The 43,815-nt window shown below is 42.5% G+C and carries 43 protein-coding genes (1 of these 43 cut by a window edge); 35 read left to right on the forward strand and 8 right to left on the reverse strand.

The window, feature by feature from the left end:
- The 3 genes from HDC33_RS01700 to HDC33_RS01710 form a co-directional block, all read left to right on the forward strand.
- A protein-coding gene (locus HDC33_RS01700; RefSeq protein WP_179390805.1) for a S8 family serine peptidase crosses the window boundary here: on the forward strand, positions 1-505 show its final stretch. Its footprint begins 4,484 nt before the window's first position; only the last 505 of its 4,989 coding nucleotides appear in the window; the start codon falls outside the window, past its left edge; its stop codon occupies positions 503-505.
- A gap of 144 nt (positions 506-649) precedes the next feature.
- Complete coding sequence (locus HDC33_RS01705) at positions 650-1,267, forward strand: 3'-5' exonuclease (RefSeq protein WP_179390806.1); 618 nt, start codon at positions 650-652, stop codon at positions 1,265-1,267.
- A gap of 86 nt (positions 1,268-1,353) precedes the next feature.
- On the forward strand, positions 1,354-2,538 hold the full coding sequence (locus HDC33_RS01710) for a polysaccharide deacetylase family protein (RefSeq protein ID WP_179390807.1): 1,185 nt from the start codon (positions 1,354-1,356) through the stop codon (positions 2,536-2,538).
- A gap of 164 nt (positions 2,539-2,702) precedes the next feature.
- On the opposite strand, the gene HDC33_RS16440 is transcribed toward HDC33_RS01710, so the two are convergent.
- The 3 genes from HDC33_RS16440 to HDC33_RS16450 form a co-directional block, all read right to left on the reverse strand.
- Positions 2,703-2,825 carry a hypothetical protein gene (locus tag HDC33_RS16440; RefSeq protein WP_255457267.1) on the reverse strand — a complete coding sequence of 41 codons (123 nt, stop codon included), beginning with the start codon at positions 2,823-2,825 and terminating at the stop codon, positions 2,703-2,705.
- A gap of 93 nt (positions 2,826-2,918) precedes the next feature.
- Complete coding sequence (locus HDC33_RS16445) at positions 2,919-3,041, reverse strand: hypothetical protein (protein ID WP_255457268.1); 123 nt, start codon at positions 3,039-3,041, stop codon at positions 2,919-2,921.
- A 93-nt stretch (positions 3,042-3,134) separates the two neighbouring features.
- Positions 3,135-3,257: a hypothetical protein gene (locus HDC33_RS16450; RefSeq protein ID WP_255457269.1), complete on the reverse strand. Its 123-nt coding sequence runs from the start codon at positions 3,255-3,257 to the stop codon at positions 3,135-3,137.
- 166 nt (positions 3,258-3,423) lie between these two features.
- Here HDC33_RS16450 and HDC33_RS01715 point away from each other — a divergent pair, with 166 nt between their 5' ends.
- The 10 genes from HDC33_RS01715 (at position 3,424) to HDC33_RS01760 (ending at position 19,354) form a co-directional block, all read left to right on the forward strand.
- Positions 3,424-4,410 carry a nuclease-related domain-containing protein gene (locus tag HDC33_RS01715; RefSeq protein ID WP_179390808.1) on the forward strand — a complete coding sequence of 329 codons (987 nt, stop codon included), beginning with the start codon at positions 3,424-3,426 and terminating at the stop codon, positions 4,408-4,410.
- A 513-nt stretch (positions 4,411-4,923) separates the two neighbouring features.
- Positions 4,924-6,528, forward strand: a complete 1,605-nt coding sequence (locus tag HDC33_RS01720; protein WP_179390809.1) for a gamma-glutamyltransferase family protein — start codon at positions 4,924-4,926, stop codon at positions 6,526-6,528.
- A gap of 194 nt (positions 6,529-6,722) precedes the next feature.
- Positions 6,723-7,634 carry a DMT family transporter gene (locus tag HDC33_RS01725; RefSeq protein WP_370457392.1) on the forward strand — a complete coding sequence of 304 codons (912 nt, stop codon included), beginning with the start codon at positions 6,723-6,725 and terminating at the stop codon, positions 7,632-7,634.
- Between the two features lie 246 nt (positions 7,635-7,880).
- Complete coding sequence (locus tag HDC33_RS01730) at positions 7,881-9,077, forward strand: aminotransferase class I/II-fold pyridoxal phosphate-dependent enzyme (RefSeq protein ID WP_179390810.1); 1,197 nt, start codon at positions 7,881-7,883, stop codon at positions 9,075-9,077.
- Between the two features lie 157 nt (positions 9,078-9,234).
- Positions 9,235-10,311 carry a CAP and S-layer homology domain-containing protein gene (locus HDC33_RS01735; RefSeq protein WP_179390811.1) on the forward strand — a complete coding sequence of 359 codons (1,077 nt, stop codon included), beginning with the start codon at positions 9,235-9,237 and terminating at the stop codon, positions 10,309-10,311.
- A gap of 189 nt (positions 10,312-10,500) precedes the next feature.
- The gene (locus HDC33_RS01740; protein WP_179390812.1) at positions 10,501-11,682 is read left to right on the forward strand and encodes a S41 family peptidase; all 1,182 of its coding nucleotides are present in this window, start codon (positions 10,501-10,503) and stop codon (positions 11,680-11,682) included.
- Between the two features lie 147 nt (positions 11,683-11,829).
- On the forward strand, positions 11,830-13,134 hold the full coding sequence (locus HDC33_RS01745) for a nucleotide sugar dehydrogenase (RefSeq protein WP_179390813.1): 1,305 nt from the start codon (positions 11,830-11,832) through the stop codon (positions 13,132-13,134).
- Positions 13,131-13,841, forward strand: coding sequence for a WecB/TagA/CpsF family glycosyltransferase (locus tag HDC33_RS01750; RefSeq protein ID WP_179390814.1), 711 nt, complete (start codon positions 13,131-13,133; stop codon positions 13,839-13,841). The genes HDC33_RS01745 and HDC33_RS01750 overlap by 4 nt, the downstream gene beginning before the upstream one ends.
- 552 nt (positions 13,842-14,393) lie before the next feature.
- A complete protein-coding gene (locus tag HDC33_RS01755; protein ID WP_179390815.1) occupies positions 14,394-17,747 on the forward strand; it encodes an S-layer homology domain-containing protein in 3,354 nt (1,117 codons plus the stop codon).
- A 908-nt stretch (positions 17,748-18,655) separates the two neighbouring features.
- Positions 18,656-19,354 carry a right-handed parallel beta-helix repeat-containing protein gene (locus HDC33_RS01760; protein ID WP_179390816.1) on the forward strand — a complete coding sequence of 233 codons (699 nt, stop codon included), beginning with the start codon at positions 18,656-18,658 and terminating at the stop codon, positions 19,352-19,354.
- 110 nt (positions 19,355-19,464) lie between these two features.
- Here the strand turns inward: HDC33_RS01760 and HDC33_RS01765 are convergent, their stop codons facing one another.
- The gene (locus tag HDC33_RS01765) at positions 19,465-19,614 is read right to left on the reverse strand and encodes a hypothetical protein (protein WP_179390817.1); all 150 of its coding nucleotides are present in this window, start codon (positions 19,612-19,614) and stop codon (positions 19,465-19,467) included.
- Between the two features lie 759 nt (positions 19,615-20,373).
- Between HDC33_RS01765 and HDC33_RS01770 the strand changes: the two genes are divergently transcribed.
- The 5 genes from HDC33_RS01770 (at position 20,374) to HDC33_RS16460 (ending at position 23,163) form a co-directional block, all read left to right on the forward strand.
- Positions 20,374-21,285 carry a hypothetical protein gene (locus HDC33_RS01770; protein ID WP_179390818.1) on the forward strand — a complete coding sequence of 304 codons (912 nt, stop codon included), beginning with the start codon at positions 20,374-20,376 and terminating at the stop codon, positions 21,283-21,285.
- A gap of 234 nt (positions 21,286-21,519) precedes the next feature.
- A complete protein-coding gene (locus HDC33_RS01775; RefSeq protein ID WP_255457270.1) occupies positions 21,520-22,035 on the forward strand; it encodes a JAB domain-containing protein in 516 nt (171 codons plus the stop codon).
- Positions 22,035-22,358: a hypothetical protein gene (locus HDC33_RS01780; protein WP_179390819.1), complete on the forward strand. Its 324-nt coding sequence runs from the start codon at positions 22,035-22,037 to the stop codon at positions 22,356-22,358. Before HDC33_RS01775 ends, HDC33_RS01780 begins: the two co-directional genes overlap by 1 nt.
- Before the next feature lie 282 nt (positions 22,359-22,640).
- Entirely contained in the window at positions 22,641-22,853 is a 213-nt protein-coding gene (locus tag HDC33_RS16455; RefSeq protein WP_255457271.1) for a site-specific integrase, read from the forward strand.
- Positions 22,822-23,163 (forward strand): site-specific integrase, encoded by a 342-nt coding sequence (locus HDC33_RS16460; protein ID WP_255457272.1) that lies wholly within the window; start codon positions 22,822-22,824, stop codon positions 23,161-23,163. Before HDC33_RS16455 ends, HDC33_RS16460 begins: the two co-directional genes overlap by 32 nt.
- A gap of 413 nt (positions 23,164-23,576) precedes the next feature.
- On the opposite strand, the gene HDC33_RS01790 is transcribed toward HDC33_RS16460, so the two are convergent.
- A complete protein-coding gene (locus tag HDC33_RS01790; protein ID WP_179390820.1) occupies positions 23,577-23,882 on the reverse strand; it encodes an arginine repressor in 306 nt (101 codons plus the stop codon).
- 375 nt (positions 23,883-24,257) lie between these two features.
- Between HDC33_RS01790 and HDC33_RS01795 the strand changes: the two genes are divergently transcribed.
- The 8 genes from HDC33_RS01795 (at position 24,258) to HDC33_RS01830 (ending at position 28,774) form a co-directional block, all read left to right on the forward strand.
- Positions 24,258-24,638 (forward strand): hypothetical protein, encoded by a 381-nt coding sequence (locus HDC33_RS01795; RefSeq protein ID WP_179390821.1) that lies wholly within the window; start codon positions 24,258-24,260, stop codon positions 24,636-24,638.
- A gap of 14 nt (positions 24,639-24,652) precedes the next feature.
- A complete protein-coding gene (locus HDC33_RS01800) occupies positions 24,653-25,051 on the forward strand; it encodes a hypothetical protein (protein WP_179390822.1) in 399 nt (132 codons plus the stop codon).
- A gap of 727 nt (positions 25,052-25,778) precedes the next feature.
- Positions 25,779-26,189: a hypothetical protein gene (locus HDC33_RS01805; RefSeq protein ID WP_255457273.1), complete on the forward strand. Its 411-nt coding sequence runs from the start codon at positions 25,779-25,781 to the stop codon at positions 26,187-26,189.
- Positions 26,190-26,285: 96 nt separating this feature from the next.
- Complete coding sequence (gene radC / locus HDC33_RS01810) at positions 26,286-26,798, forward strand: RadC family protein (protein WP_179390823.1); 513 nt, start codon at positions 26,286-26,288, stop codon at positions 26,796-26,798.
- Positions 26,798-27,121: a hypothetical protein gene (locus tag HDC33_RS01815; RefSeq protein WP_179390824.1), complete on the forward strand. Its 324-nt coding sequence runs from the start codon at positions 26,798-26,800 to the stop codon at positions 27,119-27,121. The genes radC and HDC33_RS01815 overlap by 1 nt, the downstream gene beginning before the upstream one ends.
- Before the next feature lie 179 nt (positions 27,122-27,300).
- Positions 27,301-27,513, forward strand: a complete 213-nt coding sequence (locus tag HDC33_RS01820) for a hypothetical protein (protein ID WP_179390825.1) — start codon at positions 27,301-27,303, stop codon at positions 27,511-27,513.
- A gap of 60 nt (positions 27,514-27,573) precedes the next feature.
- Entirely contained in the window at positions 27,574-28,449 is an 876-nt protein-coding gene (locus HDC33_RS01825) for a tyrosine-type recombinase/integrase (protein ID WP_179390826.1), read from the forward strand.
- A gap of 19 nt (positions 28,450-28,468) precedes the next feature.
- Positions 28,469-28,774 carry a DUF960 family protein gene (locus HDC33_RS01830; protein ID WP_179390827.1) on the forward strand — a complete coding sequence of 102 codons (306 nt, stop codon included), beginning with the start codon at positions 28,469-28,471 and terminating at the stop codon, positions 28,772-28,774.
- A gap of 177 nt (positions 28,775-28,951) precedes the next feature.
- Here HDC33_RS01830 and HDC33_RS01835 read toward each other — a convergent pair whose 3' ends face one another.
- Positions 28,952-29,437: an arginine repressor gene (locus HDC33_RS01835; RefSeq protein ID WP_179390828.1), complete on the reverse strand. Its 486-nt coding sequence runs from the start codon at positions 29,435-29,437 to the stop codon at positions 28,952-28,954.
- Between the two features lie 324 nt (positions 29,438-29,761).
- Here HDC33_RS01835 and HDC33_RS01840 point away from each other — a divergent pair, with 324 nt between their 5' ends.
- The 8 genes from HDC33_RS01840 (at position 29,762) to HDC33_RS01875 (ending at position 38,844) form a co-directional block, all read left to right on the forward strand.
- Positions 29,762-30,388, forward strand: coding sequence for a hypothetical protein (locus HDC33_RS01840; RefSeq protein ID WP_179390829.1), 627 nt, complete (start codon positions 29,762-29,764; stop codon positions 30,386-30,388).
- Between the two features lie 90 nt (positions 30,389-30,478).
- A complete protein-coding gene (locus HDC33_RS01845; RefSeq protein ID WP_179390830.1) occupies positions 30,479-30,913 on the forward strand; it encodes a hypothetical protein in 435 nt (144 codons plus the stop codon).
- Entirely contained in the window at positions 30,910-31,344 is a 435-nt protein-coding gene (locus HDC33_RS01850; protein WP_179390831.1) for a hypothetical protein, read from the forward strand. Before HDC33_RS01845 ends, HDC33_RS01850 begins: the two co-directional genes overlap by 4 nt.
- Positions 31,345-31,405: 61 nt before the next feature.
- Complete coding sequence (locus tag HDC33_RS01855; protein ID WP_179390832.1) at positions 31,406-31,807, forward strand: hypothetical protein; 402 nt, start codon at positions 31,406-31,408, stop codon at positions 31,805-31,807.
- Positions 31,804-33,582, forward strand: a complete 1,779-nt coding sequence (locus HDC33_RS01860; protein WP_179390833.1) for a DUF927 domain-containing protein — start codon at positions 31,804-31,806, stop codon at positions 33,580-33,582. The genes HDC33_RS01855 and HDC33_RS01860 overlap by 4 nt, the downstream gene beginning before the upstream one ends.
- 114 nt (positions 33,583-33,696) lie before the next feature.
- Positions 33,697-34,599, forward strand: a complete 903-nt coding sequence (locus HDC33_RS01865; protein WP_179390834.1) for a tyrosine-type recombinase/integrase — start codon at positions 33,697-33,699, stop codon at positions 34,597-34,599.
- A gap of 19 nt (positions 34,600-34,618) precedes the next feature.
- On the forward strand, positions 34,619-35,338 hold the full coding sequence (locus tag HDC33_RS01870; protein ID WP_179390835.1) for a hypothetical protein: 720 nt from the start codon (positions 34,619-34,621) through the stop codon (positions 35,336-35,338).
- Between the two features lie 659 nt (positions 35,339-35,997).
- Positions 35,998-38,844, forward strand: a complete 2,847-nt coding sequence (locus tag HDC33_RS01875; protein ID WP_179390836.1) for a hypothetical protein — start codon at positions 35,998-36,000, stop codon at positions 38,842-38,844.
- Positions 38,845-40,166: 1,322 nt separating this feature from the next.
- On the opposite strand, the gene HDC33_RS16880 is transcribed toward HDC33_RS01875, so the two are convergent.
- Both HDC33_RS16880 and HDC33_RS01880 read right to left on the reverse strand, forming a co-directional pair.
- A complete protein-coding gene (locus HDC33_RS16880; protein ID WP_483315870.1) occupies positions 40,167-40,427 on the reverse strand; it encodes a DUF5983 family protein in 261 nt (86 codons plus the stop codon).
- A complete protein-coding gene (locus HDC33_RS01880; RefSeq protein WP_179390837.1) occupies positions 40,424-40,633 on the reverse strand; it encodes a hypothetical protein in 210 nt (69 codons plus the stop codon). The genes HDC33_RS16880 and HDC33_RS01880 overlap by 4 nt, the downstream gene beginning before the upstream one ends.
- A 158-nt stretch (positions 40,634-40,791) precedes the next feature.
- On the opposite strand from HDC33_RS01880, the gene HDC33_RS01885 reads away from it, so the two are divergent.
- The gene (locus tag HDC33_RS01885) at positions 40,792-43,527 is read left to right on the forward strand and encodes a M14 family metallopeptidase (protein ID WP_370457393.1); all 2,736 of its coding nucleotides are present in this window, start codon (positions 40,792-40,794) and stop codon (positions 43,525-43,527) included.
- Positions 43,528-43,815: the final 288 nt, after the last annotated feature.

Consider the following 43,815-nt stretch of genomic DNA (forward strand, 5'->3'; position numbering starts at 1 on the left):
TGAAACGGAAATTGCAGGTCAATTGAGCGACAAACAAGCGAAAAAAATCGTTATCACAGCTTCGTCGGATGAAGATGAAACGACAATCGAATTCAGTGAAGCAATCTTGAAAACGATTGAAAAGGCGGAAAAAGATCTCGTCATCAAGAAAGGGGAAACATCTTTCTTGTTCTCGAAAAAAGCAGTCGAGAAATTGGTGATACAAGCAGGCGGTGACGTGACAATCACATTGACCAAGACGTCCGCGGCATCAATTGCGGACGCGGTATCCGATAATTTCACACTCGGTCTAGCGGCTGGCACAGGCGACAATCGATCCACGTTGCATCAATTCGACGGAGACATTGAAATCAACCTGCCAATTGACGAATCGAAATTAAGAAAGAAGAGCAAAGTGGCAGTACGCGAACTTGATTCGAATGAAACCCTTAATGCAAAATATAAGAATGGCACACTCGAATTTACTGCGAATGGTGCTGGCAGCTTCGTCGTCATCAACAACTAACTAAAAAGGAATTCCTGGTCGATGCAAACCAGGAATTCCTTTTTCCTTCTGGAAGATGAGTATTTATTTAAAAAAAGGGTATTAAGAAGCATAAGTAGAAGTAACAATACAATATAAGGATTACTGTATAAAGGAAGTGTAACCATGATAGACCCGTCCACAAAAGCGATTGACTTGCTTCAAAAAAAGCCGAAACAGCAAAACTGGGGAGCAAGGAGGGCGGCGAAGGATAAGAGGTATAAAACATCATCTGAAGCGGTCCAAGATTACATCGTACTTGATTTTGAAACGACCGGTTTTCGGGCCGGAGCCGATAAAATCATTCAAATCGGCGCTATCAAATACGTCAATCATGAACTGGAAGATGTGTTCAATACATTCATCAACCCTTCCCGCCATATTCCCGCATCGATTACACAGCTCACAGGCATCTCCAATGAAATGGTTGAATGGGCACCCCGCATTGAACAAAAAGTAGATGAACTACTTGCATTCATCGGCGATTTACCCATCATCGCCCACAACGCATCATTCGATATGGGATTCCTATACGCGCTCGACAACATCGAAGGCATCAAGATACCAGAGTATACCGTCATTGATACCGTCAAACTTGCCCGCAAAAAGATTAATCTGACCCCCAACCATAAACTATCGACATTAACCGAATTCCTGCAGCTCGAACACGATGCCCACGACGCAATCGGTGACTGCCTCGCCACTGCAGCCATCTACCAATATTGCACACAAAGTCATTTTTAATAGTACACCGCATAATGTGCTAAGTAGCATTTTATGACTAAGATGAAATGAGGGAACTGAGTGAAGAGAATTGGGGCGGCATCACAATGAAAAGAAGTGTGTTGGCAATTTGTACAACGCTCATGTTAAGTGTGGTTTTCGGAACGACTATGAGTAATGCGTCAGCCAAAAAACCGACGCATTACATAGGCCTTCACGACCGTTTACTGGATTTCAAAGATGTCCGGGTCATCGATAACGACATGAAAGTCCCGCTGGGTGACATCGCAAAAGTGCTGTACATTCCACTGGAAAAAGAGGAAGGTGCCACGTATATCCGGAAACGGGACATCGAACTTATCTATGACGAGACAACAAAACTGACCACGAAAAACGGCACCCAAGTTGGCTGGTCACCTATCGTAGACGTCGGCGGCACACTGTTCATCAGCGTCAAATACATCGCCCGCGAACTCGGCTTCAAAGTGGAATATTTCCAAAAGCTGCGGACACTGCGCATCTACCGCGACGACTACGAGCATATGAACGCTGAAGCGTACAAAACACATGTAAAAAAATTGTTGGATAAAAAGCAGGAAGCCGAAAAAACAGCGAAACCACCCGTGAAAAAACCTGCAAAACCTGTAAAGCCAGCCGCAAAATCTAAAGCGAACGTCTATTTGACCTTCGACGACGGTCCCAATAAATTCACGGCCATCAACAATGCCACACTGAAAAAATATGACGCCCAAGGCACATTTTTCTTCCTTGGAAAACATATGAAAAACAACGAATCCATCGTCAAAGCCGTCGCGAAAGAGGGGCACTATATCGGCACGCACAGCATGACGCATGACGCGAAAAAAGTATACAAATCAACCAAGGCATTCATCGATGAAATGAACGAAGGAACCCAGCTTATCCATGAAATGACCGGCCACGACGCAAAATTGCTTCGCGTTCCATACGGTAGCAAACCGCACGTCACACCAGCCATGAAAAAACAGCTCAACCAAATCGGCTACAAAATGTGGGACTGGGACGTCGACTCCAATGACTGGAAATACACCGACAAAGAGACGGACCAAATCATCAAAAATGTTCGCACAGGCGTCGAAAAAGCCGACAAATCCGGCGATCGCGACATCATCATCCTGCTGCACGACCGCAGCCAAACATCAAAAGCCCTCCCGCAAATCATCGAATGGCTGCAAAAAGAAGGCTACACCATCAAAACATACGAACCCGAACACCACATCATCCAAAACTTCCTGCACGATACAACGCTGTAACAATGAAAAAAGCCGCCTACCGTGGGCGGTTTTTTCGTTTGAAGTGAATGTTGTAGGGGGATTGAATTGTGTTGGAATTGTAGTAGTGACTGGAATTGTAGTGGTGACTGGCACCACTACAATTCAACCTCGGTCTTCCTCCAATTCGGTAGACCGACCATATATCATGTGCAACCGACCATATCCTCTCCGAGACCAATCATATCCCTAGCCAGACCAATCATAACTTCCAATCGACCGACCATATCCACCGCCCAACCGACCATATCCCGCACCAGACCGACCATAACCACTTCAGAAGGAAGCTTTTGGCGGAGCTAAAAGCTAATTCAATACATCCAACCCTTAGTCTACCAACCATGCGAGGGACCGACCATATATCATGTATAACCGACCATATTCTCTCCGAGACCGATCATATCTCTGGCCAGACCAATCATATCTTTCAATCGACCGACCATATCCACCGCGCAACCGACCGTATCCCAATCCAGACCGACCATAACCACTTCAGAAGGAAGCTTTTGGCGGAGCCAAAAGCCAATTCAATAGAACCAACCCCTGGTCTACCAACCAAGCGAGGGACCGACCATATATCATGTATAACCGACCATATTCTCTCCGAGACCGATCATATCCCTGGGCAGACCGATCATATCTTCCAACCGACCGACCATATCCACGACCCAACCGACCATATCCCGCACCAGACCGACCATAACTCCCAAAGCAGATCCGAGGACTCCTTCAAAAATGAAAAACGAAGTGGAAACAACGACCAAAATCCAAATATACCTCAATATCACAAAAGCAAAATTCGGCTTTGATAGAAATCATATGAATCTATTAACTTTCTTGATATGCTTTCAGTGAGGTGATGTAAATTTGATTTATAAACATAGATCAGTGCCGAAAAAACTAATTGGATTAAATGCATTAATTCCCCGATTGCACCCATCACAGTTGGAAGCGCAAAAAGCTAAAGAGGACTTACGGAATCGAAAAGCGGGCTTTGGAGGGGAGCAGCATTTCGACAAGCATCTATTAGAATTCAAACCACGATATCCACATGCCATCTTGCACGACATCAGTTTGAAACAGAACGGTATTTACTTTCAAATGGATTCAGTTCTTATCACGCCGGCATTTATCCTTATCATCGAGGTGAAAAACATTGCTGGAAAAATCATCGTTAAATCAAACCCCACACAATTCATCCAAGAACTTCCGACTAGCGAACGAAAAGTGTTAACAAACCCCATCGCAGAGCTCGAGCGAAAACAGTTCTTTCTCAATGAGTGGTTAGGACAGAGAATGATTGAAATCCCAATTAGAGGAATTGTCGCTTTTGCCTATACTAATGAATTAATTTTCGAAAGCACTCCCGAAACGAAAATCGCATTTACCACTGAAATTCCATCCTATTTATATTCATTACCCGTTCAAAAGGAAATTATGGGCAAGGCAGCTATACGGAAATTGGCATTCGAATTAATAAATAACCATCAGGAATACGATCCATTCCCGCTGACAAAATCGATGCACATTTCACCAAAAGACATTTTGCCGGGCGTCATCTGCCCGGTATGTAACGCTAGAGGAATGCATTGGATGCGTAGAAAATGGTCATGTCAGAAATGCAATCACGCAGGCACGGACTATCAATATGCTGCACTTGAAGATTGGATTTATCTCATCGACAAACGAATAACGAACAAGGAGTTCAGAAACTTCCTATTGCTAAATGACCGACAAGTTGCGAAAAGATTCCTCGCCCGCTCCAGATTGAAACATGAAGGGAAGGGGAAAGGAAGTTTCTATGTGGCAAATGAAGTGATTAATAAACAAGAGTTAACGCTTCATAAAAAATGAAGCGTTTTTTCAATAAAATCGACCCCCGAGCTCCCACCAAAGCGGGACACCGACCATATAGCATGTCCAAGCGACCAGATATGCTCTTCAACCAATCATATCCCTCGCTAAACCGATCATATCCTTCAACTGACCAATCGTAACCGCTGCCCAACCGACCATATCCCACGCCAGACCGACCATAACCCCTTAGAAAGGAAGCTTTTGGCCGCAGCCAAAAGCTGATTTAATAAAATCCACCCCCGAGCTCCCAACAAAGTGGTAGACCGACCATATATCATGTCCAAGCGACCATATATGCTCTTCAACCGATCATATCCCTCGTTAAACCGATCATATCCTCCAACCGACCGACCATAACCGCCACCCAACCAATCATATCCCACGCCAGACCGACCATAAATCCTATCCAACCGACCAAACCACCCCCTAAAAACTTCGTCTCCCTAAAAACTCCCATCTCCGGTATAATAAACTCACACAACGCAACACCGCCAAAAGGGGGAACCGCCATTGGATTACCTATATAACCCGCATCCATCCATACGCCACACCGTCTTCGCCAAAAACGGCATGGTCGCAACATCACAGCCGCTCGCCGCACAAGCTGGCATTGAAATCATGCGCAGAGGAGGCAACGCAATCGACGCGGCAATCGCAACAGCAGCCGCACTCACCGTCGTCGAACCGACGTCAAACGGAATCGGCGGCGACGCATTCGCACTCGTCTGGGTCAACAACAAACTTCACGGCCTCAACGCATCCGGCCCGGCACCGCAATCACTCACAATCAACGCCGTAAAAGCGCAAGGTCACGACAAAATGCCGATGTACGGCCTAACGCCTGTCACCGTCCCGGGCGTACCAGCCGCGTGGGCGGAACTCGCACGCAAATTCGGCAAACTACCACTGAAAGAATCGCTCGAACCGGCCATCCGCTACGCCGAAGAAGGCTACCCGCTCACGCCGATACTCGGCAAATACTGGAACGCCGCCTACAAAAAATACTGCACTTCATTCACAACAGAAGAATTCGACGAATGGTTCAAAACGTTCGCACCTGACGGCAGAGCGCCAGAAATCGGCGAGCTATGGAAATCACCAGATCACGCCGCCACACTCCGCTCCATCGGAGGATCTAACGCCGAATCATTCTACACCGGGGAACTCGCCGACCAAATCGACGCCTTCATGCAACAACACGGCGGCTTCCTGAAAAAATCCGACCTGGCAAACTACCAGCCGGAATGGGTCGATCCCGTCTCAACAAACTACCGCGGCTACGACGTTCACGAAATCCCGCCGAATGGCCAAGGCATGATCGCACTCATGGCACTCAACATTTACGCTGAAATGAACAACCCATACCTAAACGACACACAAACACTGCACGAACAAATCGAATCCATGAAACTCGCATTCACAGACGGTAAGGAATTCATCACGGAACAAAGCGATATGCCAATTAAACCTGAACACCTTCTATCCCGATCGTACGCACAACAACGTGCAGCAAAAATCACAGCAACAGCAACAATCCCGGAGCCATACGAACTTCCAAAAGGCGGCACCGTCTACCTTGCAACTGCCGACGGGGAAGGAAACATGGTGTCATTCATCCAGTCGAACTACATGGGCTTCGGCTCGGGCATCGTCATTCCGGGCACAGGCATCGCACTCCAAAACCGCGGCGCCGACTTCTCGCTCGACCCGAAACATCCGAACGCACTGAAACCCGGTAAACGAACCTATCACACCATCATTCCAGGATTCCTGACGAAAAACGGGCAAGCAATCGGCCCTTTCGGTGTCATGGGCGGATTAATGCAGCCGCAAGGCCATTACCAAGTCGCCATCAACACCATCGATTACAAACTCAACCCGCAAGCCGCACTCGACGCACCGCGCTGGCAGTGGATAAAAGACAATCTCATCCACGTCGAACCCGGATTCCCGAACCACCTGGCCCAAGCACTGACAAGACGCGGCCACACAATCCAACCGACCCTCGACACCGGCTCATTCGGGCGCGGCCAAATCATCTGGCGAAACCCGGAAACCGGCGTCCTATCGGGTGGCACCGAATCAAGAACAGACGGAGCAATCGCAGTCTGGTAAACCATCATCGCCCCCAGATGAATTGTGCGAGAATTGTCTGGGTGACAGGTACCCACCAAAAAGGTGTATACTTAAACATCATCAAACACTACGTAATAAAAGCATTGTTTAGTAGTTTGTAAACGTTGCACACCTAAAAAATCTGTACCACCAAATAAATAAATCCACCAAACCAAAGAAGGGGGTGCCTGCCCATGTGGAAAATATATGCGCTCCTCACAACTGCCATGCTCATCTGGGGATTCAATCTGCCGCTCCTCAAATACTTGCTTTTGCACGTCGGACCGGTCACCATGACAACATTCCGGATTCTGCTCGCAGGCGTATCCGTATTCATCATCCTGGGCGCATTCAAAATGCTCAGGCTGCCGACAAAGACCGAATGGAAATACATAGTCGGAGGCGCGATGCTCAATGTCGTCCTCCATCACTACTTCCTCAACATGGGTCTTTTCCGCACATCCGGCACAAACGCCGGACTTATACTCGGCCTCGGTCCAGTACTGACAGCTATCTCGGTGTCGCTGATCATGCGGATCTCTCCATCTAAAATCCAGTGGCTCGGTTTCATCGTCGGCCTCATCGGTGTCAGCTCCGTCGTACTTGCAGGCGGGGGACTCGGCGGCCTTGCGCTCGGCGACGTCTTCGTATTCATCTCGATCGCAGCACAAGTGCTATCATTCCTAGTCATCTCAAAAGCCGCCAAAACACTGGACCCGCGCATCATGACCGCCTATATGATGGTCGTCGGCAGCGTAGTGTTACTCTTCATCAGCCTCATTCAAGAACCAGGCGAAATCAAAGCGTTCGCCACCGTACCGCCCATGTTCTGGCTCGGCTTCGCGGCAAGTGCCATCATCGGAACAGCTGTCGGACACATGCTCTACAACTACGCTGTTGGTCAGGTCGGCCCGTCTAAAGCCGCCATCTTCATCAACTTCAACACCATGTTCTCCCTACTCGGCTCAGCGATCTTCCTAGGCGAACTCATCACCGCCCGCCATCTCGTAGGTCTAATTTTAATAGTCACCGGCGTCATATTAGGATCAGGCGCAGCAGAGGATTTATGGAAGAAACGACAATCACCAAATGAGGAAGTAGTTTAGTTTCCCGAATCCATTGCTGTCTTTAATAAAAAACGACCACTCCATCAGCCATCCAAATCGCCGGATGGCTTCTTTTTTACCCTTCAAGGGAAAGCGGAGAATTTTAGTATCAAATACACAAAACCCGAAAATCTTTCCCCCACACCACGCATATACTACTAACCAGCAAACTAGCAGGCGGCCAACGACACCACTACACCACTACACCACCCAACCGAAGCCGCCACCAAAAGGGGGAATCACCAAATGGCACTCACCATCAACCCGCGCGTTAAGCAAATTGAACTATCCGGCATCCGCAAAATCGCCAACTTGCTAACAAACTACCCCGATGCCATCAACCTGACCATTGGACAACCCGACTTCCCGACACCCCAACGCATCAAAGAAGCCACCCACAAAGCGATCATTGCCAATAAAACCACCTACTCGCATAACGCCGGTTTGCTCGAACTCCGGCAAGCTGCATCCGACTTCTTCGCCAACAAATACAACTTCACCTACAACCCGCAAACTGAAATCATCGTCACAGCCGGCGCAAGCGAAGCGATGGACACCGTATTCCGCACGATTCTCGAAGAAGGGGACGAGGTCATCGTACCCGCCCCGATCTACACCGGCTACGAACCGCTCATCACACTGGCCGGCGGAAAACCCATTTATCTCGACACTACAAAAAACGGTTTCATCCCGGACCCAGCTCAACTCGAAAAACTGATCACTCCCAAAACAAAAGCAATCGTCTTCAACTATCCATCAAACCCGACCGGCGTCACCATTCCGCGCGCGACGATGGACGAACTCGCCGCAACACTCGCCAAACATGCCATCTTCATCGTCTCGGACGAAATCTACAGCGAAAACCATTTCGAAGGGGAACACCGCTCCTTCGCCCAATACCCCGAACTTCGGGAAAAACTATTCCTCGTCCACGGCCTGTCCAAATCTCACTCCATGACCGGCTGGCGCATCGGCTTCCTGCTAGCAGACGCAAAATGGGTGAAACAAGCCGTCAAAGTGCATGCCTACAACATTCTTTGCGCAACCGTCCCGTCCCAGCACGCCGCTGTCACCGCACTGACCAACTGTCAAAATACGCCTGCGGCAATGAACCCGGAATATATCCGAAGACGCGACTACATCCACACCCGACTCACCAATATGGGTCTCCCAACCGTCAAACCGAACGGCGCGTTTTACATCTTTCCTTCTATTAAAGAGTTCAACCTGACATCCGAACAATTCGCCCACACTTTGCTCGACGAAGCCCGAATCGCAGTCGTCCCGGGCACCGCCTTCACACCATACGGCGAAGGGCATATCCGAATCTCCTACGCATACGCCTTCGGCCAACTCGAAATCGCCATGGACCGCCTAGAAAACTGGGTAACCAACTGGCGCAGCAACGAACGTCACACCGTTCCAAATCCACCGCTACTATAATCAAAAAAACACACACAATAAAGGCCGAGTGCACCAACACTCGGCCTGAACTACCCAACACATCCACCAAAATCCCCACGATAACCTTCACTCCGCACTCCCTATAACGTTCTACCCACCAAACTAGTATAATCATAGAAAAGGAGGAATCCTCACTATGAAAAAATGGCTCACTACTGCAATTCTCTCAACAACTCTACTAATCACAGCGAACCCGACCGTACAAGCCGCATCATTTACGGACGTCCCGACAACTCACTGGGCCCATAAAGCCATCGACAACATCTCCAAACGCGGTCTCATAAACGGCTACTCCGACGGAACCTACCGTCTGAATGAACCCGTCACCCGTGCCCAAGCCGCAAAAGTCGTCGCACTGGCCATCAATGCCAAACCGACAGCTGCATTCAAGCCAAGTTTCCAAGACGTCAGCGCAGCACACGGCTCATACGATCACATCCGTGCACTGACCGAACGCGGCATCTTCGCCGACGGGGACAAGTTCCATCCGAACGAGCCGCTTACACGCGCACAAATGGCGAAAATACTCACACTCGGCTATAAAATCACCGTCGACGACAACGACCTTATAAAATTCCGGGACGTAGTGAAAATCAATCAGAGCCACGGCTACATCACAACACTTGCCGAACTGGGCATCACTACAACACTGCCAGGCGGCATGTACAAGCCTAACGACAACGTATCCCGCGCACACATGGCAGCGTTCATCGACCGGACAACGACGTTCGACCTTCAGCGCGAAAAAGGCGTCATCTACTATGACAAAGACCGCCGCATGTATATGGAAAATGCCAAGCCCGACCCAGTACCGCCAGTCGTCGACATCCACGATAACGCCCTAAAGACTATCGACTTGGTCAATAAACAGCGGAAGCAGCTCGGCACAAAAGAACTTATTCACGACACGGACCTCTCCGCAATCGCCAAAGCCAAAGCGGAAGACATGGCGAAAAATAACTACTTCGACCATAAGTCACCGACATACGGCACCGTCGATAAAATGCTGAACACATTCAAATACAAATGGACCGCATTCGGGGAAAACATCGCAAAAGGCTATATCGCACCAGAATCCGTCGTCAAAGAGTGGATGCTTTCACCGAACCACCGCGAAAACATTGCAAACAAAAACTTCACCCACATCGGCTCCGCCTACGCAACCGACGCCGATGGCAAAACATACTGGGTCCAACTGTTCGCCAAAAAATAAATCCAACCAAGAAAACCGTCCTCACCACCGGACGGTTTCTCCCTGCACAACCAAACAACGAATCTAGTAAACTGAAAATCACATCACTTCCAAACCCACCCAAAAATAAAATTGTCTCCACTACATTAAACTTGGGTATAGCTTATAATAGAAACATATACGCATATCGACGATAGGGGGACGCATCCATTGAAAAAACTCCAAACAGCATTCATCACATTCATAGCACTGTTCCTATTCGCACCATTCGCCCAAGCAGGCACCGTCGACGACGTCAAATTCTTCGTTGAAACCTACTACTACGGCGACATACCTAAAAACCTCCACACCATGAAAACAGTGGACGAAATCATCAACTCGCTCGACGAATACTCGCGTTACTTGTCCGCGGATGAATACCGCACATACATCGCAGCAGTCGCCGAAGACACGCAACAACCGACGACAAAGCTCGCAAACACGCCGAAAGCATCACTAATCCTGCACCCGATCACATCATCCATGCTTTACGGCAATATCGGTTACATAAAAATCGACACCTTCTCAGCGGACCTCGGCAAACAAGTCGAAACGCACTGGTCGAAACTGAAAAAAGCAGGCGCCACCGGACTCATCGTCGACCTTCGTTTCAACGGCGGCGGCTACGTCGACAGCGCCGAACAACTCCTAGGTTTTTACCAAGGAGTAACTGACGCATACTATCTCAAAACACGCGAAGGCAACAAAATGATCAAACCGGTTCCGACGAAAACAAAATTCCCGAAACAATCATACGTACTCGTCAACCGCTATTCCGCATCCGCGTCTGAAATCGTCGCGGCATCTCTCAAGGATCAACAAGCGGCTACGATAGTAGGGGAGACGACAAAAGGGAAGGGAACTGTCCAATCGTTCTTCGAATTCGATAACGGCGGGGCGCTCAAACTGACAATCGGGCAATTCACCGGACCAAAAGGAGCCGTCGTCCACAAAAAAGGCGTTGAACCGGCCATTAAAATGGAACCGAACAAAGAACTCGTCACCATCCATCAGCGGATCCTGAACGAAACACTCAGCAAAAAGCAATACAAGAAACTCAACACACTGCAAAACGTACCCACAAACAAAACGTTCGACGTCGAATTTACACAACCAATGAACTTTAAAGATGCACAGGCGTCCAATACAATAGAACTCGTAAAAGCAGGCGGCGTAGCCGTCCCTGTCACAGTGAAACAAAAAACGGACAATACACTTGAAGTCATTCCGAAAAAACAACTGCAACTCGGTGGCACGTACACACTCGTCATCAACCCTGGCATGAAAAACACGAACAGCCGCACAGTCAAACAAGGCACATTCGTCCCAATCACCGTCCAGACTGCAAAGTGACGACCAAGTACCCGTTGAACGACGCGGTCTAACCATGTAAAGTGGATGGCAAGCATCCAAATGTGCTATAATCAACAAATGTTTATAAGAGACGTGCGTAAAAACGCGCACCACCAAAAGCAATATCCGGAAGAGAGGATAATTACGATGAGTAAAAACAGCAACAAAAATATATGTGTCGTCGGACTCGGCTACATCGGCCTGCCGACAGCAGTCATGTTCGCAAACAGCGGCGTCCGCGTACATGGCGTCGACGTAAATGAAAAAGCAGTGAACCTGATCGCCAACAAACAACTTCATATAGAAGAGAACGGTCTCCAAGAGCGTCTCGAACAAGCAATCGACCAAGAATTATTCACCGTCTCCACACAACCGGTTGAAGCAGACGTATACATTGTCGCAGTCCCATCACCGATCAACCCGGACAACACGGCAAACTTGGAATACATCCGCAAAGCGACAGCTTCCATCGTCCCATACTTGAAAAAAGGGGCACTCGTCATTCTCGAATCAACTGTGCCACCAAAAACAGTGGAAAACGTCATGTTGCCGGAACTTCGCAAATCAAACCTGACACTAGGCGAAGACCTTTTCGTCTCACATTCACCTGAGCGCGTCATACCAGGCAAAATCTTCGAAGAACTCATCAACAACGATCGGATCGTCGGCGGCATCACGCCGGAATCCGCTGAAATGACGAAAGAGCTTTACAAAACTTTCGTCCAAGGGGAAATCCATCTGACAGACGCAACTACGGCGGAACTCGTCAAAGTAATGGAGAACACGTACCGCGACGTCAACATCGCTTTCGCCAATGAACTTGCGAAAATCGCGGAAACAATCGACGTCGACGTATGGGAAGCCATCCGCTTTGCGAACTTCCACCCGCGCGTCAACATCCATACACCTGGACCAGGCGTTGGCGGACACTGTATCGCAGTCGATCCGTGGTTCCTTGTTGAATTAAGCCCGGAAAACTCGGACATCATCAAGAAATCACGTCTGACAAATAACAGCATGCCGAAATTCACGGCGCAAAAAGCGCAAACACTGCTAGAAGAAAACGGTATACAAAACGGTAAAGTCGCTATACTTGGCCTTGCATTCAAAGCCGACGTCGACGACCTGCGGGAAAGCCCGTCTACAGAAGTCATCAAAGAACTGCAAAACTTGAACATCAAAGTAACATCATTTGATCCGCATATAAAAGAACTGCAGCATCCGACGCAAGTGGCATCACTCGGCGAAGCTGTACAAGATATCGATTTGATCATCCTGACAACCGATCATTCGGAATTCAAAACACTCAACCCGGAAATGCTCAACACCGGCGACACAAAACCGCTCGTCCTTGACACGAAAAACGCACTCAACCGGGACAAGTGGGAACAAGCCGGATTCCGGTTCTTTAAGCTCGGCGACGGCAAGAACAAAGGACTTTCTTCTATATGAAGGAAGAAATCCTAGGTGTCCAAGTCAATACCGAAAACTACGACCAATTGATTCCGATGCTCTTCCGCAACATCGACGACAAGAAGAAATCACTTGTCGTCGCCATCAACCCGGAAAAGCTGATGAAAGCGAAAGAAGACCCTGAACTCAAAGCGCTCCTGAACCGTGCGGAATTCCAAATTCCGGACGGCATCGGGGTCATCATCGCGTCTAAGCTGATAAAAGGGAACATCACATCCCGCGTCACAGGCGTCGACATGATGGACCGCATCGTCAGGGAAGCGGCACGAACTCAGAAATCTATCTTTCTATACGGTGCAAAACCGGGTGTCGCCGATAAGGCGGCAAAACAACTGATCGCAACATACCCGGATCTCATCGTAGCCGGAACACAAGACGGCTACGAACAAGACACTAGCAAAGTCATCGAAACGATCAATCAAGCACAACCCGAAATCCTGTTCGTCGCCATGGGCTCCCCGAAACAAGAGCAATGGATCGAACAGCATCGGGACAACCTATACCCGACACTATACCAAGGCGTCGGTGGTTCCTTCGATGTACTTGCAGGAAATGTCAAACGTGCTCCAGCCGCATTCCAGCGGTTCGGTGCGGAATGGCTATATCGTCTATTAAAAGAACCAAGCCGTCTAAAACGGCAAATGAATCTCCCGAAATTTTTATTTGAAGTTTTTACCCGCAAGTAATACTAGTAGACTTGTATTCCGATAAAAGTGGTGCTAGAATACGTAAGTGTAAGAATAATTTCCTCTATAACATATATTACAAGCATTACGTAAATCAAAATCGGTTGGTTGACCACAAAAAAGGCTTGAACAGTTCCCATCTGTTCAAGCCTTTTTTGTGCAATTTAATATGGAGGGCGCCCGTAACTGGTGAATGCCAAAAAATGAAATATTTGTGACACATCTTACCAAAAACCACCTCAAAATCCCTCGAAAACCCCTTTGAAACCTGAATAAACAGACTCCCGTCACACACTCGCGCATTTGATACTAATCTGTAATTAAAAACTAATAATAGTAAAATACTTGATATATATCAGATATGAGGTAGAATGATAGAAGTGGCTCAGGAGTCTATCATTTATTACAATAGTATTTACTATATTACTAACTTGTAATTGACTTTCTGTTCGCAACTATCTATAATTTTACCTGTAATGACTTCTATCTTTCATTTTGCCGTGGAAGTAGTTGACAAATTAATTTTTCTATCTAAGAGGAGGAAATTATTCAATGGCTAACCAACCATCTAAGTACAGCAAGTTTCTAGTAGGAGCTGCATCAGCTGCTCTAGTTGCATCCGCAGTAGCACCAGTCGCAAGCGCGGCAGATTTCAAAGATACGAAAGGTAACACGCACGAAGAAGCGATCAACGCTCTTTCCGATGCAGGCGTTATCTCTGGATACCCAGACGGGACTTTCCTACCAAACAAAACGTTGACTCGTTCTGACGTTGTAAAAATGATGGGTAAATGGCTTGTATCTGAAGGATATAAAATTCCTTCTGACTCAAAAACTAACCCACGTTTCAGCGACTTGACTACAAAATCTAACGGCGAACTTCTTGACTATGCAGCAGTTGTTTTTGACAACGGCGTATTCGTAGGAAGCAACGGTCGTCTACTAGCTAGCGATAACATTTCACGTGAAAACATGGCAGTCGTATTGGTTCGTGCGTTCGATCGCGTTAACGACATCGACCTTGCTACTTATGTAGCAGGCCAAGAGTTCAACAAAGATGTTAAAGACCTAGGTCTAGCAAAAGCTGAAGCACGTCCAGCAATCGACGTTCTTGATTTCTTCGATATCACAAACCCGAATGTTGCAAACTTCAATCCAAAAGGTTCTACAACTCGCGGACACTTTGCTACATTCCTAAACAATACACTTAACGCAGACTTCTCTAAAGTAACAGGCGCAGTATCTGCAGACGTTGCATCAGTTAAGGCTGTTAACGCTACAACTGTTGAAGTTGCTTTCAAGGATGCAGTTGAGAACCTTAACTCACTTAACTTCAAAATTGATGGATTGACTGTTTCTAACGCAGCAGTTAAACAATCTGATAACAAAACAGTAGTATTAACTACTGCAGTTCAAAAAGGCGGGGAGAAATACACTGTAACATTGAATGAAAAAGCAATTGGTTCATTCAACGGTATTTCTACTGTAATTCCGACTTCAATCAAGTTGAACACTACTTCAATACAAGGTAAAGTTGGTCAGCAAGTCATTCTTTCTGCATACGTTGGCACTAAAGAAGCTGGTGTTCCAGTAACTTTCAACGTAGATAATACAAACGATCTTGGAAAAGATTATGTAGCAGAAGCATTCACAAACGCTGAAGGGATTGCTACTTACAGCTATACTCAATACGTTGCTGGAGCATATGATTCAGTTGCTGTTTATCCTACAGGCGCACCTGCTACTCGTGACGTAGCTCAAGTTGTATGGGGTGTAGATACAATCCTTGCAATCACTGCAGTAGATGAGAAAGTAGGAAATTCTTTATCTAACGGAGATAGCAAGCTTTATAAAGTAACATACAATAATCCTGAAACTGGAAAACCTGTAGCAGGACAAAAAGTTGATTTGTCATTCCTAGAAAATATCAATGTAAGCCCAGATCAGTTAACAACTGCAAAAATTAATGGTGTTAACCCAACTCAATTAAGCAATGGAACAACTCCTGTAACTGTTGAAGTTATTACTAACTCTAAGGGTGAAGCTACTTTCTCAGTTTCAGGTACTAATGCTTCTGCAACTCCAGTAGCATTTATTGAAAATCTTGCAACTTCTAATAATGTATTAGATCAAAAAGAACTAAGAACTACTGCTGAAAAAGTTGTATTTACTTCTGAACAAGCAAACCATGAAATCAAAATTTCATCTAAGACTGGTCAAGAAGCTGCAACTGGATCAACAAATGGTCGTACATTCCAAATTGAAGTTAAAGACAAGGCAGGAAAAGCTACAGCTGGTCAAACAGTCAATGTTGCATTCCAAGAGAATCTTGACCGTGTAATTAGTACAGAAACAGCAGCAGACTTTAAAGTAGATCCTACTAAAGGTGTTACTGGAACTACAAAACAAATTGCTGTACGTGTAGATAAAGATGGTAAAGGTGAATTTACTATCTATAGCGATAAAGTTAACGATTATGCAACTCCAGTAGCATGGATTGATATTAATGATTCAACTTCTCTTGAAGGAAACCTTGATGAAGGCGAAGCAACGGTTCTTGCTGAGAAAACTTACTTTGCTAATGCAAAAATTGTTAATGGTAAACTAGCTGTTGAAAACTCAGCGAATGTAGTAAAAGAAACATTTGTAGGTACAGACAAAGCGTCATTTGTTTTCTCTGCTGCTAACCAATCAGGTAAAGCTGTTTCAGGTCAACCATTATCAGTATCTTATACAGTTAAGAATACTGGAGCAAATGATGTAACTGTACAAGTTTTCGGGAAAACTGATGTAGTAGTAGCTCCAGGGAAAACTGCTACTGTTGATCGTGAAACTCTTACAGGAGTAAATAAAATTGAAGTTTACTCAGCAGGCAATAAATCAACTTCAGTTTCAGTAACTGCTAACGGAACTACAAATGATACAAATAGAGTATTCTTAGGTCAACATACTGCAACTGCAACATTTACTTCTACAACACAAGTTGCAGATACATTTACTGGTGCTATCGTTGCAATTGATACAGAAGAAAAAGAAGTAACTTTCGATGGAAAAGATGCAGTAAGTTATAAAGGTGCTTCATTCAAGAACTCTACTGGAAACGTAATTGATGTAGATACATTTGAAGCTTCAGTTCTTGAAGGGGTAACTGCAACTTACGTTAAGGATACTGCTGGTAAAGTTTCATTTGAAATTATTACTGACGGTCAAGGTAATGTTCCAGATTTAAATAATAATGTAACTCTTGCGGAATTAAACTTAGCTAAAGCTGATACAGCTGTTTCTTCAGCTGCTGGTGTTGTAACTGCAACTCCAACTGCTACTGGTGTAGAATTAACTGCTCAAGGAGTAGGAACTGCTACAGTAACAGTAACTGATACAGGAGCAGTAGCAGGACCTGCTGATGATAAAGTAGCAACAATTGCCGTAACTGTAACAGCAAATGCAACAACTGGTGAATTAAGTATCTCTAAAACTACAACTCCTTATGCAGCGGATGTAACTGCACCAACTGCAACTATCGTTAGTGCTGCATACAATGGAGTAACAGATACACTAGTATTAACAGGAACTAACTTCACAACTGCAGCTGCTTCTGGAGATATCAAAGCACTGCTTGATTGGAGCAAGATTGTTTGGGACATTAACGGTGACGATGCAGTTACTCCTAACGTAGCATTTACATTAGCCGAAATTGCATCTGCAACAGTAACTAATGACACAACATTGACAATCGTACTTGATTCAGCAAAAGCAATTACTTTAGAAGGTAATGCTGCATATAATCTAGTTGGACCTAGTGCGGCAGATACTTTAGATGTAGCAGCAGGATTCATTAAAGATGCTGCTGGTAACGTATCTACTACAGATGCAAAAGCAAATGCTGTAATTACAATCACTCCTTAATAAAAATAAACGAAACGTTACTCTATAAACTGACTTATTCAGTGAAATGAGTGGAAATGAATGCTCCATGTATTACCTTTTGGTAGTACATGGGGTTTCTTTCTAACTGCTACTTCCAATTGGTGGGTGAAATTCCTGCCCTTGTAAACAGTCAATGTACAAGTACCTAATCCTCCTGCATCAAGTGATGTGCTGAATTACACAAAAGGGATGAAGTCAGGTGAAGTCGTACCCGGTGGTCCCGGGGCGGGGTTCTTTAAAAGATTTCTATGGTTAGGCAGACGAATCCATGTAGGCAGGGTAAGCTAGTGTACGGTGCGAAATTAAGCTAGGAGTTCACTGTACATCCCTATAGTCGAAATACTATAGTGGCGATTGACGAATTGACTGTTAAACCGGTCGTTCTTACACCTGGATAGTGGGAACCTAAGGAAATCAAAAAGAGGGATGGAAGTTGCGGAACGTTTGAAGTCTTGTTAGAAGAGGTGTGTCAGCACCAGTGAGACTAGCAAGATGGCAGCAGGTTCATAGTAGTGTTGATCGCTAGCCGTTTGGACTTGTATGGTAACATACGAGAAGGATAAAACTAGCAGGAGCGAAGGAACCTAGTCAGTGGTAGTTATTCTATGATATGCTTATTTCCCCAGAATTAAGCTATCTAATTAAATAGGACCAATCATGAATCTATGATTGGTCCCTATTTTTAGATATTATATAGGTATATTGATTCGCGTCAATTTGCTCATATAATGGAATAATACACCGTTGATGGCACGCCGTATGCGGTGAAAGCCGCTTGTACGGTGTAGGCCCTAATCGAAAGCTACAGAGATGTAGTATAAGAAGGGAATAGCCCACAGGTAATTGCAGCAACAACTGCGGTAAACAAAGCTGTAGGAAGTAAAACAATGGTTGATGTTGTGGAGGCGCAACGTCTAGTTACTGCACTTCCTAATGGCACTGGAAAAACAGCGTTGCAAAACAGATTGAACGGTATGGATGAAGTAAGTGTTCTTGATGAACATCAACTAGATTTGGCACTTACTACTACACAGGCAACAACTGTCGTTTTAGCAGGTCCAATTGCTACTACAGGAGCATATTATGGAATTTCTAAAGCGGGCGTAACAATTGACGGAAACAGTCAAACTATAACTGGTAGTCTTCGTATTGTTGCAAATAACGTAACACTTAAAGACATGACAGTAGACAGTGGACTTGCCCTAAATGCTACATGGGCTTCTAAACATGCAGTGCAAGTCTACAATGCAACAGGTGTAGTCCTGAATGGTGTAACACTTCAAAATGCAAACGTTGGACTATATGTAAATAGTGCAGCCGTAACTGTAAATAAAGTTAATACAACAGGTAATGGATTTGGTGGTATCGGTGTAGGTAAGAGTGCTAATGTGGAAGCTACAATCGTTCCGTCATTAACAGTTACAGGAGCAAATACTCACAATGATGCTTCTGAAATGCCACATATATATGCGGATGTAGCAAATTCAAGTTGGGTTACAAGTAACTACACAGTGATTCAAGCAGGAAATGTATGGAGTGGCACAACTATTGTTAAAGCTGGTCAAACTTGGTATAAGAAAAACTAATCTAATTTCGGGTACCAGCGTTCTAACGCAATACAGACAACTCACTACTATTCGGTTTGTGGAGACTATATAAGTAAGTATATGAATTTGAGGAAAATCCTCTTGAGTCTTTAGAGACTTGAGGGGGTTTTCCTTTTGCTCGTTTCCTTCACCATTCGTAACGACACTATGTCCACTCGTTTAGCAGGCACTCGGTTCTCACTCAACTCCATTACACTTAACAACTTCAATTGCTTAATTTCCGATTCATACTTCTTCATATATTTTCCCCTCCAATTAGAATAAGCCTTCACTCCCAAGAGGAATGAAGGCTCAATGATTGATCGGCTTTCAACAGGCAATAGTAGAGACATAGATTCAAGTATATAAAGGGGGATTTTTCCGTTTCTACTTCTCTTATATTTTCCATTCCGGTTTCCCTCATTAAATTTTAATTGGACATGAAGTCTCCAACTAGTATTTTTTGAGATTAGTAATACAGACATCTAATAATCACTTTTAATAAACAAGCTGGTGTCTATATCAAACAAGTGCCGGCTTATTTATTTTTTTGGAATCCATTCATGAGTAGAAGAGAGTATAAATACAAAAATGTTTCGATTTTTTACGACAAGATAAGTTACAAAGTACTATCGATTTATGAATTATAAAGCATTAATATGACCTAATAGGTAAAAAGTTGTATTTAAATGTCGAAATAATATGATAACAATATAACTCAATCCATTGTATATTTGAGGAGGGGAAATAAGGAATAGAGATTAACCGCTGATGGCACGCCGTATGCGATGAAAGTCGCCTGTACGGTGTAGGCCCTAATCGAAAGCCATAGGATTGTGGTATAAGAAGGGAATAGCGAAGTAACTGTAAACAATGCAAATGATTTTAATACTGCTCTTGCAAGCTCTGCAATCTCAAAAATTGTTCTAGGACAAAATTTTTCAGCATCAGCAACAGTAAATCGTAAAGTTGATATTGATTTAAATGATAAAACACTTACAGGTAGCTTAACTTATAACGTGCCGAATGCTACCGGTACAATCACATTGGATGCTGGTACTCTTACGGGTAATTTAACAGTAAACACGGCGAATGCTACCTTTGTAAATAATGCAACTGTTGGTGGAACTGTGTTCATTAATAACGTGAGTGCTAACACTTGGAATGAAAATGGTGTTGGAAACAAATTAAACTTTAATGATCCAGATGCAGGTACGAAACTAGTTATTGGGGCAGGTAAGACAGTTGCAAGTTTAACGCTAAATAAACCTGCTATCGTTACTATTCCGGCTACTTCGACTGTAACTGATTTAACAGTTGCAAGCACAGCTACTGGCGCATCTATCAATAACAATGGTACAGTTACAATATTAACTTCAAATGCAGCTACTACAGTTGTAGGAAATGGTACTGTTAATAATACTGCAGGTACTGCTGAATCTCAAATTACTGTTGGAGAAGATGTAAAAGTTGAAAATGGAGCACATGAAACAATTGCTCCTCTAATTTCTGAAGGTTACATTAACTCTGATGGACCTAATCGGATTAATGTTGGATTTAAAGTAAATGAAGATATTGACTTGTCTCTTACTTCTAAAGCAGATATTGTTATATCTTACTTTACGGTAGAGAATGGAGTAGAAACGGCCATTAAAACTACTCCAGCTTCAAATAACTTAGTTAAGAATAAAACTTGGGCTGGTTACTTGAATGATCTAAATGGCAATAAGTATTCCAAGTCTAATGGAAATCTCTATTCCAATGAATTAGTAAAAGATACATTAGTAATAACAACTGTGGATCCTAAATATGCTAACATGGCGTATGTTAATAATGAATGGGTTGGCAATTCTGCTATTAGAGTAAAAGTTGTAGTAATAGATAATGCAGGTAATAGAAGTGAAACTTTAACATTGAACTTCCCGAATTAACATCCCGGTGCCAGTCACTTAAATTCGGGCACCAGGTTATAACACAATTCAGATAACTCTCTATGATAAGTCTGAGCTGTGAGAATAAGATAAATCCCTTTACGTCATTCGTGGCGTAGGGGGATTTTTCTGTTTTAACTACCTTTTCAATAATATATTATTATTTAGATATAACAATATGTCCTTAATTCCATCGCGGAGTTAGGGATTATTTTAATTGGAGGAGGAATTACAATGTATAAAATGTGTGAAGGAAATGGCGTTCAACTGGAATTGTTGTGTGTGAAAGAAGAGAAAGGTAAGTATGTTCCGGCTAAACGGGTGGATATTTTTAGTTTAAGAGTTGTAAAGGATTCATCAGTTCTTTATAAAAATCGTTGTATTCGTAGTCCGAAAGATGGTTTTGATCTTTTCAAAGAAGTATTTGGAGAACTAGATAGGGAATATTTTGTAGTAATATGCTTAAACAATAGATCGGAACCGAATCACATTAATGTTGCTCATATTGGTGACATATCCAATTGTATTGTGACAGCCCGTGAAGTGTTTAAGTTAGCCATTGTTACTAATTCCAAAAATGTTATTCTATTCCATACGCATCCGAGTGGAAACCCCGAACCTTCACAAGAAGACAAAGATGTTACTCGTAGACTAGTAGAGGCTGGAAGGATAATCGGAATTGAAGTATTAGACCATCTTGTGATCGGAGATGAAAGTTTCGTATCTTTGAAGGAAAGAGGGTACGTCTGATGACCAATTCCATCACGAAAGAGTTTCAGTGGTTCATGCAAACGCTAAAAGAGAACTTCAAAATGGAACTGTCTGCTGAAGAAATCAGTGTAGAAGCAATCGAGTTAGGATTGTCTAAAGTTGAAAGTTTCTTTGTTCCGAGTGAGCTATTCGAGGTGGTTCCTGAAACGCTACTTTATGAAATCATGATTGCAGATGACGAAACTAAAAATGAATGGGTCGGTGCAGTTGCCTTTTATCCTAACTTACCGGATTGGTGTTTACAGGTGGTCACGAAAAATGGTGAGCTGATTCTTCGAAATGTGCTTCCACTCATCCAATGATACTCACGACATAACTAAGTAGATTCGATTGGAAACTGACGACATTACTTTATACGTTCAATTCATACAAGCATGAATGTTGTCGTTAATGGAATATCATCATTTTTAATAAGCAACAACTAACGCCATTATTATATAACTGTCATCAGTCAATCTGACGTAGAAGGTAGTACTGGAAGCAGAAAGGAAAATCACAAATGAATAGAAATAAACCGTAAAAGGGCTATTGGTGTAGAACAACATACATCAATAGCCTTTTTCATGTTTGGAGGTGAATCATTCTTGGAACTAAACGAATTTAGGGATTGGCTCTTTGCAGAGGGGAAAGCAGACCAAACAATCGAGTCCTATGTGAACGATGTCAAAGGATTCCAATCCTATTTGCAAGAGAAACTAAATGATGTTCCAGTCCTATCCCACTTCTCATTTGTACGGTACAAGGAACATCTGCTATTAGAGAACTATGCCATTTGGACAATCAACAAAAAAGGTTAATAGTTTAAAAGTTTACAATGATTTTCTAAGAACCAAAGGAGTCGTAAGCGAATCGTTCATTCAGCTTAAGAGAGATTGGATTAAGATTGGCGCTGGAAGTGAGGAAACAGTAATCGCCCTTTCAAAAGAACCAGTAGAAAAGTTACTGTTTTTCATTGAAGACTGCAACATAGTGAGCACACGCAATAAGCTGATTGTGTATTTGCTTCTTTATACAGTTGTGCGGGTGAGTGAATTAGTAGGAATCAAAATTGCGGACATTGATTTTCTGACCAACCAATTAATCGTCCTTGGAAAAGGAGGAAAGTAGCGTGAAATCGGCTTGCGGCAGGATGTCCATGATTTAGTTAGGGAGTACATGAAGAGGAAGCGTTCCGAGTCTGTTTTCCACCACAGCAGCCATCTCCTTGTCAGCCAGCGGTCTGAAAAAATGAATCGGGATGCGGTGAGGAATTGCTGTATTCCATATTTTCTCATTTCATTGCGAAGGAGGAACGTCAAAATGATACCTAGCATAGTTGCCGATCTTGTGAAAGCGATACTTGAATAATTACTAAAAAAAATATTAAATGGCATTTAGTGTGTGAAAGAAACCATCTGTGTCTGCATCCATATTGATCGTCAAATACAGATGATCCATAGCAACCGCAACATCCAGCACAACATCAGGGAAGGCTTGTTGAAGGTGGAGGGCAAAGCTGGATGCCTTCCCCTCTTCAACCTTCATGTAGTGAAAAGCAATATTTTTGTAATAGGTGGATGGTTCTCCCTTAAAAGCCGTTGCAATTCATTGCGATGCATATCTTGAAGGGGTTCAGTGGTAATACAAGAGGAACCATCTTTCCCCTCTACAATTTTCATTTCCCTCATATCACGACTGACAGTGCCTTGAACAGCGGTAAAATCTTGATTGATTAGTTCATCAACAATTGCGGACTGCCTTCTGTATTTCCCTGTTTGAATCATTTCGATGATTGCTTTTTGTCTTTTATCTTTCTCTGTTTGTTCTAGTTGTTTATCATCTTTCATTCTTACACCTCCTATATTCAACTATTAACCACAAATGCATCCAATCTATTTTTTTGACACTTCTTTGTGCCTTCCATCTCATGTGCTTGGTTACTAAGACTCTACATGTGCATAACCATATACAAAGGTTAACCAAGCTTTGCCGCACTGGATCCAACGGATTATACGAGTGATTAAATATTATACTGCATATTAATGTGGATAATAAATAATCGAAAGAATGGATGTTGATATATCAACAAAGTAGTGATTGATATATGCATAAACGTGATGTAAATTTAAGAAGCAAAAGAGATAAGAAAGGAGAAAGGCAAAATGCAAAATGTATAACAAAGCCGAACGAAAGCCAAACAATGCGAAGGTAGGAGGAAAATCATGTTAACTGTACAGGTAAACAATAATCGTAGAGTCCAAGTGAGTTTTGATGTAACTGGAGATGGAGACGGGGCAATGACTTATTACATCCGGGAAGTCAAGTTGAAATTGGACAAGAAATTCTGGGACACGGATTCTTTGGGAGCAATCAAGAATGCTGTGAGTTACGAAATACCGCATCACTCCTTACCCGACTTTGCAGAAACAAGAAGTGAATACAGTATACGAGTTCGTTTAGAAAGATTAATCGGTTTTACTAGCCTTTCCTATTTTCAGCCCGCAATTGAAGAGCAATACAATGAGCTGATGATAAAAATAAGAAAATGGGCTGATGAAGAGAAACCGATTCAACTGGAAATGATTTTGGATGTTATTTATTAAAGGGGGAGAACGTCTTGGTAACGATTGATGTAGAAGTAGGAAGCCGAACAGTTAAAGTAGTCTATGAGCCTTTTGATGCGCACGAGCCTTTTGGTGAAGGTGGTTATGACATCGACAAAATTGTATTCACTATTGACATGACAGAAGTAATTCAGCCATACGACAAACGTCAGATTAAAGAATCTTTTAAACAAGCGTTATGCTTGTACGAATTACTGGAGTGCTATGAACGAGATGGTTTTCAAACGTATGCGTACGAGATTCCGGATGACTTGGGATATGAAAATAGGTTCGATTATCCACATCAGCTCGAAGAACGAGTGACGAAGCTTGTACTGATGTTGGAAAAAACAATAGATAAGTTGAATCACCCTTTCCAAACTGTGTTTCATTTGGGTTTTTACAGCGCTTAACAATGCAGACTCCCTGCAGAAGGGAAAAGGAGCGAGTGACGCGAAAAGCCAACTGCCATACAATATCAGCAATCAAAACGATTCGCCGCTTCGTAAGATGGAGTTAATCGAAAACATTCGGGAAGCAAGGATTCAGCGAGAGTATGACGATTTCTCTGTCGTTTCCCAATGTGCGTTCCATCCAGCTCCTGTAGATGGGATTTGGCTGGAAGTTCGGGTACCAGGTTCTAACCCAATTCGGATAATTCATGTTCACTAGAATTTGAATGAGTACTAGAATTGTAGATATCCCCTTGAGTCTTTGTGACTTGAGGGGATTTTCTATTGAATTTTAGTTACAGATTTCAATGCGATTCAGACAATTTCAGTTCTCAATTTCAAGTACCATGTTCTAAACAATTTAGATCACTCTCCTTAGGAAGTCTGAGCCGTGAATATAAGACAAGTCCTTTTACGTCAATCGTGGAGTTAGGGAGTTTTCCGTTTCTACTACTTTTACCTTTTCATTCCGGCTTCCCCCATTAAATTTTCATATCGTCTGCACTTCTCCTTCTAGTAGTATTTGAACCTAGCAACATAGAGGAAAGAAAGAGTTTTGACAAGTAACCAGTAGAAGGCTTCCGTATTAACTACTTCTTCAAATATATATTATTATCTTGAATAGTATCATCAAGCCCTAATTTCCATTGTGGAATTAAGGCATATTTTTATTCTAGGAGGATAATACATGAATGCATATGAATCAAATGGTATTAAGCTAATAAGTTATCTAATCAAAGGAGATGGTAATACTATCACTGTAAAAAGTGGGAAATTTGCTGAAAGTGCATCGAATCTGATGAATCTGAGTTGGTTTGTAGGAAGAATGAAAAAGACGTTCAATATCGAAGTCTTGGAAAATGAAGTAAGCTGTGAAGTCTATAGTCTTTGCCATCAGGACTTGGTTGATTTGCGTTTACCGGTGAAACAAATAGAAACACTACCGATCCCATTACTTTTTGAGAAGGCTATGTATGTCGATGAAAAAGGAAATGAGTGGAATGCTGGTGTGGTGCTTCAAGGAGAAAAGAAGAAGATGTTTTACGAATTATGGTTGAAGAATGGCGAACCAATTGCGTATGAACTTTATGTCGATTAACGAGGATGAACTATTACTACTAAGTAGAAAAAATTCATCAAGTTCTGATTCCCATTGCGGAGTGAGGGCTTATTTCAATTGGAGGAGGAAGAATATATGAGTACGTATGAAACGAATGTTAAGCAACTGGAATTGTCTTGTATGAAAGAAACAGGGGGTAAGCGTGTCGCGGCTAAGCGGGTGGATATTGTCAGTTTGAAAATGGTGAAGGAAACAACGCTCATGTATAAGGATCGTTGTGTGCGAAGTCCAGAAGATGGCTACAAGATATTTAAGCAGTTCCTTGGTGAACTAGACAGGGAATATCTTGTTGTGATGTGTTTGGACACGAAGAATCAGCCTACAGCGATCAATATCGCTCACATTGGTAGTTTAAATTCGAGTATTGTACATCCTAGAGAAGTGATGAAGGTAGCTATTCTATCTAACTCATCATCCATAATAATTTTTCATAATCATCCCAGCGGCAATCCAGTGCCGTCAAATGAAGATATTGAGGTTACGAAACGTCTTGTCAAAGCAGGTGAGATTATTGGAATCGACCTGATGGACCATTTAATCATTGGTGATGACACTTTTGTATCATTGAAAGAGAAGGGGTATATCTGATGACCAGTGTAAATTCGAAAGAAATTCATTGGTTCAAGGAAACATTAAAAAATGTATTCGCGGTAGAATTAGCTGCTGATGAAATTGGTGTTGAAGCGACTGAACTAGGCCTAGATGAAGTTGAAGATTTCTTTATTCCAAGAGAGTTATTCCAAGTGGTTCCTGCAACCCTGCTCTATGAAATCATGATTGCAGATGACAATCGGAGCAATGAATGGGTCGGTGCAGTTGCTTTTTATCCTAACTTACCTGATTGGTGTTTGCAGGTTATCACGAAAAATGGAAAAATGGTTTCCCGAAAATTGCTTCCACTCATCCAATGAAGCACACGACATTTCTAAGTGAATTCATTTGGAAACTGACGGCATTTCTTTATCCGGCAAGATGACTTAGACAAGAACATTGTTAGTAATGGGATTTTGTTATTTTTAACATGCAACAGCTCATGACATTATCTAAAGACTGTCGCGAGTTGAGTTTCACGTTGGAAGGAGGTGATCAAATGAGCCTGCCCAATTTCCCTTGTCAAACACTTGGAGGAAAGGTTTTCTGGGAAACGGTTACTCGTTCAAAGGGTTGGAAAATACAACGAAACGTAATCACCCAGCACTATCGCATTTTAGATTCATTAAATATCCGGCATGCTTGGAGTCTTGATGAAGAACAAATGCAAAATGTATTTCAACTGTACACGCAACAACGTTTAATAGAATAGGAGTCGTTCATGTAGAAATTGCATGAATGGCTCTTTTTACGTTAGGGGGCATATTTAGTTATGAATCATCTAGAAACTTTCGGACAATGGTTAATCGAGGATGGTAAGAGTCCCAAAACGATTGAGTCCTACTGCAATGATGTGAAGCAATTCCAATTGTACTTAGCGGAGAAGGCAGCTGATGAACAACAGCCAATTTCTCGTTTTTCGTTTGTAAGGTATAAGCAACATTTACTGGACGAAGCTTTCAAAGTTTCGACAATCAATAAGAAAGTGAACAGCTTGAAAGTCTTCAATGATTTCCTGCGAGTAAAAGGAATTGTTACGGAAAACTATATTCAACTAAAGAAGGATTGTGTACCAATCGCAACTGGGAGTGAACAAGTAGTAAATGCCCTGACAGATAAAGAAGTGGAAAAGGTTCTCTTCTATGTCCAGGATACTGCCAAAGTAAGTAGAAGAAACCGTTTAATTATCCATCTACTGCTCTATACAGCTGTCCGGGTTTCGGAACTTGTGAATATTAAGTTGACAGATATTAATGGACTTACATTTACGTTGATGGTTAGGGGGAAAGGTGGCAAGGTTCGAGAGATTGGAATTCGGAATGATGTCATGGAATTGATTAAAGAATACCAAGTAGGTGAACGTAAAGAATCACGTTTCCATGAAAGTGACTATCTTTTAGTGTCGCAACGTAGTGGAAAGATGCACAGGGATGCGGTTAGGGATTGGTTAGCCAAAATTTCCGATGATGTGGGGATTAAATTACATCCTCACTTATTTAGAAGAACGTGCGCCACTTTACTTTTAAGACGTGGGGTTCCGATTGTCACTGTTTCAAAGATACTAGGCCATCATTCTGTTGACATGACTTCAAGCATGTACATTCAAACATCACGCAAAGATAAACAGGACGCACTGGACTTATTGTAATACAGAGGAGAGAAAAGTTATGTTTGATAACAAGGAGCAACGCTATATGACAAGGGCGATTGCAGAAGAATTACATTCTGAAATAGCTATTCTTTTATGGCGACTAATCGATGTTAAAAATATCCGTGTTACTGAATTGGACTACTTACAAGTATTTGAGCTGTCCATCAGTAACGGGAAACAAGCCATCATTCACCGCCAAGAAGTGCCGGAAAGACAGCGGTTATGGATCCTACCACTAGAAGATACGGAACCAATCATCAGAACCATCTGGTGTATAGACAATGGGGAAAGCCAAATGATGCTTTTTCCAGAAGATTACTAATCAAGAAAGGGGGGTAATTGACATGAAATATACCATTGTAATTGAGATTATCCGAGCAATTGCCGATGTTTTGTCTAAAATCCCCCGACAGTCATGATATTCAGAGACGAATGCTATGGCAAGTCGGGTTGTTGAAATACGTAAGGTGGTTCTAGAAGTCATCACAAGGAAACAAGATTAAGGATGCTTGAGGAAGTCCAGGAATGTTTGAACTTCCTCATGATCCATATTCACCAGCATCAATAAGCCATCTTCTCTAATCGTCACTTCAAGGATGATACTTGGAAATGCTGTTTGAAGGTGGAATGCATACAGTGATGCGTTCCCCTTCCCAATTTTCAAGTAGTGATAGGCAACATTGTCGTAATAAATGGGAGATTGCTGTTTCATTAGTGTCAGTAGTTCATTCAGGTGCATTTCTTGTAGCGTTTCACTTGTAATGCGATAGAACCCATCATTTGCTTTTGTGATTTTTAGTTCACTGAGGTCACGACTGACCGTTCCTTGAACAGTTGTAAATCCTCGTTCATTCAATTCATCTACGATGGCTTGATGAGACTTAATATCGACTGTTTGAACGATGTCTAAAATCGCTTCATGTCTTTTCATTTTATCAATTTTAGATTCTACTGCGTTTTTCTCTTCGCCTTTCATGTTGACCATTCCCCCATCAAACTCTATTATTTTCAGAAATTCCACCATCTATTTTTTCGCTACTTTTTTTATATTGATATGCCGCAATGCTTATAAACTAAGTATTGCCATATACATAACCATATACATTAGGTCACTAAGTGTCCCCGTCTGAAAATGTGCCTATGATTCAAAAAATGGAATAATAAATGGAATATTAATATGCAACGTAAATATTATACAATTCAAGTGTTGATTAATCAATGTTTTTGTATTTTACAAACGCATAGTTCTTATATAGTATACAAACTGTAAGAAACATAGAACCTATAAAAGTTAATGGAGATGAAGAAGATGAGCAAGATGACCAAGTTAAAACAGAAACTTCAATTGTCTCAATCAATCGAGCCAAAAGATGCAGACCATCCGACAGATGAAGAAGTGTTTGGATACATACAACAAGCGGGACGGATAGAAAGTCTGGGAGAGTTTGTAGACTTAATTAAGTTGTCTCAATTAGATCTTCAATTTTCTTCTAACTCGACTGGGTTTTGGGTCGCAGGGCATCCAATAGAAATTTATCATTTTCCAAACACGGATAGCTTGAAAGTGATTGCGTGGGAGGTTATCGCTGAGAAATTGGATGGACGGATTCACCAAGTCTATTGTTTGGAAGAAGGTTTTAATCATCACTACTTGAAGTTGATGCAAGACATTAGGATATCAGCGAAAGATAAAACAATCCCTAAAGAAGCTCTTTACGCTCAATGTGGACTTTATATCAACATAGTTCAGGAGGGGGGAGAACTTTATTATGTAATAAGCGAAACCTGTAAGCTGGAGGAATTAACCGAACGTGGAGTTGAGATTTATGGGATAAGCAAGGTTCTCGGTCATATGTTCGACGAACCTCAAACTAAAATCGATGATTTCGTAATCAGTATGAGCTTTGACACAAACATAAATGAACTTGGCATTTAATTCATTAAAAATCCGCATGTAAATGATGCTTGTTAGATGGCAAACGCTCGGAGGAAACGAACACAACAACAATTAAAGGAGACTAACGAAATGATGAAAGTTCAATTAAGTAGTAACAAAAAATCCGAAATAGTAATGAGAAATCAAAGTCAGGGAGATGCGGGTACCTTCATTTCCTATACTTGCATCAGCACAACGTATCGAATGGATCGGACAGCAGAAGATGATGTCATTACGTTGGCGGATTATTTTCAAGATCAGATATCGCTAGCTCGTACAATTAAAAATATTGAAATTCATTCGACTGAGGACCATTACCTGATTAAGGTCACTTATTTGAAAGGCGAAAAGTGGACTTCGTTTGATGACATGAAAGCAAGTATTCTCAGTGATGAATACTTCTTGGATGATGAAACGGGTATTCGTATTTCAGCAGAGGACATCCTGTTTGAATATGAAATGGAAGTTCACCAGATTCCCTACCATCAAGGCGAGCCCGTTCCATTTGGAGGTGCACTCCGATGAAACAAGTAAAAATTAACTTACCCAACTTAACTGACTTTGAAGCATCTCAGTGCACTGATACAACACGAGCAGCTAGTTCTGGTGGAATGTCCATCGTCAATTCGGTCAACGGAAAACGCTTGACTTTAAATGCGATAATCTTGGATAGCCTTTCCCATCCAGACTCCATCCAAATCGCTTATACGGAAGGAGTAATAGCAATCGCAAAGAACCTTGGGGACAAGCATACAGATTACAAGTTAAGCAAAAGCGGAAAAATGAGTGTAATTTACAACACTGCTCTTGTCAAAGAAATTGTGGAACGCTACGAATTAGATTATTCGGAACGTACATCGCTTACCTTCCCGGTTTTGGAAACGGATGAGAATGATGGAGAAGTGATTGTTTTTATTCAAATGAAATCAAGAGTGCCTGAAGTAGAAAACGAATAGAAAAAAGAACGCATTCTGAAGTAATTAGCTAGATAACTAACAGGAAAAGGAGCAATTTAATATGAAAACATCAAATGGATTTGTTATAGCAGGAATGGAATTTTTAAAACCAGGAATGAAAAGAGTTCTACATTTTGCGACGCCAATCGCAATGGAAATAGGGACAGATGTGAGGTGGTTTAAAGGGACGACTAAGCGAATTTGGATGACCTTTCTTACGGGAGAGGGAGAGACAGTAAAGCAATCCTTTTTACATGATTCGAATTTTCATTTACTCAGCCAATTGAAAAACGCCACGCTTGGGACAGAAAAAAGAGAGTATAGTATAACTGAAATGATAGGTCAAGAATGTGTCATTGAAGTGGTACATGATTACAGTGGGGAGACCTACTCTGCAAATATCATCGGAATTTACAACAAAAACGAATATGTGGAAGAATCAGATGAGGATGAAATCGAATGAAAAAGACAATCACAATCGAAGCCTTGCAAAACGGGAAGACATTCGGACACTTTCCCTATGAAATTTCGAAAGATGGATTGTTCGTGCAGAGGAAGAACGAGAAGACGGAAGAAATTAGCAAACAACGTTTGTGTGACCCGATATTCGTGAAAGAAATGGTTCAAAACATGGATACCAAAGAAGTGACAATTAATCTGTGCTATTTCTTCCAGGAGCAGTATCACGAGTGGACAATTGGGATGGGGCAACTCATCCCGAATGAGTTACTCAAGCTATCGAGTAAAGGTATGAATATTCCTTTTTCCACGCATAAAGCCATTTCCGATTTTCTTATGAGTCAACAGAAGACGGCTCTTCATCGAGAGTTGTACCAGGATGTGGGCTGGCATATCAAAGAAGATGAAACGATCTACTTCCGGCATGAGAATGTTCACCCGAAAAAAGCTCTTTTCGCTGCTTCCAACGATACGGAAAATGGCTTGTATAATCTAGCCCCCGCTGGAACACTGAACGCTTGGCTTGAGATGATTCGGAATCATGTGGAGGGAAATGTGAAGTTGGAATTTATCGTCTGTGCAGGGTTTTCCAGTGTCATTGTGGGCTATCTCTCAAAGTTTTATGATGACGTTGATTCCCTCCTCATTCACTTGGCGGGTGATAGTACACGTGGGAAAACGACGGCTGCTCTCTTAGCGGTATCGGCATTTGGAATGCCATCCAATAAGAAAAGAGGGTTAATGAAAACATGGAACGGAACCGCCAATGCAACGATTAATATGATGAGTGGCAACTATGGTATACCGATTATATTTGATGAGTTGTCCATGAGCAAGTCGAAATCTCTCACCAGCGAGGTGTATGTGCTCACTTCTGGTCAAGAGAAATCACGACTGACCGACCAAATGACCCAACGAAAACAAGGAACATGGTCAACGACAATCTTCTCGACTGGGGAGCAGTCCATATTCGAGAGGACGAGCCAAAATGTGGGACTGACGGTTCGGGCATTCGAACTATCCAATGTGTCATGGACAACCTCTGCGGAGAATGCCGACGCTATTCGTAAAGTGATACAGGACAATTATGGACATGCGGGCATTGCTTTCCTCGACTACTTGTTTGCCCAAGAACTATCGGTCATCGAAAAAACATGGGAACAGTGGCAGTCAAGATGTATCGAAGAATTAGAGGAAACACCGTTTCGATCCCGAATTGCGAAGAAATATGCACTTATCTTGGCGGCTGGGGATTTGATGAATCGAGCACTTGGTCTATCACTAGATATCGAAGGTGTCCTAGCGTTCCTTGTCGAGCAGGAAAAAGAACGAGCATCCTCTCGGGATATAGGAGGAAAAGCTTTACATTACATCACGCAAGTTATCATTCAACATCAACAGAACTTTAAAAGAGAAGGCAGCTTTGGGAGTCCTCCCAACTGTTGGGGGAAATTCATCCCCCATGGTACACATATCGAAGTCGCCATCCTCAAAAATATATTGGAAGAACAATTGCGAGGGGGTGGCTTTGAGGACCCGAAAGTCATCTTACGGGACTGGGATGAGAAAGGGCTGCTTGTTACGGAAAGCGACCGTCGAACAAAACGAACACGAATCTTTGGGGACGATGAACAGGATGCACGACAAAAGATGGTTGGAAAGTTATTCTCCAAATCGAAAGCCTCTGATACAACGTACAATATTATGCTAGACAAGGAAACCCATCTGTGTGGAATGATTTATGAAACGACTCACCCAGCATTTCAGGTGGAGACGTAGAACGGCAAAGGCTTGTAGTGATACATAACAAGAAAAATAATAAAAAAGTGGCAGAGGAAAGGGATTCATCAAACAGATTCCTTTCCTCTTTTACTATTAATAGGAGGAACGATGATGAATAAGAAAACAGAAACAACCGTACCACCAATGTATATGAATGAAGCACTGGATGTCTTTGAAGAATGGTCTTCACTTCGTGGGATGAGTCATGAAACAATGAGAGGCTATTACGTAGACAGCCAGCAGTTTGCGAGGTGGATCGGAGAAAAATCCAACGCTCCTGTTTTGATCCCAGCAATTACCGTCCAACATATTGAAGAATTTATGAGGTATTTAGTGAAGGAACGGAAGTGTATGCCACGTTCTGTCAACCGCAAGCTGAACACACTAGCGATGTTTTTCCAATGTATGAAGAAAAAGAACATCATTGCAGAAAATCCACTAGATGAAATTGAACGGATGAAGGTTCCCGATACGGAGCGGACGTATCTTAATAGGGATGAAGTGGAAGCAATCATAGACGCAATTAATCATCCTGTCCTCCACTACTTTGCGCTGACCATGGCGTATTCTGGCATCCGTGTGAATGAGTGTATTCATTTGAAGCTTATAGACGTGAATTTGGATGAAAGCTATATCCAGGTCATCAATGGTAAAGGTGGCAAGAATCGAAGAGTCCCACTCAGTTCGCATCTTGCAGAACAGCTCACTATCTATTTGCAGAAGCATCGTCCGGAAACAAACTCCCTCTATTTCTTTGCGACGAAACGGTCTGGAACCGTGAGTACTCAATATGTGAACCGAATTTTGTTGGAAGCATACCAGAAGGCAAACATCGACAAGCATGTGACGAGTCATATTCTACGTCATTCCTTCGCAAGCTACTTAGTTTCGAAAGATACACATGTGGCGGTCATTCAAAAATTACTCGGTCATGCCAGTTTGAAAACCACGTCCATTTATTTACATGTCCACCAAGATGATATGAAAGAAGCTATTGAACGGATTGATTTCTAAGGAAAGAAGTGATTAAACGATGGAAAATGTATTGGAAGACCGTAGAATCAACGAAATATTATCAATGTTAGCAGATGGTAAGACAAAGGAAGAAATTGCATCGCATTACAACCATAAAAGTTGGAAAACTCTGGACATGTATTTCAGGCGTAGAGGATTCAAGTGGGACGGGAACACCTATTTCCTCCCCTCTCCCGTGACCCCGACTGCCGAAGAAGACTCCTTGTTTACGCAGACGAAAGCCGCCCAAATCACCCGACAACTTGGTCAACGCTATGCCAATATCGAAGAGATTGCCCTCAAACATGGTTTTTCTACGATTGATGAACTTGGCGACTACATGAAAAGTCATGGCTACATGTGGAACACTGAGCAAAACACGTACACTTACGATGAACGTTTGAAGAAGACCGTTTCTACCGAACAAAGTGAACGGATCGCTTTTCCTATTGCAACGACGGATGCGGATTACGGAGGGCTGCTTGCCTTTCTAACCAAGCATCAGGAAAAATTGATGCAACTGCTGGAAACACAGACGGATGCGACATTGCCACGGTACAAGTTCAAAGGAGCTAAAGCGAACAAAACACTTGGGCTTCCGACATCGGTGCAGGTGCTACTGAATGACTACAGTAAGGAATTCAATGTTACCCAACGAGATATTGTCGAAGTGGCACTTGCCGATTTCTTCAGACGGTATGGATACGAAGAACAACTGAATCAAATCATCTTGATGTAGCGGGGTTGCGGAGAACTGCACCCCGCTTTTTTTGAGTCATGGCCTACGATTCCCGCATTCCCCGCAATCCCATAGAAAAAGAGCCACTATAGGATGGAAGGGAATCAACGGAAATGATTCCGAAATGATGGGGAAAACATTGCATAGAGATAGGGGGTTATTGAAACAAGGGGAAAATTGACTGGTGGGATGAGTGAGTATCTGTTTTTTTTATTAGATTGTTTTTTTACGGGAAACACGGGAATAGCGGAGTTTTGATGCTGCTTTTTCATATTTTAGTTTAGCTGAAACGGGAGGTTGCGGGGGATGCGGGAGTCATCTTTTTCTATTTCTTTTATTTCTCGTTTTTTCATGGGCTCCCTAGGAATCATTCTTTTTTTACTTGGTTTTTTCTATTCTGTGTTTTGACGAGGGCATGCAAACGCTTAGAGTACTTGGGGTGCTGGAGATTGTATTTTATGGAAAAATGTGTTTATGGTTAGGCTGTTAACGCTACTACTGTTGAAGTTGCTTTCAAAGAGAAAGTTGAAAACCTTAACTCTCTTAACTTCAAAATCGACGGTCTAACAGTTGCTAACGCGGCTGTTAAACAAACTGACGATAAAGTAGTAGTTCTTACCACTGCTGTTCAAAAAGGCGGAGAGAAATACACAGTAACATTGAATGAAAAAGCTATTGGTTCATTCGAAGGTGTTTCTGCAGTAATCCCGACTAAAATCACAATGAATACTACTTCAGTTCAATCTAAAGTAGGTAACCAAGTGATTCTTTCTGCATATGTGGGAGCTAAAGAAGCTGGCGTACCAGTAACATTCAACGTAGACGCTACTGGAACTTTAAACAAAGACCAAATCTTTGAAGTAGTTACAAATGCTGAAGGTATTGCAACATTCTCTTATACACAATACTCTGCAGATGTTGACCGTGTTGCTGTTTATCCAACTGGCGCTGCAACTGTTCGTGACTTTGCAACAGTATACTGGGGCGTTGATAACATCCTAACTGTTACACCAGCAGATGATAAAAAGACAAACACACTAAATAACGGCGAAGCGAAAATTTACAATGTAACTTACAAGGATCAATACACTGGCAAACCAGTTGCTGACCAAGTTTTACATGTAACTCTTGCTGAAAACGTAGACGTTTCAATTGATAAAATTACGAAAGCAACTGTTAATGGCGTTACTCCTTACCAATTAACAAGCGGCTTAGACAAATCCGTAACTATCAAAACAAACAGCAAAGGTGAAGCAACTTTCACTGTAACTGGTTCGAACACTAAAGCAACTCCAGTTGTTTTCAAAGACGAATATGTTACTAATCAAACTCTTGGAAACAATACTCTACAACCAACTGAATTGCGTGCAACAGCTGAAACACTAACTTTCACAGCTATTCAATCAACATATAACATTGAAGTAACTCGTGACGGTGAAGAAGAAGCAGCAATTGGTCTAGACAACGGACGTAAATACAATGTCGTTGTAAAAGACAAAGATGGTAAAGTAGCTGCTGGCGAAACTGTTAACGTTGCACTCACTGAGAACCTATCTAAAATCATCGGCACTAGCTCAAATGCTTATTTTGTAAAAGATAAAGCTACTGCTGGTAAACAAATCACTGTTAAATTGGACAAAGACGGTAAAGGTTCATTTGTTATCGCTTCTTCCGATACAACACAAACAGACTATGCAACACCAGTTGTTTGGATCGATATCAACAGTTCATCTAGCAGCCTAAATGGTAAACTTGAAGAAGGCGAGCCAACTAAAGTTGCTGATAGAACTTACTTCGTAGCACCTAAATTGGTAGGAGCAACGTTGAAATCTTACCTAGGTACTACTGAAAAGGATTCATTCACAGGAATTGAACCTGCTACATTCAAATATAATGCTGTTAACCAAAGTGGAAAAGCATATAATCCTGGAAACGTTATTATTGACGCTGAATTCCAAGTGCTTAACACAGGTACTGAAGATGTTCAAGTAGGAGATACAGTTATCTCTCCAAGCCGTTATGCTACTATTAAAGCTTCTGGTCTTGAGCCTTCAATCCAAGTAACATCAGTAGGAAATAAAACTACATCTGTAGTTGTTACTGCTTATGGTATTACTCGTGATACTAAAGTGAACTTGGGTCATAAAGAAGCTAAAGCTTCATTCACTTCAACATCAGCAGTTGGAACTATCCATACTGGTGTTGTAAAAGCTATCGATACTGTTGACGAAGAAATTACATTTGATGGCAAAGATGCAATTAGCTATGCAGATGCTAATTACACAAACGTCAATAAAGTAACTCTTAATAAAGCTGATTTCGAAAAATTAGTATCTGATAACCTAGGAACTATTCGTGTAACCGTTACTAAAGATGCTAACGGTAAATACACATTTGAAATCGTTTCTCTTGATGCTAAAATTGCTGCTACAGTAGAAGCTGTTAATGCTTCGACGGCTGCTGCACAAGTTGTGACTGCTCTTGAAGCTTCTGGATTTGTTCCAGCATTCAGTGCACTGAAATCTACTGCACAAAAAGATGCCGTAGGAGCAAGAGTATTTGCTGACAGAAATGCTTCAGGTGGTGGAATGTTCACAGAAGCTGGATTGAAAGCATCTTACACAGCACAATATGATGCAGAAGTTAAAACAGCTGTAACTGCAGTTCAAACTGCTGCAAATGCCAATGATGCTAAAACAGCTATCGCTAACGTTCCAGGAGTAGACATTAGTGGTATTACTGCCCTTGCTGCCGGATTACAAACAGATGTATACACAGATCTAGCGGCTAGCTTTACAGTTGTATCTGCTGACAATGGTGCTAAACAATTAGTAGCACTCCAAACAGCTATTACAAATGCAATTACTAAAGCAAATGTCAATGCTGGCAAAGCTGGAGTTCAAGCAGCGGTAGATGCAATTAATCTATCCCTAAAATCAGCAGCGGCGGCACCAGCTGTTGGAGAAATTGCTACAGCTAAAACAACATTAATTGATAAGGCTGCTACGGCAGGCATTAATTTATCAACGTTTACAGCTGCTACAGCAGCTCAACAAGATGTTGCTTTGACTTCAATTATGAATACAACATTGCCTACTTATACGGCGGCAGCACTACAAACTGCACTTAACAATGCAGTTGCAGTAGCAACTGATGTTGTTGCACCAACAGTTTCTAAAGCTGAATTTGATGCTTCAACTGGAAAACTATCAATCACGTTTAGTGAAAATGTTGTTTTATCGGCTACAGATACTGGTTCAATCGACTTTGAACTTGTTGAGGGAGGCGCTACTGGTGCAGTAGCATTTACTGCAATTGCTGCAGGTACTAATGCTAAGGAGCTTGTATTTACTTTAACAAATCCAGCTGCTGAAGGATTTGCCGTTGATTCTGTAGTTTCAGACATCACGATTACAACTGCAACAATTAAAGACCTTGCAAAACCTACAGCTCATTCTGCTGTATTAACTGGTCTTGACATTAAAGTAGTAGCAAAATCAAACTAAAAAGTAGTAAGAAAAGTGGGTGCCTGTGCACCACGCAATTCAGACACTATTATGATAGTATAGTAGTCTAGTATCTGAAGAAATATGATCCTGTGGAGAGAAATCTCTGCGGGGTCTTTTTCTATTTTCTTTTCTAAGAATACTTCATTGCTGTGATCGAATTTCAGGTACCAGGTTCTAACACAATTCAGATAACTCTCTTTGAGAAGTCTGAGCTGTGAGAATAAGACATTTCGCTTTACGTCATTCATGGCGTAGAGGGATTTTTCTGTTTTCAATATTATTTCTGCACGCAATTCCTTCCCCCGTGCATTCCCAGTGTGAAAAGACCGCTTCCCTGTTGATTCCAAGTTGATTCTTTGCAGTTGTCGTAGTAGTAGCACTTGGCTTATCGTGTGTGAGCTTATAAGTCAGTTTCTAAGCTGTTTCCCGTTTGTCTCTTTGTGGGGAAGTGCTATGGTTAAGTTTCGGGTACCAGGTTCTAACACAATTCAGATATTCCTTTTTGAGAAGTCTGAGCTGTGAGAATAAGACAAATCCCTTTACGTCATTCGTGGCGTAGGGGGATTTGTCTGTTTTCAATATTACTTCAGCGCACAATTCCTTACCCCGTGTATTCCCAGTGTTTAAAGACCGCTTCCCTGTCGGTTCCAAGTTGATTCTTTGTTGTTGTCGTAGTGGCATTAGGCTTAACGTGTGTAAGCTTATAAGTCAGTTTCTAAGCTATTCCCGTTTGTCTCTTTGTGGAGTAATGATGGTTCGAGCAGATGTATTCGGTGGTTAAAGCAAATATAGAGGTTCTTAAAAGTGCGTGCCAGCTTAGTCACTCACATAATTTGTTGTGCATTTTAAGATACTTGTGCATAATATTGATACTGTAGTGAACCTGAAAAAATGCTATAAACTAGAGTAAGTAGCTTCTATAAATAAGATAGACCTGCCATTGTTCCGGGTGAGAGCTTTCATGTAGGGGATGGAGGGATAACTGTCATTTTGGCTGTTATAAAATGGGTTGTCGAATAAGTTCACAAAATAGCCCTGTTCTTTATATGTTGGAATCAGTCACTAATCTATTTCACTGAACACAGTAATGATGAGAAATAAGGGCATTTACGCGCTAATTTCACCATGTAATCACTTGTTGCATACATACTTGGATACAAAAGATAGTAGGACGGCTTCTGAAGTAGGTTGCTGATCGGTGATTCTTGATTACTGACTTTCTGAGAAGTAAGAGAGAACAATAAAAGCAGTTCCACTTGTGAACTGCATTTGTCATTTATCATTTATTCATTTTATCGATTGATTCCCGCTTTACCAGATTACCAATCGTATGTAGGTAAATCGTTCGTTCTGTCACCATCGCAGTCAAGCATAATCCAGTGGCAACCTTTCACTTTACCATAAGCAAGGATATGAAGTATATCAGTTGGCAGCTCCTCATCATAATCTATTATCGGAATTACCCACCCATAGGTCCCCTTGGGATATATAACAATAGGGCACCCTGTCCAAAAAAGCCATTGGTTTGTCTTTGCTGTAATATGTGCTGTGGAAATTTCGAGCAGTGATGTAATAGTCATTTGTTACACCCTTGAAGATATGTATAGGGAGGCATTTCGCACTCTGTTTTATTGATTCTGAGCGATTGTTTCAGCAGTTTTGGAATCAGTGAATCGAAGTTTGTTCTTACTTCTTCTACCAGGTTCAAGATGCTGTAAATGGATGCATCGTCTTCTTCATCATTATTTTCTAAAGTTGCTTCTATTTCCAAAGCATAAACAGCCATCCCAACACCACAAGCAATATCCCACCATAAAAATGCACTGATTATTCAAAATACTTTCAAACCCGAAGTAAATTCCCTATCTTCTTTCCCTAAATATTGCTATATTGGATTAGTAGTCTAGTAATCTACAAACAATTTAGAAGAGGGGGAATTGATTAGTGAAACGGTTTTTGGTAGCGTTTTTATCCATCTACATGGCAATTGCATTGGCATTGCCGGCAACAACGTTCGCTGCGCAGACAGTTGACGCTGTCCAAGTTAGCGAAGCGACAGAATTAAAGGTTAGTAAGTCCTTATTCTCACTCACGGAAATCCGTGATGTGGAGTTGGAAGTTGATTTTGGGAAGGAAGTAGACCTCACCAATCTGGAACTTCAATTCGGCGGGAAAAAACTTTCCGAATGGAAGATGTGGGACGCGAAAGCAGAATCGTATTCCGGGGATCCATTCATAACTGTTAAAAAAGAGCCTCATTATGTTGACGGAACGACAAAGATTAGAGCTGAATTGGAGCTCGGTTTGCCTTTCAATACGGACAATCTATCCACACGGTCAATCCGTGTCCTCTACAAAAAGCTGATTGGGGACTATGAGCTTGCTGTAGTGGATGCGGCAAATGAGTTGCATGCATCTACAACGGTAAAGCTGAATGTCTATGATCAATACCTTGATTGGGATGAAATTAAACCTTCCATAGATGGTATTTTTGCAGAATCGGCTAAAGTGAACGATCGCTATTTGGAGTATAAGAGTCCCGGCAAATCTGTTGAAGGCCGCGATTTCCATATGGTAGTACTGGCAAAAGATAAGGAAGCAGTGGACAAGTATCTCAACCAAACATTGCCGACTGCGCTTGAAAATCCGGAAGAGCTCATAAAAAAGATCAAAGACGGCACAATGGGCGATTATCAAGTTCCGGTATGGTTCAATAATATTCACCCGGATGAGGTGGAAGGAATTGATTTCCAGACGGAACTGTTAAAGAAATTCGCGCTAGAGAAACAAGTGAAATTCAATACGACCGACGAAAAAGGGAATGCTGAAGAAGTCCTGTTGGACATGGACGAAGTACTCGATAATATCATATTTATATTTAACTTTTCGCATAATCCGGACGGGCGTGTGCTGAATACACGTGCAAATGCACTTGGGTTTGATTTGAACCGTGACAACGCTTACCAGACGCAGGTTGAAACGATTCAGTTGAATGAAGAAATCGCGAAGTGGACGCCGCTTACAATGGTGGAAGGGCATGGCTATGTCAATGGATTCTTGATTGAACCGGCTACACCGCCGCATAACCCGAACTTTGAATATGATTTGCTCATTACAAGTATGACTGAACAGGCGCATGCAATGGGGAAAGCGGGAATTGGAAATTCGAAGTTGGATTCATATTTCCTTGCATCGGAAGGCTATGAAGATGGATGGGATGACATGGGTCCTTCCTATACACCTATCTTTTCAATGCTGCACGGTACGCTTGGACATACAGTCGAAGTCCCAACGTTAAGTCAGGATTCCTTGCACGCGATGGTAGGGACTGGCCTTGGGGCGACAAATTATGTATTTAAAAATAAAGAGAAGTTGTTTGTTAATCAGCTTGAAATCTTCAGCCGCGGCATTAAAGGCGAGGACAGCCGCCTCGTAGATCCATTGTTGACGAATGCAGCTGGCGAATCAATCGGTCGGGTTCGTGGGGATAATGAAAACTTCTTCCCGGATTATTTCGTACTGCCAACTGATGCGAAAAACCAGAAAAACGCACTTGAAGTGTATAATATGGTCGAGTATTTGATTCGCAACGGTGTAAAAGTTGAACAAACGACGACGAACATAGTGATTGACAAAATTAGATATCCGAAAGGTACGTATGTCGTACCGATGAAACAGGCAAAGCGCGGCTTGGCCAATGCGATGCTCTACAAAGGCGATGACGTTTCCGATTGGAAAGCCATGTACGATCCGGTCGTCGTTAATTTCCCGGCGCTCCGAGGTTTTGACATCATTGAAGTGCGTACGGATAATAAAAAAGGATTTGAAGGACATACAACAAAGGTCAGTTCAGTTGAGGTCCCAACAAGCAAAGTGAAGCAAAACGCTACTAAACAAGTGCTGAAAAACACGAATAACGACACAATCAAGCTAGTGAATAAACTTCTTGCAGAAGGAAAACAAGTCGGATTGGTACAAGAAGATCGATTCGGGTTCCGTAAAGGGGATTTCGTCGTCAACACAAGCGATATCCTATCGCATGTCGAAGAGTATGTATTTGAAGCGAACCCGTTACCTGCATACAATTCCTTTAAGGTGAAGTGGATTGCAACACCGAAAGTAGCAGGAAGCGGCTCCAGTCAATTGACGTTTTCATTGAAAGAACTCGGCTTTGAACTGGTTGACGAGGACAATGCAGAAGTCATTATCTCGGATAGCAGTTTGCCTAAACAATTAGCAGGAAAAACGTACGTCGGAATTGGCAATAATGCATTAAAAGCCGTGAAAGAAGCAAAATTACTGGACGGCTTTGATTACGTCACAACACAAGGCGGTCATGAAGGACTTGTGAAAGCGACGCTGAGTGTCAATCACCAATTGACGTCCGGATATGAGGCGGATGAGCTTCTTTATACAACAAGAGGGTCATGGATAACGAATGTTCCTGAAGGGGCGGAAGTCTTAGCAACAGCCAAAAACGCCGATGATTTCTACGTTGCCGGATGGTGGCCTGGACATGAAGGCGCACAAGGCCAAACCTTCGCCTTCACGAAACAGCTCGAAGATTCAACAGTGACGCTATTTGCCAATGACCTGGCATTTAGAGCACACACGAAATACTATTACCGCATGTTAGCAAACAGCATCTTTGCGGCGGCGAGTGAAGTGCCGGCGGAGTGAGCGGCGATCGGTGAAAATAGAGGCAGCTCCATCCGGGTTTAATTGCCGGGATGGAGCTGTTTTTTTGGGGGGGTTCCGTTTTGGTTGTTCTCGGAGTTGTTTCAGAATTGACTGGGTGACTGGCACCCAGTCAATTCTGAAACAATTCTCAAGGGAGAGTCCAATGTAATTGGCAAGGTGTTCAATAAATCAAGTGGAGTGTCCAACCAATGTTGGGAAGTGTCCAACAAACGGAGAGGTTTCCAACATAACCTTTAGAGTGTCCAACGGAAGTCGGTAATTGTCCAA

It is taken from the genome of Sporosarcina sp. JAI121, from assembly GCF_013408665.1.
Lineage (GTDB): Bacteria > Bacillota > Bacilli > Bacillales_A > Planococcaceae > Sporosarcina.

Excerpts from the sequence above, each read along its gene's own strand:
- HDC33_RS01850 (WP_179390831.1), top strand. The coding sequence starts at position 30,910 with ATGAAACAAGTAAAAATTAACTTACCCAACTTAACTGACTTTGAAGCA.
- HDC33_RS01790 (WP_179390820.1), bottom strand. The coding sequence starts at position 23,882 with ATGAAAGATGATAAACAACTAGAACAAACAGAGAAAGATAAAAGACAA.
- HDC33_RS01755 (WP_179390815.1), top strand. The coding sequence starts at position 14,394 with ATGGCTAACCAACCATCTAAGTACAGCAAGTTTCTAGTAGGAGCTGCA.
- HDC33_RS16450 (WP_255457269.1), bottom strand. The coding sequence starts at position 3,257 with ATGGTCGGTCTGGTGCGGGATATGGTCGGTTGGGTCGTGGATATGGTC.
- HDC33_RS16440 (WP_255457267.1), bottom strand. The coding sequence starts at position 2,825 with ATGGTCGGTCTGGTGCGGGATATGGTCGGTTGGGCGGTGGATATGGTC.
- HDC33_RS01760 (WP_179390816.1), top strand. The coding sequence starts at position 18,656 with ATGGTTGATGTTGTGGAGGCGCAACGTCTAGTTACTGCACTTCCTAAT.
- HDC33_RS01865 (WP_179390834.1), top strand. The coding sequence starts at position 33,697 with ATGAATAAGAAAACAGAAACAACCGTACCACCAATGTATATGAATGAA.
- HDC33_RS01780 (WP_179390819.1), top strand. The coding sequence starts at position 22,035 with ATGACCAATTCCATCACGAAAGAGTTTCAGTGGTTCATGCAAACGCTA.
- HDC33_RS01855 (WP_179390832.1), top strand. The coding sequence starts at position 31,406 with ATGAAAACATCAAATGGATTTGTTATAGCAGGAATGGAATTTTTAAAA.
- HDC33_RS01820 (WP_179390825.1), top strand. The coding sequence starts at position 27,301 with ATGAGCCTGCCCAATTTCCCTTGTCAAACACTTGGAGGAAAGGTTTTC.
- HDC33_RS01805 (WP_255457273.1), top strand. The coding sequence starts at position 25,779 with ATGAATGCATATGAATCAAATGGTATTAAGCTAATAAGTTATCTAATC.
- HDC33_RS01795 (WP_179390821.1), top strand. The coding sequence starts at position 24,258 with ATGTTAACTGTACAGGTAAACAATAATCGTAGAGTCCAAGTGAGTTTT.
- HDC33_RS01735 (WP_179390811.1), top strand. The coding sequence starts at position 9,235 with ATGAAAAAATGGCTCACTACTGCAATTCTCTCAACAACTCTACTAATC.
- HDC33_RS01710 (WP_179390807.1), top strand. The coding sequence starts at position 1,354 with ATGAAAAGAAGTGTGTTGGCAATTTGTACAACGCTCATGTTAAGTGTG.
- HDC33_RS01705 (WP_179390806.1), top strand. The coding sequence starts at position 650 with ATGATAGACCCGTCCACAAAAGCGATTGACTTGCTTCAAAAAAAGCCG.
- HDC33_RS01815 (WP_179390824.1), top strand. The coding sequence starts at position 26,798 with ATGACCAGTGTAAATTCGAAAGAAATTCATTGGTTCAAGGAAACATTA.
- HDC33_RS01765 (WP_179390817.1), bottom strand. The coding sequence starts at position 19,614 with ATGAAGAAGTATGAATCGGAAATTAAGCAATTGAAGTTGTTAAGTGTA.
- HDC33_RS01750 (WP_179390814.1), top strand. The coding sequence starts at position 13,131 with ATGAAGGAAGAAATCCTAGGTGTCCAAGTCAATACCGAAAACTACGAC.
- HDC33_RS01860 (WP_179390833.1), top strand. The coding sequence starts at position 31,804 with ATGAAAAAGACAATCACAATCGAAGCCTTGCAAAACGGGAAGACATTC.
- HDC33_RS01830 (WP_179390827.1), top strand. The coding sequence starts at position 28,469 with ATGTTTGATAACAAGGAGCAACGCTATATGACAAGGGCGATTGCAGAA.
- HDC33_RS01725 (WP_370457392.1), top strand. The coding sequence starts at position 6,723 with ATGTGGAAAATATATGCGCTCCTCACAACTGCCATGCTCATCTGGGGA.
- HDC33_RS01840 (WP_179390829.1), top strand. The coding sequence starts at position 29,762 with ATGAGCAAGATGACCAAGTTAAAACAGAAACTTCAATTGTCTCAATCA.
- HDC33_RS16460 (WP_255457272.1), top strand. The coding sequence starts at position 22,822 with ATGCCATTTGGACAATCAACAAAAAAGGTTAATAGTTTAAAAGTTTAC.
- HDC33_RS01870 (WP_179390835.1), top strand. The coding sequence starts at position 34,619 with ATGGAAAATGTATTGGAAGACCGTAGAATCAACGAAATATTATCAATG.
- radC (WP_179390823.1), top strand. The coding sequence starts at position 26,286 with ATGAGTACGTATGAAACGAATGTTAAGCAACTGGAATTGTCTTGTATG.
- HDC33_RS01775 (WP_255457270.1), top strand. The coding sequence starts at position 21,520 with ATGTATAAAATGTGTGAAGGAAATGGCGTTCAACTGGAATTGTTGTGT.
- HDC33_RS01835 (WP_179390828.1), bottom strand. The coding sequence starts at position 29,437 with ATGGTCAACATGAAAGGCGAAGAGAAAAACGCAGTAGAATCTAAAATT.
- HDC33_RS16880 (WP_483315870.1), bottom strand. The coding sequence starts at position 40,427 with ATGACTATTACATCACTGCTCGAAATTTCCACAGCACATATTACAGCA.
- HDC33_RS01730 (WP_179390810.1), top strand. The coding sequence starts at position 7,881 with ATGGCACTCACCATCAACCCGCGCGTTAAGCAAATTGAACTATCCGGC.
- HDC33_RS01845 (WP_179390830.1), top strand. The coding sequence starts at position 30,479 with ATGATGAAAGTTCAATTAAGTAGTAACAAAAAATCCGAAATAGTAATG.
- HDC33_RS01745 (WP_179390813.1), top strand. The coding sequence starts at position 11,830 with ATGAGTAAAAACAGCAACAAAAATATATGTGTCGTCGGACTCGGCTAC.
- HDC33_RS01880 (WP_179390837.1), bottom strand. The coding sequence starts at position 40,633 with ATGGCTGTTTATGCTTTGGAAATAGAAGCAACTTTAGAAAATAATGAT.
- HDC33_RS01825 (WP_179390826.1), top strand. The coding sequence starts at position 27,574 with ATGAATCATCTAGAAACTTTCGGACAATGGTTAATCGAGGATGGTAAG.
- HDC33_RS16445 (WP_255457268.1), bottom strand. The coding sequence starts at position 3,041 with ATGGTCGGTCTGGATTGGGATACGGTCGGTTGCGCGGTGGATATGGTC.